Consider the following 57,671-nt stretch of genomic DNA (forward strand, 5'->3'; position numbering starts at 1 on the left):
GGTTACGAAGTTTGGTGCGAATCATCGCGCCGCCTTTACCCGGTTTGAAATGCTGGAATTCAACAATTTCGTATGGGGTGCCGTCCAAAAGAATTTTAAGACCACGTTTAAAATCAGTGGTTGAGAACATATGTTCCTCCAAGTAGTTCCGATAGATAAACGGAAAATTAAATCTAATATTCTAGGTGCTGAAACAGAGCCTGCACGGCTAGTGCGTAACTCATCATGCCGAAACCTGCAATAACACCAATAGCATGTCGACCAATAAAACTTTTCTGCCTTAATGGTTCGGAGCGGGCAAGTACATTGCTTAAATGCACCTCGACCACCGGCAATTCAATCCAGGCTAGGCAATCTGCTAGTGCAAGGCTGGTGTGAGTATAGGCACCGGCATTAAGTACAATGCCATCAATGCCCTCTTCTTTTGCTTGCTCAATACGATCAATCAGTTTGCCTTCTGAATTGTTTTGATAAAATTCAAGGGAAACGCGCTTAGAGTTTTCACCAAGAACTTGTAGCAAAAGTTCAGGTAAAATATCCATGGTGTTAGTGCCATAAATTTCCGGCTGACGTTTTCCTAGTGCTCCTAAATTTGGACCATTAAGAATCAAAATGTTGTAACCGGCCATGCGTACTCCCTTTGTCTTTACACATTGCTTTTATACCATTAGGAATGGTGGAAACAAACGGGTAATATTTTCCGAAGCGCCGCTTGTTGTCAAGCTTGGCGTTGCCTTTATTCACTATTACCAAAGGCCTCTCATGCAACCAAATCTTATTTTAGAAGACACTATATATACGCTAGAACAACTTCAAGAAGTTGATGTGCCGCAAATTGCTCTCGCAGGACGCTCCAACGTTGGTAAGTCCTCTTTAATTAATGCCTTGGCAGGACGAAAGAATCTTGCACGTACCAGTTCTACTCCAGGTAAAACTCAATCTATTAACTTTTACCGTGTTGAACCGTGGCAGTATTATTTGGTAGATCTTCCAGGTTATGGTTATGCAAAAGTTTCCAAGGCAGATCGTCAAAAGTGGGCAGAACTCATTAATAAATATTTGATTTCTACTCCCGGTCTTAAAGCACTGGCCGTTTTGATTGATAGTCGCGTTCCACCACAGCAGATTGATATTGAGCTTACAAGTTACGCGCGTCAAATTGATCTGCCGCTTATTCCGATCCTTACTAAAGGTGATAAGTGCAAGCAAAGTGAACGCGTGGCAAAACAAAATGAATGGGCAAAACTTCTTGGTGGAATTAAACCTATCATTTCTTCGGCTTCAACAGGATTAGGGGTTGATAAAATCTGGCACGCATTTTCAGAGCATGCAATGGATCCAGAAGAATTTGCCCGAATCGATGAAGAAGTAAAAAAAGCTAAGGCTGAAAAAAAAGCTCAGCGTGCAGCCCGTGCTGAAAAACGTGAAAATGCCAAGCCGAAAGCTAAGAGTAAAAAGGCTACTCCTTCTAAAAAGAAAAAGAAGAAAAAGTAGCACAACCTCAAGCTTTGCTTAGGTTTTGCTACGCAGCTTTGCTGCGGAATGCAAGACATATTCAAGTGAGTTCGTATACAACGGACTCACTTTTTTTATGACTTAATGTTCTCAGTGGTGTTGCTATAGGAAACAGCATTGCACCTTAATTTTTGACAAATGTTGATCTGTTATTCCACTGAGGTAATACAAAACTTGTTTAATGGCTTAGTCCTAGCCTTCTGGCGAGAATGTTGTTGGTACAAAAATTTTCTCACTCGCTATGAAAAAAAAGTTTTGAATAATTTAATTGTGAGGCTTTAAAAAAAACAATTAGTATAAAACGTTGCGGTGATAGAGACGAGGCTTAGGGGGGTGTTTTTGGGTGTTTAGTCGTTTTTCAAGTTTTTTTTGAAGTTTTTTTCACTTTTTCTTTGCAATTTAGCGCGTTAATTAAGTGGAAATAGAATGAGTTTTGTATTTTTTTAAGAAAAAAAAGGGGCGTATGTATCACATACGCCCCTTTCACTACACTTTAGTTACAACTCGTTACTCTACCACTTCTTTTTGCGCTGTGCTTCGAGAGCAACTGCCTGCTCTTCGAAGTTAGCAAAACCAGCCTGATGGAGAGCGTCAAGAACAGTTTGTTTCCAGTCCCAACCTGCATAGATTACAGGCTTATGGAATTTAGCACGGAACTGTTCAAGCTCCTGACGGTAGAATTTCTCTTTTGGAGTTTCGATGGATTCACGAAGCTGCTCATGCAGACGAGCAATTTCACCTTCGTACCAATCAAGAAGGTCTTTAGCGTTTTTGTACTTCTTAAGAATGTGTCCGTATCCATTTTCGTTCAACAGAACACGAATTTTTTCGAGGTACTTATCGCCGAGCCACTGGCCGAGCTGTTCGGTTTTAATGTTTTCCTGCTCTACTTCAGCCATGTCATGCTTGGTCTGGAAGTAAGTATCCGGCACAACGGATGCGGATACGATACCAGCGATAGCAACAAGACCGCGAAGGATGGTGCTGTTGGAAACACCCTGACCGCAGAAGCCAACTTTTTTACCGTATTTCTGACCAGTGAAGATGGTGCACAGAATTGCCCAGACTACTGCAGGATCTTCTTCATCGTAGATGTGAGAAAGACTTGCGTTGTCTCGGTCTGTAGCCAGAACCATCTGAGTCATATCGTTGGAGCCGATGGAGAAGCCATCGAATTCCTGAATGAACTGTTTTGCGAGAATAGCGTTACTTGGGATCTCAGACATGAGGATGATTTTGAGACCATCTTCACCACGCTTAAGTTTGTGTACCTGTTCGAGGTAGCGACGCATTGCTCTACCTTCTTCAAGAGTACGTACAAACGGAAGCATGATCTGCAGGTTGGTTCCACCGTATACGCCACGAGCAAGTTTGAATGCTTCGATTTCCCAATCGTGAAGGTTACGGGAAACACCACGGTAACCGAGCATTGGGTTGTCTTCGAAGTGTTCGAACAGTGAGCCACCAAGAAGGTTGCGGTACTCGTTGGATTTAAAGTCGGTGGTTCTGTAGATAATGTCTTTGCCGTAGAACGCCATTGCGAACAGCGCGAGTCCCTGTGCCAGTGTCTGAACGTAATGTTCTTTACCGGAACGGTATCCACGGGATTTAATGATGGTGCGGATTTTTTCTGGAATATTGCGGATGTCGCGGATTTCTTTTTCCAGACCTGAAGTCAGCGCAACTTCAACACGTACCTGTTTTACTTTCTGGATTACATCCATAACGACAGGGTCGTTTGCAGCTTTTGCTGTGATCGCTTTTACAGATGCATCAATTTCTGCTTTGCGACGAGTGGTTTCAGGATCGTTACCAGTGAGTTTCAGCAGTTCATCAGAGAAGCCCATCACTGCGGATACGTGGTCTTCAAGATTTTCGGAAGTCTTGAGAATATCGAAACGACGGGTTGCGGTTTCCATGTAGGCATCAAGCTTGTGGTCAAGCTCGCGCATACGACGGTGTACAGCAAGAACTTCGTCAGTACCGCGTGGCTGTTCATTCTCAGTGAGTTTTTCAATTTCTTCGGAAAGGCCTGTCAGATGACCAACGTATTCACGAAGGTTGAAATCAACACCAACAATACCAAGAGCAAGCTGCTGACGGAGTACTTTGGTAAGCTGACTTTCCAGTTCGTGAACCTTGTCTGCAACAACACGGTCGAGTTCACCGGAATCGTATGCTTCAAGAGCTTTCGGGTGAATGGAAATGTTACCAAGCATGAATTCTGCACGGAGAAGACCTACTTCAAAATCGGTTACATTTCTCAGTCTGGAAAGGAAGAGAGACTGACCTACGTCGGCAAGGATGAGGCCAACTTTAGTTTTTGTCTCAGGAAGCTTCGCAATATCCATTTCGCCGCCAACCTCTTTAAGAGGAAGAAGGCCGCGGTATACTTTGCCGCGAGTACCATCAACAGTGATTTCTTCACCATCGAGGTTGCGAAGAACTTCAAGGCGCTGGATACCGATAATTGCAGGAATTCCAAGCTCACGGGAAGTAATAGCAGCGTGACTTGTGTCACCGCCAACGTCTGCAAGAATGGAAGAAGCGATACGCATGCCCGGAACCATGTCAGGGTCGGTACGCTCTGCTGCGAGGATGTCGCCTTTGATAATTTTGTTCAGTTCGAGCGCTGAACGGAGATATTTTACACGTCCCTGACCTGCGCCGCGGGATGCGCCGTTACCTTCCAAGATAACTTCTGCATTCGCTGCTGCTTTTTCATCCACCTCAAGACGGCGCATGAAAATAGTATCTGGATGAAGTTCGAATTCTTCGTTCCAACGGGTTTCAGGACGAGCCTGCACAAACCAGAGTCTGTCAGCGTCATCAATACAGAACTCTGTATCCATGATCATTCCACCGTATGCAATGGAGATGCCACGAACGCCTCGTGCAACTTCTTCTGCCTGTGCAAGTGAAAGTGACCAGCGGAATGCTTCAAGATCTGGAACGTCCACCATTTTGGTGCCGCCCTTCTCTTCGTAGACAATTTTTTTGTCTTTGCAGCCCATCTGACGAATAACAACTTCCTGTTTATCGTCACGCTGGAACACGTAGAATTTGTCTGGGGTAACCATACCGCCTACTACTGCCTCGCCGAGACCGTAGCTGGCATCAATGGAAACAAGGTCTTTTCTGTCTGTGCCGCGGCAACCTGTTGCAGTGTCTGCAGAAAATGCAGTACCGGAAATAACAGGGTTGATCATGCGCATGATACAAACAGAAAGGGAAGTGTTTTCAATGGCCCATTCTTCTTTTGCTTTGATTGCAATAGATTCGTCGCCGGTTGCTTCAGCACGTGCCATAGCATCGAGAATAGCTTCACGACGGTAGGTCATTGAACGAAGGTTGTAGGCAGATGCGCAGTCCCAATGGTAAGCTTCAACACATCTGTTATCACCAACGATGTTCAGGTATGTATCCTGAAGGCCTGCGAATGCTTTCTTGCGAGAGTCTTCGCCTGCAGCTGATGAACGAACTGCTACTGGAACGTCTTCAAGGCCTGCTTCTTTGCAAATTGCGTTATACGCATCGCGTACGCAACCGGTTACACTCTCAGGTAACTCAACAGAAAGGATACCAGCCTGAACGAGAACTGAACGTTTACGGAGCTGGTCAATGCCTTCCGGAGAAGTTGCAAAACCTTCAACAACGTTGTTTACAAATGTTCTTGTTTTAAGGGTAGTTTCAGTACCTTCTGCTTCTGCTTCTGCTTCTGCACGAATTTCTTTAGCGATATTTCGTACAAACTTCTGCAAGAATTCAGGATCCTTGTTGATTTCAGGATCATTCCAGTCAATTCGGTTGTACTCTTTGTCAACTATGGAGCGAACAAGTGATGCGTTCACTTTTGTTTCATCCATAAGCTGGTGGAAGGCTATGGAAGAGATTGCACGAAATTGCGGGGCCCGAATACCGTCAACCTGACTAATAATAGCGGTGTTGTAGTTCTTACCACCAACGAGAAGTTCTGCTTCTTCGCCAATGGCTACAATGTCTGCGCCAGTGAGAACCATTTTGGTTTTGAGTTCTTGGATCTTAGTCGCTTGTGCTTTAACACTCTTGGAATCGTCAGCCTTTTTCTTGGCCATCAGTCTTTCCTCCTGGAAGGACTTATCACTTTAAAAAACCGGAAACTATAACTTGCAGAGTAAAACTCTACGCCCATCGTTAGAATTAGATTTTAGTAAACAACTTTTTTTATAGGCCTTACCTACACGGGGGTTATTTAATGGAGAGTCCCTCGCGGGACTCTCCACACTCTCTAATCCTTACTCATGCCTAAGCATGAGACCCATCTACGCTTCCAGTTTTTCACCACAGAAGGGGCAGAATGCCATGCCTTCCACGGAGAGAGGCTTCTGGCAAGCCTCGCAACGGCGTGGGATTGGACCAAGCTCGATAAGCAGGTCGCCCTCTTTTACCGGAACCATCACTTTGGTTTCTTTGTAGTCAGCAGTTTTCAGAACACGCTTAACCATTGCATCAGCTGGACTGAGTACTGCTTTTTCCTGTTTCATAATGGAAACGTTGAAGAGCTCTTCGCCCTTTTTAACTACATCCCCCGGGTTAACATACATTACCCAGAGGTCACCATTTGACGGTGCTGCAACATGAAGTGGATTGTTAGGGTCAGCTTTTTCGCTTCCTGCGCTTTCCTCTTCATGTGGTGTTTCAACTTGAACGTCAAAGCTCATTATATCAGAGTCGAGAACATAGCGTACAACACATTTACCATTTTTAGCAGGTTCAGAGACGTGCAAAATGGTCATGGAGTGCGGCTTTGCATTATCGTCTACAAAGTTCAACTCTCGACCGGTTTCAAGACCTTCGAACCAAACATCAAGTGGAATATTGTTCGGGTTACCAAAGTCGCGTTTGAATCGAATTGTCTTGAGTGCGTCAGCCGGATGGTTGAGGAACATAACGAATTCTTCATCCGTAGGCTTACGGCGAATCTGATTAATGAAATCAACTTCCTCGGCAGCAAGGTTAACATCTTCTAATGTTGTCAATGGAGATACTTCTGTGCGGTTTGCAACAGCATGTTTCCATTCTTCTTCACCGAATGCGCTCTGGTATACCCAATTGTCCGGGAAGCCAAGAGGAAGTTTACCAAATTTGCCGAGAAGCAGGTCACGGAATGCGTCGTTGCTATCTTGGTAGATAGCAAGACGTGCTTCCTTCATTTCATCGCTTAAATCCTCTTCTGAGAATTTAGTAACGTGTTCAAGCACTTCTAACAAGTAGCGAACTTCTTCTTCGCCACCACGTTTGTAAGCGTTAGTTACTGCAAGGAACGCTGTGTTCCATGTGATCTGGGAACCTGGAGTTACGTCATGGTAACGTACAACTTTGCGGGTACCAGCAAGGAACTTGAGCATGTAAGGAAGCAGGTGAATGTAACCCTGCTTTAATGCGCCTTCCTGTGAGGAAGACGTTGCACCGCCAGGCATTGCATGATGGATAACATCGTGATCAATTCCCTGGAAGAATGGTGCAGTATATTTATCGTAGTAAGGCATGATCTGCTTAAGTGCGAAGTTGCATTCGCGGATCATATCCTTATTGAGGTTGGTTTTAAGTCCAAGCTCTTCTTCCATGTATGCTGCAGTAGAAAGTACTTCACCTTGTCCGTACCAACGAACAGCTGCACCGATGCCGGTATCAACAATATGTGCACCAGCTTTTGCAGCAGCACCTACTGTCGGTACAAAAAGACCGTCTGTGTAGTGTCTGTGGCAATGAACAACAAGGGAAGGCCACTGCTTGCGAATTGCAGTTACAAGCTCAGTCATAAAGCGTGGTGGGCATACGCCTGCCATGTCTTTAAGGCCGAGGATGATCAGTTCTGAAGCTTTTTTTGTGCTGACGCCTGCGACGTCTGCAACCATAGCAAGAATAGATTCAGTTACCTGCAAGTAATGCTTTACATCAAAGCCTTTCGCCCATGAAAGAGAGATAGCTGGTTCAAAGACTACTTCCTTACGGTTAAGAGCTACTTCGGCGAATGGACGCATGTTCTCGATATGGTTCAAGAAGTCGAAGCATCTAATAACATCGTAGTGATCACAAATCATCTCACCGGTTGCTCTCATAAGGTTCTTAGGCTGTGGTTTGTAGCCTAAAACGTTAGTTGAGCGGATGAGGATCTGTTTGAGTGTCTTTGGAGCAAATTGGTTCCACTCTTTTGCTTCAGTGAACGGGTATGTCATGTTTGCAAGCATTGCTACATGGAAGTGCGCCCCGCCACCGTTTTCAATAGAGAAGAATCCACAGTTATCAAGGTACGGTCCGATGATTCTGTCTTCTGCAAGGCGGAATCGGTTGCCACTGTTAGACTGTGTGATATCACGAGGAGTGGTATCACAGAAGTGTACGTAGTCAGTATCACGTACAAAATCTAACAGAGCCTTACGGTCGTCCTTTGGATAAGCAGGTGCTGCCTTCAGAATTGAGGAGCTAATGCTCGGTAATACCGGTTTGAACTCTCCAATTCGTGGTGTGTCCTTGGAACGGTAGTCACCAAGCTGAACATGCTGGTTGAAACCCTTTGCAGAAATTTCTGCAATGAGCTTGGAAATACGCTCTGCTTCTGGAGCAAGGTCAGTGTAGCAAAGCAGCTCAGGAGTTTTACCAATAAAGTTAGTATCAAAATCACCCTGTTGGAATTTAGGGTGACGAAGAACCTGCTTAAAGAACGGAATGGTAGTTTTTACACCACCAATGGAATATTCGTTAAGCGCACGCTCCATTGTTCCCAGAACTTTTTTCCAGCCACGACCGTATGAAATAAGCAGAGCACCTGCAGAGTCGTAGTTAGATGGGAAATCGTAACCGGCAGACAAGTTAGAGTCGATACGGATGCCAGGACCGCCAGGAGAAATGTATCGGGATACAACACCGCAGTTTGGTGCAAAATCATCCTGAGGATCTTCGCAGTTAATACGCAGCTGCATTGCCATCTGAGATGGTGGGAATTCGTCTTCTTTGAGACGAAGTTCTGCACCGAATGCAACTGCAATCTGTTCTTCTACAAGGTCAATACCGTAACGAACTTCGGTAATACCGTGTTCAACCTGCAGGCGGGTGTTAACTTCAATGAGGTAAGGTTCGCCATCAGGAGTTACGAGGAATTCAACCGTAGCAAGAGAGTCGTATCCAACAGCTTTAACAAGACTGCGTGAATATCCTTTGAGACGCTCACGTAACTCTGGAGTAATAAGTTCAGAAGGAGATGGGGTAATTTCTACCAGCTTCTGATGGTTACGCTGAATACTACAATCGCGCTCGTCAAATGCGAATACGTTGCCGTATTTATCGCTGATTACCTGAATTTCAATGTGGCGCGCGGATGCTAAGAACTTCTCAATGTACAGACGCGGGTTGCCGAAAGATGCCTGCGCCATTGTGGACGCTTTAACAAAAGCACTCTCAAGCTCATCCTGATTCTGGATTAAGAAAATACCACGACCACCACCGCCGCCTTCTGCTTTGAGCATGATCGGGAAGCCGATCTTTTCGCAGTATTCACGTGCGGTTGGAATGTCTACAGCGCCCTCGGAACCCGGTACAACAGGTACACCAAGTTCTTGTGCAAGAGCACGAACCTGTACTTTGTTGCCAAGCAGGTTCATGGATTCCGCTGTGGAACCAATAAAGATGATACCTTCTTCGGCACATCGTGTAGGGAACCTGTGGTCTTCAGAGGCAAAGCCCCAACCAGGGTGAATAGCTACCACGCCGCGCTTTTTTGCCAGACTAATAATTCTGTCAATATCAAGGTACGCTCGAGGGTCAGAACCAAGTAAAAGAAGTTCTTGAGCGGCTGATGCGGCAGGAGACGTTTTGTCGATATCTGTAGCCGTCATTACAGCCACAGCATCAAAACGCTCACGAATTGAGCGACAAATACGACGGGCAGGAATGCCCCTGTTGGCAACCAGAATTGGTTTACCTTTCACTTCATCCATAATTTCTTTAAACGTCTTAATCGCCATTCAATCCTCGTTATGCAGCGTCGGTGACATTTTGCAAATAAATAACCCATCGGGTGAACTAATCACGGGTGGAGGGAAATACTACCCGAATGTATGATCTTCTCTCCGCTTGATTGACGGAGTCGAAGCCCACCATCTTGAGAAATACCCATTATCCTGCCCGACCGATTGACTAGATCACTTCCGTGGATCCATACTTCTCGCCCCAGCCAAGCAAGTTGTTTTTCAACACTCGAAATTAATTTCTCGGTAGTATACTGAACAACCTGTGCGTTGTAGCAAAAATGCATGTAGTCTACAAGTGTCTGCCACATCTGTAATATCGGCATGGTTTGTTCTTTTTTGCACAAACTGCTTGCAGGAATGGACCATTCATTCCGCAAGAGTTCGGCCGGAGGGGACGAATGGACGTTGAGCCCAATACCGGCCATTAGTATCCCGGCACGTTCCTCCAACAAAATCCCGCCAATTTTTTTATCGCCTACCAGTATATCATTAGGCCACTTGATTTGTGCAGTATAACCAAGTTCCTGTAATGCTCTAGCTAGCAGAAAGCCGATAGCTAATGATCCAATTTCATTAGCAAAAAATCCTGTTGATGGGAGTCGTATTGCAGCGTAAATATTTCCTTCAGGTGACTCCCAGCCTCGTCTTAATTGCCCACGTCCTTTTTCCTGACGTAATCCTAAAATAGAGTCCCATTCGTTCAAGATTTTGTTTTCATTAAAGAAACGTGCAACATCTAAAGTTGAACTACAAGCTCCACATATATATATATCTGCTGGAAAGGATGGTAACTGTGAGCTGTACATGGAAAGATTACCGCGTTGTACCCCACTCCATTGTTGGTTGTTTAAGGAACTCCAGCCCGCATGAGATTTAGCTATTTGTTCAGGTGTTGTCCCTGAAGCAATCTCGGAAATCTGATCATGTAAAACAAAACAAGTACGCATATTGTTGTCCGTAGCTATAGTAGCTTGGAGAGGTTTTCCTTGGAAACTATCTCTGCTTGCAGTATGACAAGGGTATGAAATTTTATTTAGTTGGTGGCGCAGTGCGCGATATGTTGCTTGGTATCTCTCCAAAAGAATACGACTTTGTATTCGATGGAACCGTTGAAGAGTTTATAAGCTGCAATCCTACAGCACGCAAGGCTGGAAACGATTTTACCATATGCATTTTGCAAGGGACAGAGTATGCTCCAATAAGAGGAAGCAATATTGCTGAAGATCTTACATTTAGGGATCTTACTATTAATTCTCTCGCTCTTGATGAGGATGCACGTCTTTATTCTTTGCCTGATACCTTGCATGATCTTCAAAAAAAAATACTTCGACCTGCTTCACCAACCGCTTTTTTACAGGACCCTCTTCGAGTTTTTCGTGTAGCTCGTTTTGCCGCAGCGTTTCCAGATTTTTCAGTACACCCTGATACCTTTGCTCAGATGCGGCATGTAGCAAGCATGGGGCTTCTGAAAACGCTTACGCCCGAACGGGTTGGTACTGAGCTTTTAAAAGCTCTTGGCTCTGTGCAGCCCGGCAGGTTCTTACAGGTTCTTGATGAGGCAATGTGCTTAGATTACTGGTTTTCTGAGCTGAGCCGGATGTCCTCAATCCCTGCTGGTCCTATACAGTACCACTCTAATGACTGTCTTGCACATACTGTAAACACTGTTAACCGATGCAGAGGTAATGTAACTGCCTGTTATATGGCGGTTTGTCACGATTTAGGAAAACAGGAAACAAAAAAAGACCTTCTCCCACGTCATATCGGACATGAAAAACGTGGTGAAGAGTTGGCAATACGCTTGGGAAAACGTCTTAAGCTTTCCTCGCATCTGATAAAAGCTGGTGCAATTGCTGCACGGTTGCATATGAAAGCAGGACAATACCCTTCACTTCGGATCGGAACAAAGGTTGATCTGCTCTACTCTCTTCATACTCAGAGGGTTGTGAAGCCTTTTTTTAAGATGATAGAGGCAGATTCCGGATGTAATTACCTACCTCAGGCGCAAGCAGATCTTAAAGTAATCCTTTCAGTATCATTGCCTTCAGAGATGCAGAATCTAGGGGAAGAATCTGGAAAGCGGCTGCGTGAGTTACGTTGTTTGGCGTTAAGTTCTTCGTAACCATATGATTTTGTATTAAAAAAGAAAAAGCCCCGAAGAGAAGTTCTTCGGGGCTTTAAAGTCGGTTTAATTACCTACTATTTGAAAGCTTTTTCAAAGTTAGGAACAACCTGTTTTTTACGGCTCATTACGCCGTCAAGCCATACGGAGTCGTTACCTGCAACGCCGAATGCTTTTTCAACAACGGATGCGTCGTCAGAACAGATGAGCATTTCAGAACCTTCTTTCATGATGTCAGTGAGAAGAAGGAATACGGAATGACGGCCGTCTGCTTTAACTTTAGCAATTTCTTCTTTGAGGCCGTCTTTAACAGCGTCAAGGAGAGAAAGATCAACAACTTCAAGCTGGCCGATACCAACTTTGTTGCCGTTCATGTCGAAGTCTTTGTAGTCACGGAAAACAAGTTCTTCCATGGTTGCGCCTTCAACTGCAGACTTAACTTTGAACATTTCCATACCAAGCTCGGTTGTGTCGGAAACGTTAGCAATTTTAGCGAGAGCTTCTACAGCCACTTTGTCAGCGTCGGTGCAAGTTACAGACTTGAACATTACGGTATCGGAAAGGATAGCGCAAAGCATGCCGCCTGCAATACCAGCAGGGATTTCAAGACCGTAGTGATCGTAGAAACCTTTGATTGCAGTACAGCCACAACCTACAGGCCATACCCACATTTCAAGAGGGTTAGAGGTGGTGATGTCGCCCAGTTTGTGGTGATCGATTACGCCACAGATTTCAGCTTCGTCGATGTCTGCAGGGAGCTGAGCTTTATCAGAGGTGTCTACGAGCCATAATTGCTGGCCAGCAACAGAAGTTACAACTTCTGGAGCTTCGAGGCCGAATTTTTCGAGAACAAATGCAGATTCAGGGGTAACTTCGCCCTGTGCTACTGCTTTAGCTTCGATGCCGCGTTTATTGAGTGCATCCGCAACAGCGATTGCAGAAATGATAGAGTCGGTGTCCGGGTTCATATGACCCATTACGAGTACTGCCATGGTAATTTCCTCCAGAAATTGTTGTAACGCGTTGTTCACGCCTATTTCCAAACTGAGTTTGTGACAGATAGCACAAACTCATTCTGCTGCCAAGTGCTTCCACGTTACAAAATGCATTTTTTTATCATAAGAAGACTTACAAATTGGTAATAAGTACCACGGCAAAGAGGAAAAAGAAGAAAGAATAGTAGGCTCGACGGACCCTCAAAGACAGCACTCCGCCAAGAGCTGCAAAGAACCATAAATAGGTCCAAGAAATGCCTGAACATTCAATAATAGAGCCATGAATGTCGTATGAGAGGGAGATCGTGCTAATTAGCACAAGCAGGTAGATAAAGAAGAAAACAAAGTTTACAGCAAAGGCTTGGAGCAAGGCTTTGCTGATGATTTTGTGTAAAAAAAGTTGCTCATCAACGGCAGGTTCGGGATTTTTAAGTGCTAATAGCTCATTATGGTGAATATTGTGGCGTTGACGCAGGGTTTGTTCAAGATACGGGCTAATTAATGCTGCGGGCATAGCCAATACCATTGGGATGACGAGCTGCGAAGGGAATTGCAACGAAAAAAAGCTGGCTGCGGCTAATGTTGCAACCAGCGCTGCTGTTCCGTTTGGCGGGATGTATGTTCCGACAGGGAAAAGGTCGAGCCAGAATAGCTCAAAAAAAATGGCGGCCGGTAGAGCCAGCTCCCACTCTCCTGTTATTACCGCCCAAAAAAAGCCGATAGCTAATGGGCGTTCAACAAAACCTAAATTAACATTTGTTCGTAGCAGCGCTAGGATGGCAAAAAAAAAGCGTAGCCACTAATCCAGGACATTGAAGAAAGTTGTACAACAGGAAATACAGCGTCCATTACTATAGCCCCTTAATTTGTAATGGTTGGTTGGGAACGCAGCGAAAATCGAGAATGATTTCATGGTTGGCAAAAAATTTTAGGCATTCTTCATCATGATCTGAAATGGCAATATGATCACAGAGCTGTTTTTTGCCCGGAGCATAATGCAGGTTGCCAATGTTAATTGATTCAAAAGAAAAACCTTCGTCATGAATTCGTTTAGCGTCATCACAGTCTGCAACAATAATAAGTGTTTCTTGCAGATTATTGTGCTGAGCATAACTCATAATGTCTGCCACATGGATAAAATCTACAGAGATTCGCCCAGGGATAGCGAGAGTAGCAATTTGCTGGCGTAGAACGTCATCTGCAAAATCATCATTTACTACGAGCAGGTGTTTAGCATTCGTGTAAGGAATCCAAGTTTCAATGACCTGACCATGAATAAGTCGGTTGTCGATGCGAATCCAAGCCATAACTTACTCATTAACCTTGCTTCGTAGAATTTCACCGGCCATTACAATACCCTTGCCACCAGCATCTTTTGCTTCAATAGCAAGTCGATCTAATGTCATGGTACGGCATCCGAAGACTTTAAGCAGCATTGGAAGGTTTACACCGGTAAGAACTTCCAGATGTCTGGTTCCGAGTAATGACAAGCTTAAGTTGGTTGGAGTTCCGCCAAACATATCAGTAAGGATGAGAACACCGCGTCCCTCGTCTACACGCTCAACCATTTCTTTAATGGATGCTACTGTTTCCGAAACATCTTTTTCGCTGTCAACGCTTACAGTTTCGCAAGAAGGTTGTTTGCCCATAATGACTTCTGCAGCACTTAACAATGCGGCGCCGTAGTTGGTATGGGTGACAATAACTACACCGATATTTTTTTCTTCAGGAAATGTGGTAGACATGAGATTTTATGTATAGTTGTTAGCTTAGGCGTTACGCCAAGTTAATATGACGGTGCTCTTTTGAAACAGCAAAGTCAGTTTTTTTCAAAAATTCGTATATGGCCTCAGTTACCGAAACAGAGCGGTGTTTTCCACCAGTGCATCCAAAGGCAATGGTAATTCGGTACCGCCCTTCTTTCTCCATTTGCAGAAGAGTAAAGTGTAATAAATCTTCAAGCTTTTTTAGATATGTTTGTCCCATACTGTGTTTAAGAACATAGCTTACCACAACATCATCTTGGCCCGTATACTTTCGTAACTCTGGATCATGGTGTGGGTTTGGCAAGAAGCGTAGGTCAAAAATCATATCTGCTTCAGAAGGAGTACTATGCTTAAAGCCAAAGCTCATAAGATGAACTTTAAGACCTTTTACATCGTTTTCTTCTGACTGCCATCTGCGTTGCAACACGCGGCGTAGGTCGTGAATAGAATATTCTGAAGTATCAAAGATAAAATCTGCTTCTACACGGGCAGGTGCCATGAGAATACGCTCGTTTGTCATGGCTTGTTCAAGCCCTACTCCATGTCCTTCAAAAGGATGCGGACGTCTCGTTTCTTTATATCGGCGGAGAATTACATCAGCACGTGATTCAAGAAAAATGACTGTCGGAGCATAGCCTGCTGCACATAATACTTCGATGAAGTCAGACCATCCATTTTTTAATGTACACTGCCGAACGTCTACACCAAGCACAATTCCTTTGTAACTCTCAAGCCCACATCCGGTGAGCACTTCTAAAAATTGAGGTGCCATAGACACCGGAAGTCCATCGATAGTGTAGTACGCCATGTCTTCAAAGACTTTAAGGGCACTACTTTTGCCAGCTCCAGAGAGGCCGGCAACAATAATTAGAGGGATTGTTTGCTGAGCTACAGAGGTCATAGTGTATTTGTGCTAGGCTGCAGATAAAAGGTTCCACAGTGCTTCTTGGGAGTCAGATTCCATAAACAATTGTTTGAAATCTTCGTCTTTCAGAAGTCTGGAGATCTGGGCTAGAATGCGTAAATGTGTTCCTGCTACGTTTTCCGGAGCAAGTACCATAAAGAAAATCTTGCATGGCTTTTGGTCTAGAGCATCAAAATCCAGCCCTTCAAAACTGCGACCTGCCACGACTACTATTTTATCAAGTGAAGCAAGTTTTCCGTGTGGAATGGCGATTCCATTACCGATGCCTGTGGTTCCAAGAGCTTCTCGCTCCATAAGAACATTAAATACTTCTTCTGCATCGAGTGATGGATTTTTTTTAACAACAGGAGCCAGAAGCTCCGCCAGCGCCTCTTGTTTGGTGCTGGCGGTAAGCTCCGGCAATACAAGTTCTTTTTCCAGGTATTCACCCAGTTTCATTACTTTTCCTAGTAAGCGGGATCTATCAAGCCGAAGTTGTTATCTTTTCGGCGGTACATGATGTTAACCCGCTCGGTTTCGGTATTAAGAAAAACAAGGAAATCATAATCAAGCGCATCAAGTTGCATAGCGGCTTCATCAAGATCCATTGGTTGAGGTACAAAATCACTCACTCCGAAAATGGTTCGTTCTGATTCTGCTATTTCTTCCAGAGGGATCGTCCCTTCGAGAATAGGCTTTTCTGTGCCCTTACGTTTCTTTTGCAGTTTTTCCGTACTTCGGATGATCTGTGCTTTGAGTTTATCTCGAATCAGATCAACCGTTGCATACATGTCTTCAGACTGTTCAGTAGCGGAATATGTAAAGTTATCCGTTACAAGTGAAATTTCGGCTTTGTGGCGGAAATTGTCAACAGAAAGTGAGACTTGCATTTCCACATGTTCAGGGTTCAGTAAGAATCTGCCAAGCTTGCTGAAGCGACGATTGGCATATGCTTTAAGGTGATTGGAAGGCTCAAAGTTCTTGAAAGTGAATGCGATGTTCATGTTGCCTCCTAATTTGGATACTTTTTGAAACCCTGTGAGTCAGCTGGGTTCGCTTCTAGAATACCACCTTTCTCTTGGATGATGAAGGGATATTCATTGCGGTACGGTATTTAGCTACAGTTCTTCGTGCAATGTTAACCTGCAGTTTTTCTTTTAAGATTTCTCCGATTTTTTCGTCGCTTAATGGTTTTTTCGTATTTTCTTCACTAATAAGTTTTTTAATAAGAGCCTTAACGCTCTCAGATCCGACCTGACTACCATCATCAAGGCCAATTGCACTGTTGAAGAAGAACTTGAGTTCGAAGATACCGTGCGGGGTCGAAATATACTTATTGGTTGTAATACGGCTTACCGTTGATTCATGCATGCCGATATCGTCAGCAATGTCTTTAAGAATTAACGGCTTTAACGAGGTAACGCCGTCTTGGAAGAATTCTTTTTGATATTTAACGATACTTTCAACTACCTTATACAAAGTTCGCTGCCGTTGGTACAGACTTTTTATAAGCCAGGATGCGGAACGCATTTTATCCTGATAATAGTCTTTTTCTTCCGAATTGATCGTTTTTGGGAGTTGCTCAGTCAGCTCACTGAGCTGCAACTGAGGCAGTCCGTCTTCATTAAGGACAATGACGAAGTCCCCTTCGTATTCGTAAATGTAAACGTCTGGAGAAACGTAATGCGGCTCTCCTCCGCTGAACCGAGCTCCCGGCATAGGGTCGAGGCTCTGGATTACATCAAGATACTCTTTGAGATCTTCAAGAGAAATTTTGTATTTTCGTGCAAGCGGCTTGTAACGGCGCTTTTCCAGATCCTCAAGATGGTTGGTAATGATATCTACAAGGATTGGGTCACGATCATAGTTAAGGGCTTTTACTTGAACAAGCAGGCATTCCTGTGGGGTGCGAGCAGCTACTCCGACAGGGTCAAACTGTTGGATATGCGCAATCATTTGTTCAACAGTTTCAACGTCGCTTTGAGCAATTTGAGCCAGTTCTTCGGAAGATACATGTAAGTACCCATTAGAACTGATGTTACCAATGACAACCTCTCCAACTCGAATCTGTTCTTTAGTGAGGGGAGAAAGCATCAACTGCCAGTTCAGATGTCCATCTAACGTTGGAGCAGGGGCAAGACGAGCTTCAAAAGAGCTCATTTCTTCCAGTGCTTCAGATTCCCGCATCGAAACCTGTTTGGTAGTGCTTGAAAAATCGCCCAGATAGTCTTCCCAGTCAGCGTTGTTTGAAAGCTCTTTGTCGTAAGCTTCCTGTTCGTTTTTTCGCTGTTCTGCGTCAGAAGTTTTGTCTGGATTTACACGTTCTTCTAAGGACTCTTCCAAAAAAGGGTTCTCCAGCAGCTCTTGCTGAACGGTTTCAGCAAGTTCCACGCGTGAAAGCTGCAACAGTTTGATTGCCTGCTGCAATTGCGGGGTCATTACAAGCTGCTGAGCGAGCTTTAATTGTTGGCGAAGTTCAAGAGCCATATATAAGAATGTCCTATGTGGTTCGACTAGCTAAAAAGCTGAAATATAATGTATGAGTACTGCCTATCAAAAAACATTCCAAATTAGATAACTGACTTCTTTTTTGCCACATAGGAACGTTATATGCAACCAAGAAAAAAGCCCGTTGTACGGGCTTTTTACAGTTGCACATGTGCAAATTATATTTTTTATCAAAATGCTAGAGACTAAAACCTTCTCCAAGGTAGACGCTACGCGCCTTCGGGTTGTTAACAATCTCCTGCGGTGTGCCGGAAAGAATGATCTGCCCTTCGTAAACAAGGTTGGCTCTATCGCAAATTTTTAATGTTTCTCTAACGTTGTGGTCGGAAATAAGAACGCCCATCCCTTTATCACGCAATTTGCGGATGATGTCCTGAATGTCGTCAACAGCTAGAGGATCAATACCAGCAAACGGTTCGTCGAGGAGAATAAACTTCGGGTCACGGATAAGTGCACGGGCAATTTCAAGACGACGACGTTCACCACCGGAGATATGCATTGCGTGAGTATCACGAATATGGCTGATGCCGAATTCTTCCATTAATTCTTCGGCGCGTCTTTTCTGAGCATCTCGGGAAAGTTCTGTTTGTTCTAAAATGAGCTGCAAGTTTTGATACACAGTCAGTTTTTTGAAAACAGAGCTTTCCTGAGGAAGGTAACTTAGACCGATTCGAGCACGTTCGTGCAATGGCCAGTCTGTAACTTCCATATCATCTACACGTACAACACCTGCATTTGGTTTGATAATACCGATGAGCATGTAGAACGTAGTGGTCTTACCTGCACCGTTAGGTCCGAGAAGTCCTACAATTTCGCCCTGCTCCATTTTCAGGTTGATATTGCGGACAACCTCGCGTTTGCCGTAAATCTTGCAGAGTCCTTCAGCTTGAATAACAGACATTTATTTTTTTACCTTGTTACTTGGTGCTGAAAAAATTGCTTCTACTGGCTGGCTGGAGGAACCAAGCACTTCACTACGGTTTTCTTTTACCCAGAACTTGATCTTGTTGCCAGTAATTGTGTTTTTCCCTTCACTTAATTTTGGAGAACCAGTCATGACGAGCAGTTCATCCTTTAAAGTGTAGGTTGCTTTGTCACACGTACCTCTTCTGTCCTTTTCCATTTTAATGCGGACATTGCCTTCTGAGATAATTTTTTCAATTTTACCAGGGTTGATGCCGCTAGCTTCTTTTGATTTTGGAGCATTTTTGTCACTCTGCAAGTACACAGTTACTTTGTTTGCCCACATATCAGCCTGCGGATGTCTTACGATAACGTTTCCGGTAAACACGACTGTTTGACCGTCAGCGCTGTATGTCATTTTTTCAGAGGTAACTTTTACGTCATCTTTAGCTGGTTCTGCCATAACGGCAGTGCCGGTAATGGTTAAGAGACAAAAAGATAAAATCAGAATTCGGAACAGGGCTTTCATTATTTTTCTCCACCAGTTGCTTTATCCAGGTTTTCAGCGCGGAAATTCACAACCACATTACCGGTTGCAGTAATTGTATTTTCTTTCAGGTTCCAACTTGCATTGTCGGATGACCCGTTAAATCCTTCGCCTGTAAAGATCACATTACCGGTCATAATGAGCAGTTTCTTTTTATCTTCAAAAGTAAGCTCACTACTAGTAATGGTCCCTTTCTGGTTGGTTACTGTCACGTCACCCCATAAACGGGCAACGCCTTTATTCTGGTTTATAGTGCCGTTTGGTGCCACAATGTGCACTTTATCGCGGTCTGGCTGAACAAAGTATGTGATATCAGGCTCAGCAAGATCAATTATGCTCTCATCTTTTTGATACCAGCCATTGGTTGCTTTAAGAGTCCATAGCTCCTTACCAGCTTCACCCTGTTTCAGCTCAATACCTTTTAAAGAAAGGTCAACATTTGTTTTAGCATTATTGCCTATGGCTTCACTGACTTCATCTGCAATCTGTTTTTCAACAGAACTTTGCAGGTAGTACAGCCCGCCGCCAAGCAAAGCTAATAATGCTCCCCAAATCAACCATTTTCTCATTTAATCACCTATAGTGTTCACAATACCTTCAAGCTTTCCTTGAGAGTACATAATAAAATTGAGTGCTTCGCGGACAGCTCCGTGTCCACCTTTAGCTTCTGTTTGTAACACTGCGACTTCTTTAACTTCCTGCATTGCGTTTGCCACAGCAATAGGAAGCCCTACTTGGCGCATGGGTGCCAAGTCAACCCAGTCGTCACCAATATACGCAATCTGGTGCCAATCAAGATCATACTTTTCTTTGATCTCTTTAATGCACGCCATCTTTTTTAAATGGCCGGCGTAGTAATCAACAATGCCAAGATCGTTCATTCGAGAAGCAACAGATTTTGCTTCTAGTCCTGTAATAACGCCAATGATAAGGTCACAAGCCTGAGCTGCTTTAATACCAAGTCCATCGAGCACGTTAAACCGTTTTGTTACGTTACCTTCATGGTCATAGTATAACCCACCATCAGTGAGCACACCATCACAATCAAGGATAATGAGTTTAATACCCTTGGCTAACGTCTCAGCTTTCATAGTTCATGCTCCAGAGCGCAGTAAGATCACGAAGAAGATGTGGAAGTTTGGCAAGTGGCCAACTGTTAGGGCCGTCGCAAAGAGCGTTGTCCGGATCTGGATGGGTTTCGATGAATACGCCGTTAACACCTGCGGCTACTGCTGCACGGGAAAGGCGAGGAACAAAGGAACGGTCTCCGCCGGAAGAGCCGCCCTGCCCTCCTGGGAGTTGGACAGAGTGTGTTGCATCGAACACGACAGGTACGCCGAATGACTGCATAATCAGGAATGAGCGGAAGTCTACAACAAGGTTGTTATAGCCGAAAGATGCGCCACGTTCTGTAAGCAAAATGTTTTTGTTACCGGTAGAGAACAGTTTATCCAAAGCTGGCTTCATGTCCCACGGTGCGACAAATTGTCCTTTCTTAACATTAATAACGCGACCTGTATTTGCAGCAGCAAGAAGAAGGCTGGTCTGGCGGCATAAAAATGCCGGAATCTGCATTACATCTGCCACTTCAGCAACCGGTTCGGCCTGATCTGGTTCGTGGATGTCGGTTACAACAGGTAAGCCAGTTTCTTCTTTAATGCGTGCCAGCCATTCTATCCCTTTAGTAAGTCCCGGTCCTCTGAAGCTGGACAAAGAAGTACGGTTTGCTTTGTCGTATGAGCTTTTGAAAATAGCTTTCAGACCGACAGCATCTGCAGCTTCTTTCACTGCGTGTGCGGTCTCCAGCGCAAGCTCAAAGCTTTCAAGAGCGCACGGTCCGGCAAAAATAAAGGGTTTGGTTGTCAGTTCTGCGTATAAAGCAGATCCGTTTTCGATATGTTTCATTTCGGTAATCCTCTTTGGGAATGTAAAGCGTAAAATTACTCGAATATATGGGGGATTGAAAGAGAAAATCGGGACATGCGAATGCATGCCCCGATTTTTATTAATGACAGACTATTGCCTCTGGTGTCTGGAGATATTTTGTTGCACTTTCCTTATCCATAATTTTGTCAAAGGGGTTGTAAAAAGGCTCTTCCCAGACCCTTTTTAAATACTTTTTTATGATGGAGTATCCTAAAAATAAGTAAGTTAGAATCGGGGGCAGGAGGAAGTCCCCTGCCCGCCGGAGGCATGTATATATTCGGTTAAAATTACTTCTTATTTGCTTTAGAAGCTTTGATGAACTCGCGGAACAATGGATGCGGGTTCATCGGAGTGGATTTGAACTCTGGGTGGAACTGACAAGCGAGGAACCAAGGGTGGTCTTTCACTTCAACAATCTCAACAAGAGTTTCATCCGGAGAAACACCGGAGAATACCATTCCTGCTTCTTCAAGGCGTTTGAAGTAAGCATTGTTGAATTCGTAACGGTGACGGTGACGTTCAGAAATCATATCTTCACCGTAAGCGGTGTGCGCATTGGTTTTTGCAATAACTTTACATGGGTATGCGCCAAGACGGAGTGTGCCGCCTTTATCAGTGTCTTCGTCACGTTTTTCAACAGCTTCTTTACGGAAGTCGTACCATTCTGTCATGAGGTAGATGATTGGCTCTTGAGCGTTTTCATCAAACTCAACAGAAGTTGCTTCTTTAATGCCCACTACGTTGCGAGCATATTCGATAACTGCGAGCTGCATGCCGAGGCAGATACCGAAGAAAGGAATTTTCTTTTCACGAGCATAGTTGATAGCAAGCATTTTGCCTTCAACACCGCGGTGACCAAAGCCGCCAGGTACGAGGATGCCGTCGAGACCTTTGAGTTTGGAAGCAACGTTCTTAGCGTTAATTTCTTCTGAGTTAACATATTCAAACTCAACGCTAACGCGGTTAGCAAGGCCGCCGTGTACCAGAGCTTCGTGAAGACTTTTGTATGCTTCTTTAAGGTCAACGTATTTACCGACAATACCGATTTTTACGCTGCCTTTAGGGTTTCTAAAGTTGTGAAGCAGGTTCTGCCATGCAGCAAGGTCTGCGTTTTTCGCTGGAAGGCGAAGCATGATTGCGATTTTCTGGTCGAGACCTTCATCGTAAAATGCGAGAGGCACTTCGTAGATGTTATCAACGTCTGCACAGGAGAATACAGCGTCACGGTCTACGTTACAGAAAAGTGCGATTTTGTGTTTAAGGTGATCATCAATTGGTTTTTCACAACGGCAGATGATCATATCTGGCTGAATACCGATAGAACGGAGTTCTTTTACGCTGTGCTGGGTTGGCTTGGTTTTGTGCTCGCCAGCAGCTTTGAGGTAAGGAACCAGAGTCAGGTGGATGTACATGCACTGCTCGCGACCAAGGTCGGTGCGGAGCTGACGAATTGCTTCAAGGAATGGAAGACCTTCAATGTCGCCAACGGTACCACCGATTTCGATGATTGCTACATCAAGGTCATCGCTTGCGAGGCTAAGGACACATTTTTTGATTTCGTCAGTGATGTGCGGGATAACCTGTACAGTACCACCAAGGTAATCGCCACGACGTTCTTTAGTGATTACTTTATGGTAGATGGAACCGGAGGTGTAGTTGTTTTTCTGAGAAAGAGGAACGTTGAGGTAACGCTCGTAATGACCGAGGTCGAGGTCAGTTTCAGCACCGTCATCCGTTACATACACCTCACCATGCTGAAACGGGTTCATGGTACCCGGGTCAACGTTGATATAAGGGTCGAGTTTCTGAATGGTTACATTTAAACCTCTAGCTTTAAGGAGAACACCAATTGATGCAGCTGAAAGGCCCTTCCCTAAAGAAGATAAAACCCCACCAGTAACGAAGATAAACTTAGTTTTCATTCTTTCTCGCCTACGACGTAGTTATTAAAAATTGATTAATGACCAAAGTCACATATATTTGTTTCGAACGTATCTCGTCCGTATACACTTTTTTTGAAGTTACGTCAGCCGTTGACTGTTATCTCTGACGCAACTATAACTATTGTCCCGAATTATTAAAACGGTGACTTTTTTTTTGCTTTCAAAAACCGTGAGTCACTACCCGAACTGCTCGGGTAAGTAAAGCGACTTTTTGTAAAGCCCCGTGTTAATCTTTTTTTAGGAGAAACTTGAGCAATGACCCAGGTTAATACTCTGGTAATTACCGGCTATGGGACAAACTGCGAGGTTGAATGCGCGCATGCTGCAAAAATTTCTGGAGCAGATCGTGTTGAAATTAAGCATTTTTCAGACCTCATTTCCGGTGACACCAGTTTAACAGATTTCAATTTTTTGATTCTGCCGGGTGGTTTTCTTGATGGTGACGATCTGGGTGCTGCTCAAGCTGCCGCGAACCGTTGGCGGCATGCTAAGACTGAGCAGGGCGAACCCCTTCTTGATCAACTTAAAACCTTTTTTACCAATGGCGGCATTATCTTTGGTATTTGCAACGGCTTCCAGCTGCTTGTAAAACTTGGATTACTGCCTGCAATTGACGAATTGTACTTTGAGCGTCAGGTTTCCTTATCACATAACGATTCTGCCCGATATGAAGACAGATGGGTGCATCTTAAAGCTAATGCAAACAGCCCGTGCGTGTTCACAAAAGGTGTTGATACGTTGTACATTCCTGTGCGTCATGGTGAAGGAAAAATTATTGCAAAAGATGAAGCAACTCTTACTGCTCTGCAAGAGAACAACTTGATCGCCCTGCAATACATTGATCCTGAATCCGGTGAGGTTACACAGGAATACCCAATGAACCCTAACGGTTCTCCTTTGGGTATCGCTGGCTTAACTGATCCTTCCGGTCGCATCCTTGGAATGATGCCGCATCCGGAAGCATACAACCACCCTACCAACCATCCGGGCTGGACTGCTGGTAAAACAGCAGAACTCGGCACCATTTTGATCAAAAACGGCATAGACTACTTAAAGAGTCTGTAGCAGCTTTGTGATATAATATAAGTTGGCTCCGGCTCTGGTCGGAGCCACTATTATTTTAGGAGTGGATATGATTCCATGCTTTATTTGCAAGAAAGATTCAATTGGAGGCTTTACCTATGGTCTACCAACCACTCCTTTATCCCAGCATGTGGGGCTGTGTCCGGAGCATAATACTCTGGAGAATAAAAAAGCTGCAATCTTACATTGGATAGAGACAACTCAGGCTAGCGTTACCGCATTCAACGAAGCTAATTTTGCCCGACATGCTGAGCCTGTTGAATATGAGCTTTCAGTCTCCTATCTTGCAGGTGGCTCTGCATCATTCCGGTGTATTAAGTGGAATGTGCCGGATAAAGCCACATTACAAGTTATGGGAATTGACGGGCAATACACGTTTATTCCTCTTGTCCATATTGAACTTTTTGAGGTCATTCCTGTTAATGATCCGAATAGATTCACTCCAAAAGCCTCTGTGACCGAACGATACTCTATCGTTGGAGGCGTACCTACCCTACAACGATAGCTCTGATTTCTCTTATAGCATAAATAGTAGTTAGTTACAAAGGTATGTTCAATGAACTCGTCAAGTTTACCTAAGATTTTAATAACAAATGATGACGGAGTGCATTCTCCGGGTATTTTGGCTGCAATTAATGCTGTTTCTTCATTTGCAGAAGTAATGGTTCTTGCGCCAGCGTCACAACAGACAGCAATGGGGCGTGCCTATCGTGGTAACCCTGATGCCACTCTTGTTGAGACAACTCTGACTGTCCGTGGTGTTCCTTTTAAAGCATTTTCTTGTGAAGCCTCCCCTGCTCGCACAATCGACCATGGATTAACAGTACTGTCCGGATATCAGCCTGATTTTATTATTTCTGGAATTAACTACGGTGAGAATCTCGGCTCCAGTATTACAAGTTCCGGTACTGTCGGTGCAGCAATGGAAGCTGCACATCGTGGAATTCCTTCCATTGCCGTTTCTTTGGAAACACCTGTTGATACTCATCTTACTTATACTGATCAGGACTGGACGGCTGCAACATACTTTTTGCAGCATTTTACTAAGCGCGCCATCCACGAAGGTTTTCCGCAGGGAATTGATCTGTTAAAGATAGATGTCCCAAGCTCTGCTTCCACAGAATGCCCTTGGCGTGTGACACGACTTTCTCATAATTCGTATTATCGTACAGATCTTTCTTCTCCTTCTATGGAGAGTCGTCTGAAAGATTATGTAATCACAAAGGGACTTATTCAGGGTGAGCCTGAAGATACAGATATTTATGCTATTGCAGTGGATAAAGTTGTTTCTGTTACGCCGTTGCGCCTAGATTTTACTGCTCATGGCAGTATGAATGACTTGCATAAATGGGGAAAGTAGCAAAAAAGCTCTTCAGATATACTGAAGAGCTTTTTTATTATTTAAATGTAAGAACATCACCTGTTGTTATTGGTTTATTATCAGGTAGCCAGAGAGCCCCCCATTTTCCTGTACAATGACAGGCATGAGACCGTTGTACACCTACCTGCTTAAAGAATCTGCGTATCTGATATAGATGAGGTATGCTTGCTGCGTGAAGATGGAGTCCGCCGACAATTGCGGCAATTCTTTTTTCTCCTGTAACCTCCTGCGCCCTTTCAATAATATTACAGATTCCTGAGTGACTGCAGCCGGTTATGATTACGAGACCGTCTTGTCCTTTCCATACAATCCCTGTGTCGTCATAGAGGAAGTCATCAACAAATTTTCCTTCATGCTTGGCTATGCCAAATGCTCCGCAGCCTTTGAAGTTGGAGTTTCGTGGAATTTCACCAAGAAAAAGAAATTTAGAACCAATAGGTTGTGGTTCCTTAGTCTCATAGACATTGAAACATTTTCTCACCGTTCCTTCATCTAGGCCGGCATCTAACTTTCTCACAAGAACGGGCTGCCCTCCAGTGAGTTTTCCTAAATGGCGTTCTATAAAACAATCGGGATGACATGTGAGCGTAGGCTGCTGAGCACGGTCAGCAAATAATTCGCATAAGGCCGGAATACCACCTGCATGATCATAGTGCCCATGTGAAAGAGCTATTTGATCTATATCGTTTAGTGAAATGCCAAGTGCTTTGGCATTTTTTAAAAAAGCACCGTCGGTTCCGGTGTCTAACAGCAATCTCTCATCGCCGTCTTCCAGAAGAATAGATAGTCCTTTTGTGGGAATCAGGTTGTCCCTGAGAGATATATTTTCGATAAGAACAGTTAACGTAAGCATTTAGTATCCTTTATCTACTGATCTGTTGATTAGTTATACGAAGTGAGTGAACATGCTTTAATTAGGGCATGTTATTGGTGCCTAGCATGATTAATGACTCATTTGTTTCTGCATTTATCTTTGAGGATAACGCGGAGTTAAACTTACCAATTATGACAGCAAGTATAACAGGTATAAATGTTTTTTTGTTAAATTATTAGAAAGGAAAGTCTCCTGTTTCAGTAGTAAAACTGGATGCTTGAAGTTCAAATAATATATATTTTTCCATTGACATACACTCTCTATGCGCTGATTTTACCCAAATATTATTTAACGTATAATTTGTTTGTAGGGGTTATTATGAGTAATAAATGGTTATTTCGTGCATGTGCTCTCTTGTTGCTGCTCTTTGGTTTGATTTGCACTCCAAACTTTTCGTTTGCTCAGCCTTCTGGAAAATTAGTTATTTTCCATGCAGGTAGCCTTTCTGTTCCTTTTGCTGCAATGGAAAAAGCATTTGAGGCAAAGTATCCAGAGGTTGATGTTCAGCGTCAGTCCGGTGGCTCTACTAAACTTGCCCGTCTTATTTCTGAAGTAGGTAAAAAAGCAGACATTATGGCTTCTGCTGACTATGTAGTGATAAATAAAAATCTCATTCCTAACTACGCATCATGGAATGTACGTTTTGCATCCAACCAAATGGTTCTCTGCTACACAGACAAATCAAAATTCACTGATAAAATTACCAGCGATAACTGGTACAAAATTCTCCAGAATAAAGATGTTGTCTGGGGGCATTCTGACCCGAACCTCGATCCTTGTGGTTACAGAGCATGTATGGTGTTGCAGCTTGCTGAGAAGTTCTACAACATCGAAGGGCTGAATGATAAACTGATTGCTAATCGACCAGCGAAAAACGTTCGTCCTAAGGCCGTTGAACTTATTTCTCTGCTTAAGTCAGGTCACATGGACTATGCTTGGGAATACCGCTCTGTTGCCGTTCAGCATGGTCTTAAATTCATTGCTCTTGATCCACACTTGAACCTTGGTGACTACAAGCTTACTCCGTTTTACAAAAATGCTGTTGTTAGAGTTACCGGCAAAAAGCCGGGTACCTTTATTGACCGCAAAGGTAAGTCCATTACTTACGGTGTAACTATGCTTGATGACGCTCAGAACAAAGAAGCTGCTGAAGCTTTCCTCGCGTTTATGCTCTCCCCGGAAGGCGGCATGCAGATTCTTAAAGATAAGGGACAGCCACCATTTATTCCTGCACGTACCACCGCTGAAGGTATGAATGAAGTGCCCCTTTCTCTTCAAAAATTTGTTGAAGTTCGTGACTAAGAATTAGCTTTAATTATTCCAGCCGGAGGCCAGGTTCGTTTGTTGTGAATCTGCTCCGGCTTTTCCACTAAGCTTGTTTTAGAAGATTGCAGCAACGCTCGTTGCAAATTCTGTTTTTTTTTAAAAGGTAATATACGTTATCCGGGATGATATTGAATAGACTTCGCCTTGCACTTAATGTTCTTCTTTTGTATCCAATAGAAGATATTTACATTTTTTAGCTAGGAGAAGTCATGTCAATTAAGATGACCAGTGTGTATCTCATGTTCACCGCCTTATGTGTTGCAGGCGGCGTGTATTTCTTCCATCCTGAATTGGTGCGTCAGTATTATGATACGGTTGTAGTTCTTTTTGCTGCTCTCACGTACTTTTTGTTTATTCGTCCATGGTTGAAAGAAAAATTTGCTGTAGAAAACATCTCAAAAGACGACATCGATGCTAATAAAAAAAATGAGTAGTGCTTCGGCACTACTCATTTTTTTTGGGATAAGTTGGTTAGCAACCTATTTGTTACTTTGCCTGTTCGGTCATATCCTTATATTCCGGCTTGGTGTCCCACATGGGAATGGATAGTGTTTTCTTTCCGTCTTTCGGCAAATTATCGAGGTGTACTACCCGTATCTCCTGATTATCATAAGTTTTAAAGTAACATCTGCGGCGTTGCAGGTCATAGACTGCTGTCCATTGAGTATAGTCAGTAGATTGAGTTCCGTTTTGCTCATTGGTTCTAACAAGTCCCTTTGCAATGGAAATATTGCTGATAAGCATAAACGCCAGATTTAGAGCTTCGTCTGCTGTTTGCACTGGGGTCGCTGCGTTACTGTACAATGCAGCTCGGACGAAACGTGATGGCGGAGTGAAATCTCCGGGAAGCCCCAGCATTCCGGATCCTGCTCCGATAGGAGTTGCGGTGAAATCATTTATTTTTTGGCGGGTACAATTATCTGCTGTTACGTTCATGTAGTTGGAAAGATTTTGTAGATGCCATGTGAATTGTGGCGAGTTGGTGATAACCCCCACGGGGTTTTGGGTAATGGTAATTTTACCATTGAGCGGTTCTATCACGATGGCGTTACCTTTGCTGTCTATCACAATCCAGTGCATTGGGGGGATCATCCCCAGTTTTTCATATTTAACACCAGCAATTTGAACTTCATCAATTTTCTTTTGAACATCTTCGAGTGTACCACATGTTCCTAATATTAGTGCTGTAACTAGAACAGGCTCTACGATTTTTGTAGTATCGTTTGCCGTAGGAGTTGGATATTCAGCGTGTTGCGGGAACCAAAATCCACCAATATACAGTCCCTTCTCATTTATTCCGCCAAAAAACATTCTTTCATCAAATCCATTGGGGCCAAGGAAGGCATATTGATTTTTCCACGTCATGCCTTTTTGATTATTTGGTGCTTGGCTAGTCCAAGTTTGTCCCTTGGGGACGAACATTATGTTAGATTTGAACGGCGTGTTAAATTCCAAGGTTCTGGCAAACATTGTAGCGCCGTCTTTTGATTGAACCTTTATCCCTGTACATGCATTGGCAGTCGACAAACTCAAAATCCAAAGCACACCGCATGCGAGCAGTAACATACATGCAATATTGCGCATAGTTCTTCCTTTTATGGTTTATTTTGTATTCAAAATGTAATGCTACCATAATTCACGAAGGACACCGATGAGTTCTCTCGTTAGCAAATAAAAAAGGCAGCTTGATAAGCTGCCTTTTTTATTTTGATGTGGTTAGATTCTATAGCGCATCTGCGGTTTGCACTTGTTTTCGTAATGCATGGCAAAGGAAGTATACGATTGGGGTATCAAAAGCTGCAATCGCGAGTTTAACCATCCATTGTCCAAGAATAACGTCACCAACAGGCAGGATTCCCCAGAACGCAATAGTTACAAAAATAGTGGAATCAACGAGCTGGGATACGACAGTAGATGCGTTGTTGCGTAGCCACAGGTGCTTGCCGTTTGTTCTTTTTTTGAGGAAATGGAAAAGCCAAATATCATGCTTTTGGCTGATAAGATAGGCAACCAGGGACGCAGCGACGATGCGCGGGGTACTACCGATTACGGCAGAAAAACTTTCTTGGCCATGCCAGAACGGTGCGGCTGGCCACTCAACAGCAAGCCATGCAAGGGCGGATGTCATGACGAGTGTGACAAAGCCGCTTTGAACAACATTATTGGCGCACTCCTTTCCCCATACTTCGCTTATAACATCCGAAACTATAAAGGTAAGTGAATAGGCGAGTACCCCTGCCGGAACGGCAACGCCTGCGACCATGATGATTTTACTTGCAATGAGTGCTGCAACAACAAGTCCGCCAATGAACAGACTTGATAACAACGCAAGGGCCTTATGCTCAAACGTATTCATACTCTAACTCCTTGGGATCAACAGTCCTAAAGATGGGCTAAAGTGCCCTTCGCAATCGGGAAAACAGTCCCGCGCGAATATTTACCAGCGCACCCCTTGCCATTTGCCCGTTTGGAAGTCAAACTAATGCTGCCAGTTTATGATAAGGAGAAGGCAAAATGACCATTACAAAAAGTCAGGATAAAACTGACCACCTTGAAGTTCTTGGCAAAGGTGGCCAGACTAAATATCAGTTAGACGGTCCACACTCTGGAATTCTTGAAACTTTTCCAAACAACTACCCTAACCGCCCGTACATTGTTAGCGTGGAGTTCCCTGAATACACGTCACTCTGTCCAATGACCGGTCAGCCGGATTTTGGGGTGATTGTTATGGAATACATCCCTAAAGACCGTATTGTGGAGTCAAAGAGCCTTAAATTGTACTTCTTTGCATACCGCAATCATCAATCTTTTATGGAAACTATTGCGAATACTATGCTTGAAGACTTTGTAGAAGCACTCGATCCGTTATGGTGTCGCGTAAAGGGGCTTTTCAGCCCTCGTGGTGCAACTACTCTGCATGTTTTTGCTGAGCATTTTGATACTTCAGCTGAGAACCTTGACGAAATCAAATCTATTGTTTCCGAATGGAAACAAGAAGCTAATCGCCATTCTTCGTAGTCAGCTGCATGAATTCGAAAGAACATGACAGTCCTGCTCGTTGAGTTGTCACGAGTAAGAACGTTTAAAGCAAATTAAAAGCCCTCACATTAAAGTGAGGGCTTTTTTATGTTGAAGCAAAAAATTGGATATGATCCTTGGTGCATCACAAGGTGTTTAGCGTTTCTCGTTAGGTTATATATTGAATTAATTTTGCCTCTATGGGGAGTGCTTCGTGGGCCCTAGAAGAATCTGGGTAATAAGCTAATTTTGACGATGTAGTAGCGATTGGTTTTTTCTATGGAAAGACTAGTTAGCGATTGCTTTTTTCAATTTGATTATATTGCGTGTTATTACATACAAATACATCTGATTGCTCTCATGATACAAAAACAACAAGGATTATCGGATGAAATTCAATAAAATTTTTGCTCTCCTTTCTATATTTACCCTTTCTCTCTGCACATCAGCTTTTGCTTCCGGTCTGGACGCCTTTGTTAATCAATCCGGAACAATAACTATTGCAGGGGGCACAGCTCATATCCCTGTAATGAAAGCTGCTGCAAAACGTATTATGATCAAAAATTCGGACATTCGAATCACTATTGCCGGTGGCGGTTCCGGTGTCGGTATCCAGAAGGTTGGTGAGGGACTTGTTGATATTGGCAATGCTGGCCGCGCAACAAGTGATAAGGAAAAAGCTAAATATACTCTCACCTCTTATCCTTTTGCCGTTGACGGGGTAGCCACTGTTCTTTCTGCAAAGAACCCAGTTAGCGCTTTAACCACAAAACAGATTCAGGATGTATTTGCTGGTAAAATTACAAACTGGAAAGAGTTGGGTGGTAAGGATGCGTCAATTCACATCTACACTCGCGATGAAGCAAGCGGAACACGTAGCGTTTATTGGAAAAAATTGCTGAAAAAAGGAAAAATTGTTGATTCCGCGAATGTTGTAGCATCTAATGGCGCAATGAAGGTGGCAATCGCACAGGATCCTGATGGTATTGGTTTTATCGGCATCGGAACTTTGGATAACACCGTTAAGGCTCCTACTCTGGATGGCGTTAGCGTATCTCAGGAAACAGCTAAAAATGGTACATACAAAATTGTCCGTAAGCTTTACATGAACACGAACGGCGCACCTTCCGGTATTGTTAAATCATTTATCGACTACATCCTGTCAGATGAGTGTACAGATATTATTGTTTCCAGTGGGTACCTGCCACTGAACTAAGGACCGACCTTGCATAGTGTAAGAACAATTCGTTCTATAACCAGCGTTCTCTTTGTAGCAACCACTGTTTCTTGTATAGCAGTGGTTGCTATTTTCTCTTTTCTTCTCTACTTCTCGCTCCCTCTTTTTTCCTTCGTAAAATTACAGCATGTGTTTTCATGGTCATGGCAACCATTTGAAGGCAATTTCGGGATACTACCTATGATGTTGGGGAGTATTTTATTGTCGGTGTTTGCCCTCGTATTGAGCTATCCGTTGAGCTTGGGCATCTGTTGTTATATTCATGGGGATAGTCACTCTGTGTTACGCAAAGTGATGTTGCTTCTTGTCCAGTTTATGACGAGTGTCCCAACGGTTATTTATGGATTTGTCGCTGTATTTTTACTGGTGCCGTTTTTACGTACATTTTTTCGGCATGGCACAGGATTTTCCATTCTTGCGGCAGGGCTTATTCTAAGTCTGCTTATCCTGCCTACTATTGTGCTTATTATGCACAGCCAGTTTGCACAGATAGAACCGAAGATTCGCTTAACAGCTAAGGCGTTAGGCATGTCAGAAGCGCAAAAATTTATCTACATCGTGTTCCCTGATGCACGAAAAGGACTACTTACAGCGGCTGTTCTTGGTTTCGGTCGTGCTGTCGGTGATACTCTCATCCCCTTGATGCTGGCAGGAAATGCCGTAAGCCAGCCTGAATCTATTTTAGACTCCATACGTACTTTGACCTCTCATATTGCCCTTGTTGTGGCGACGGATAGCCAAAGTGACGCCTATTTATCTTTGTTTGCCTGCGGCATGGTGCTGTTTTCTTCCACAATAGCAGTCAATATTATGTTGCGATGGCTTGCTGCATCTCCGGAGAAAATAAATGAGTAAGGCTAAGGAAACGACACTTAGCGTGCTTACGTATGTTGCCCCGGTTACGGTTATCGGGGCTGTTGTACTTTTGTTGGGTTTTCTTTGCGTTAAGGGAATTTCGGCCCTTTCTGTATCGCTAATTTTTGGTGATTCTTCACCGGCTGATGTTCTTTTACGTGGAATGCCGGTTTTTGATGGGATATGGCCTGCATGTGTTGGAACCTTGTATTTAGTGCTTCTGTCTTGCAGTTTGTCGATTCCTGTAGGAATTATGACCGGTATTTATTTGGCAGAGTTTGCTCCGAAAGCATTCAGGCGTTCTGCTACGTTTTTGATTGAGCTGCTTGCAGGTATCCCGTCGATTATTATGGGGCTGTTTGGTTTTGCCCTTATTCTGCTGGCTCGTAATACCGTATTTCCGCAAGCAGTGACTGGTCTGTGGCTTTCTGCTTTATGTATTGCGGTACTCGTATTGCCTTATTGTATTAATTCAACTGTAATCGCTCTTTCCAGCTTGCCGGAAGAACTTAGACTGACGGGGCCTTCGCTAGGTTTAAGTCCCTTGCAAAGCACTTTTTACATTCGTATTCCGTTGGCGTTGCGAGGGATTATGAGTGGTGTCATCCTCTCCATTGGCAGAGCCTCAGAAGATACTGCGGTTATTCTTATGACAGGTGTGGTTGCGAATGCGGGAGTGCCTCGAAATATCTTTGATAAATACGAAGCCTTACCCTTTAAGGTGTACTATTTAGCGGCGCAATTCCAAAGTCAGGCAGAGCTTGCTCAAGGCTTTGGGACAGCATTAATTCTTTTAATACAAACAACCTGCCTCTTTTTACTTGCTCACTACTTACGACGAACAATGGAACGAAAATGGTTCTAACTGATATGTCCTCTGTTGCTATTCAAACTGAAAATCTTTCTATTTCTTTTAATGGGATGCAGATTGTTAAAGATCTGTCCGTCTCATTTCCTAAAAACAAACTTTCAGTTCTTATTGGTCGCTCCGGTTCGGGTAAGACTACCCTGCTCCGCAGTTTCAACCGGTTGAATGAATGCCTTGATGGTTCCACAACAACTGGGAAGGTGATTGTTACATTAGGTGGCACACCCCACGATATTTACTCCGGTGTAATTCCATGTGAGGAACTTCGACGTCGTGTCGGGATGGTTTTCCAGACTCCGAATGTTTTGCCAAACTCCATACAAAACAATCTGTTGATTCCGCTTAAACTTGCGTTACGTATTCAAGGTAGTGAAGCTGAGTCACGAATGGAACATGCATTGAAGCAGGCTGGGTTGTGGAGTGAGGTCTGCGACAGACTTAAGTCTCCTGCCACTAACCTATCAGGAGGTCAGCAACAACGTTTATGCATAGCTAGGGCTATGGTTTTACAGCCAGAAATTTTGTTGTTGGACGAACCGAGTGCTTCATTGGATTTTTATGCAACAAGAACCATTGAGGATTTGCTTGAATCTCTTTCTACCGAGTACACAACAATCGTTGTTTCGCACAGCTTGGCTCAGGCTCAACGTCTTGCAGACAGGTTGTATGTATTTTCTTCCGGTGAACTGGTTCAAACGCTTTCAAAAGAAGAAGTACAGGATAACGCAGTGATGCAGAAAACAGTAGAAAGCCTGTTTTAAGCTAGTCAGGGACAAGCTTACCTGACTGTTGTTATTTATCTTTCTATTTGCTTAGTAATAAAATTTTAGCTCTAGCATTTTGATAATACTCAAAAAAGCCAGCAGGATATCCTGCTGGCTTTTTTGGTGTCTCAGTTGGATAACAGTTTTGTCATGTTCCTGTAAGTTCTTTGCAAGCTGCCAATACGTATCGTGTGTACTCAATAAATTGATTTTCCTTTTTAGAATTACTCGGCAACGCAGGCTGCCCTGTTTGGGGTATGTAGTGAAACCATTTTTTCCTGTTGGATAATCTGCAATGAGTACGCAAAAGTTTTGTGCATTAATCGAAGAAAAATTACGAAATAAATCTGTTCCTATATTCCTTCTTGGTCTGCTGATGATAGTGACAACTACTGTTCATTTAGATCAGCTTGATCCTGAAATAATGGAAGCACGTAATTTTATTACAGCAAACGAAATAGTCGAAACTGGTAATTGGCTTGTACCAAGTCTTTTCGGGGAGCTTCGGATTGCCAAGCCGCCCCTGCCTACCTGGATGACATCAATAGTAATGATGATTGCAGGTACTGATACGAATCTGGCTGTGAATAGAATTCCATCTGCATTTGCCGGATTAGTTCTGGCAGTAGCATTTTTTGGACTTACGAGGTCGCTGACAGGCTCTACTCGCATTTCGATGTTAAGCACAGCGGTTCTTGGTACCAGCTATCTTTATATTTTTATGGTTCGTCGAGGCACATGGGACATACACGCTGTTGCTTATATGACTGCCATGATATGGGCGCTTGATGTGCTGTTGAAGTCAAAGAAATTTCGTCCTTGGTTGTGTTTGGTTACGGGCGTGTTGTTTGGCTTGTCATTTCTCAGCAAAGGACCTGTAGCTTTTTATGCTTTGCTGCTTCCATTTTTGTTTTCAGAACTGGTTGTTAACGGTGTAATGAAGGTACAACTCCATTGGAAACAGCTGTTGCTAGTAACTGGATATGGTCTGGTTATTTCAGCAAGCTGGTATTTGGTTATTATGATAATGCATCCGGATGCAATGGCAGCAATGTTTTCTCAAGAAACATCAGCATGGACATCACACCATATTAAAGAATGGTGGTTCTATCTGCCGCAAGTTCCAGCGATGCTTGGTTTATGGGCTATTCCTGCAGTTCTTGTTTTCATTTCGCCCTATGCAAGACCCAGACTTCAGAAGTTAATTCCGTATAATCAGCTGTTGCTTTGGACAGTGGGAATAGTTGTACTACTCTCAGTAATTCCTGAAAAAAAAGTCCGATACCTGCTGCCTGTTATTGTTCCTCTATCAATGCTTGTTGGTGGGGCTCTGGATTATTGGTTAGAGCGTGGTTTTGCGTTTGCCGGAACTAAGCGCCTTTTTTACCTGTATACAATATTAGGTTCGATAGTTCTCTTTGCAGTTGTAGGTGTAATCTGGATAGCTGGGGAAGTTTCTTCCTTCCCTCTTTTTATGGAATTGTGGCCTGTTATTGTTCCTCTATTAATGCTTGTTGGTGGAACACTGGATTATTGGTTAGAGCGTGGTTCTGCTTTTGCCGGAAGTAATCGCCTTTTTTATCTGTATACGATATTAGGTTCGATAGTTCTCTTTGCAGCTGTAGGTGTAATCTGGATAGCCGGAGAAGTTTCCTCCCTCCCTATTTATATGGAATTGTGGCCTGTTTTAGCGGTCTGTAGTTGCCTGCTGCTTGTGGTTCTGATTTGGCTTGCGGCAAGCTGTCATAGACCTCGTTTGCTGTTAGGCTGTCTGTTTACAACTGTGGCTTTGGTAATGGTAACAGCCCCTCCGTATGTAAAAACAGTACTGCCTTACAGAGGTACTCTTCCCATTCAACAGGTACGTAATCTTGTCGGGAAAACATGCGAAAATGTGTACTCCCTTACGTCATTGAAGCTACAAAATCAGTGGGTTTTTGGTAAGCCAGCAAAGCGGATTGTAGCTGATGATCTTGCATCATTTCCGGTCGGAGTGCATGTCGTAGTTTCAACTGATCCCGTTAGTTTTCCCGAAAAATTTACTGTTAAAGAAGAGCTCGTTGCAAGATACCTGAAGCGTGATCCTCTACTAATCTACAAGGTAACTGTAACTGATTAGAAACAAGAAACATGAAAGAGCTCCCATAGCTGTTATGGGAGCTCTTTTGAATTTCTATCTATGTTACTGTGCTGAAGAATTTACTCTGTGGGCACGGGCAATGGGGCAGATCTCTTCTTATTAGCGTTCAGACCACCTGCTGCTAGCTTGTAGAGCATAAAAAGAAAAGCTGGTGAGTTCTTTGGTGGGCGCTGGACAACATGTTCATTCGGAATATCGTTTTTTTTCGGAGTAGGAGGCGTCGGTGCGTAGGTTAGATTGGGAGTAGTTACACTAGCTTTTTCAGATTCCGCTGGAAAGGCTTCTACAGCTACTGCAATGAGCGCTAAGAAGCATACCACACAAATTATCCATTGCATCGCCACATGAAACAACGAGTTGTTGTGCATGCACATTCTCCCTTGGTAATCGTAAAAAGACTGATAGCTATTTCAAACCCCAAATATCGGTGGGTAGCAATATATGTAAGCTTCCCTACATTGCTGCACCATAAACGTTACATCCTTTGCGAGTTAAGTTGGTTTAATGAATATCCTGCTTTAGTTTAATAAAATTCATACCATAAGCTCAATTAGTTATGAATGGTATTTTATGTATAGAAGCTACAAGATGTTATTAAAAATAAAGCACTTCTGCATCTTTTCAACATGTATGAAGGTGAACTATGGAATGAAGGGCTCGTGTGGTTTTATCAATAAAATAAAAGTGTTAAGCGTGTTCGCTGTCCTGCTAATGTATAAAGATTTCAAATCGGTAATGTTTCAGTAATGCTTACGCAAGTAACCCAGCTCATTTTAGCTCCTGTGGAAGCACACAGGGGCTTTTTTTTGGGGACAGTTCAACTTGAGTTTTTGGTCATGCTTGAGAGTCCCTAACATGGGATATTGCTCTTGCGTTTTTCAACGTTGTGTAAAGCTCAGCACTGTAATTAACAGAAAAGCTGCTCAAGGTGTGTGTTGAGTATATTAGTAAAATTCTAACTTCGAAGTTTCATTCGTGGAGAAAAGAATGAAAAGCCTTATTGCATCACATTTAAAATCGGAAATGAATCCGATTGCGTTGCTCAGGTCTAATGTTCGTCCAAAGGAAGCATTGCAGCCTAAGGCTGGTAAATATTGCTGTGTAATGTCTCTTATGGCTCAAGTTATTGCGCATGGAGCTACAGCTGTTTTTGACCGGGAAACATACGGCTGTCCCGGTGCGGTTGCTGGCTTAGGAATGGGGACAGCTTATACCACGGCAATGGGAGGTGCAGATACCTTTGAAGCTTTCTTTTCTAAGGGACAGGAGTCTGCACGAGATCCAGAAAAATATCAGGCTATAATCGATCAAGCTCCAGCACATCTTCGAAGGAAATTAACCATTGGGGAACGGTTCCACTGTTCACCGGAAAAAGCGCGTAGTTGGTTTAGTAATGAGCTGCCAATTTATGACTTTGAAGAGCAGTATCGCATAGTAAAACCGTTGTCTGAAGTTGAAGAGCATGAGCAACCGGACTCAGTAGTTTTTGTCGTAAATCCGCTGCAGCTTTCCGGTCTTATTACACTTACCGGATCTATTTATCCGGGGCTGCTTAACATTATGGCACCCCAAGGTGCATCCTGTCAGATGATTGGCGCATATGTTTTTCAGCAAGCCGAGCAAGATGTGCCTCGCCCTGTTCTTGGATTTACTGACCTAGCTGCCCGTAAACACACTCGCAAGACCATTCCTGAGGACTACCTGACATATGCCGTACCGTGGAACCTTTTCTTAGAGTTAGAACGGGAAGCACAGGATGGAATTTTCGTTTCACCAATTTGGCTTGATCTACAGTAAGAGAATAGAGAGTTATGAAGCTATACAAGAAAGACACGATGTTTACTATTACCAGAGATGTTACACGACTTCTCTTTGCCCTTAATTTTTATTTATTAGCTAAAACGCTTGGGATAGAATTTGAATTAGAGAGTGAATATGTCGTGCTGGGATCAATTTTATTATTCGGTCCACTGTTCTGTGGATGGTTTTGTCCTTTCGGTGCCAGTTCATATTTCATGACCAGAATTGGTAATGCACTGTTCCCTAAGCTTCAATTTACTATTCCTCAGCCATACGATCGATGGTTACGGCATACTAAATACATCTTACTTGCTTTTTTCCTTTACTTATTTATCTCGCAAGGGGTGAACTATTTTGGCGAGCATATGGAGATGTATAAAGCAAACGCCTTTTCATGGAATTACATTAAGCTTAAGCATTGGGCAGTGCTGTTTATTCCGTTATTCATTCCGGGATTTTTCTGTAAGTACATGTGCTTTCAAAAAGCTGGGTATAATATCATTAACCGGTTACTTACTGTCACTAAAATTAAGCGGAATCCCGAAACTTGCATAGGATGTAGAAAATGTGATCGCCTTTGTCCTATGGAAATTTCTATTTCGAAGCATGACACCGTTCGTGGGGAAGACTGTCTTGGATGTTATAACTGCTTGGATAATGACTCTTGCCCGGCAAAGGCTCGTTCGCTATCACTTGTAGTTTTTGGAAAAGAAATTAACCACATTTACTTTTCCATCGGAGCAATAAGTCTATACTTCGTTGCAACATATTTAGTGCTTTTTGTCTTTAAATGGTAAAAGGAAGGCGCACGGGTGTTTTCAATCCGTGTGCCCTTTTCTGTAATGTGAGGAGGTTTGAGTGCGTATATTATTGGTTGAAGATGACCAAACCATTGCCAACTACATAGTTAAAGGTCTTCAGGAAGCTGGTTTTTGTGTCGAACATGCCTCCAATGGCAAAGAGGGACTGCACTTCGCGGTTAATGAAACATTTGATGCAGCTATTTTTGACTTGATGCTTCCTGAATTAGATGGGTTGAGCATTATTGCTGAAATGCGTGGTAAAGGGATTGCTACTCCTGTTCTTATTTTGAGTGCACGGCAAAGTGTTGATGACAAGATCTCCGGATTACAAACAGGTGCTGATGATTACCTTACCAAGCCATTTTCCTTTGCCGAACTGCAAGTCCGTGTTCAAGCACTTATCCGTCGTTCTTCTGCAACTCCCGCAAGCTCTGTTTTGGAGGTAGGTGACTTAAAACTGGACCGGTTTACACGTGAAGTTCAACACGCAGGTCAACAGATAATGCTACAGGCCAAAGAGTATGCCCTTCTCGTCTATCTTATGTCCAATGCAGGTCGTGTGGTGACAAAAACTATGATTCTTGATCACATATGGGAGTATAGTTTTGATCCGCAAACGAATGTTGTGGAAGTATTGGTTCATCGGTTGCGAAACAAAGTTGATAAGCCTTTTGGAACAAATTTAATCCGCACAATACGTGGGGTTGGATATGTACTCAGTGCTCAATAAAATTAAGACGTCGTTATTATCTTTTAAGGTAATGACGGCGTACTTGGTTCTTTTCTTTTTCAGTACAATCGCACTGTTTTGTTTTAGCATTTTTTTGCTTGATTCCGGTATAAGCAAGATGGAGCAGGAAAGAATTCTTCCAAAAATTGATTCTTATATCGAGATTGGAGAAGAAGAAGGTACTACTGCTCTTGTTTTGGCTCTTCGCAGCCAGCACGGTTACAACAAAGTCAACAATATCTTTATTCACTTAACCGATGCCAACGGTCTTACGACTTGGTTAACTGTTCCACAACAGCTTGATGACTTTCCTTCAAGTAACTTTCTGCCTCCAGATTCAATTGTCTTAGATGATTGGCAGTTCTTTGATCTCCCTGTTCAAAACGACTTAGAGGTCTTTTCCCATAGCTTTGATGATGGTTCCACCCTATTCATCGGAAGGACTACAGAACGGCAGGAAATGCTTGTTGAAAGCATTAGGGCTATTTTTTTCTTTGTCATAATCGGGATTATGCTTTTTGGTGGTGCTGGTGGCGTCGTCTTAGCCTATCAGGTTTTACGCCCAGTAAGGAATCTGACTAAAACAGTAAAAGAAGTTTCCAAAGGTGACATGGCATCTCGTGTTCCGGTCTCTGATCCTAAAGGAGAACTGGACGAACTTGCTGAGCTTGTAAACAATATGCTCCAGCGCATTGAAACTCTTGTTATTGCTATGAGAGATGCTTTGGACAACTTAGGTCATGATTTACGGACTCCGTTAACGCGCATGAGAACAAAAATTGAGCGTACACTCATAGAAGAAGGTTCTTATGAAGCGCAGCGTGAAACGCTTATGGACTGCGCTGAAGAGATAGAACGGATTAACAGTCTTATTACAATGCTTATGGATATTGCCGAAGCTGAAACGGGACAAATGCGTCTTAAACTGGAGCAGTTTGCTGCTAAAGACCTGCTAGAGGATATTGCTGGATGCTATGAGATAATTGCAGAGGATCGAAATATTACCCTTTCATATGAAGCAGAGGACATAAAAATTACAGCAGATCGTCACCGAATGGCACAGGCGCTTGGTAATTTGACTGACAATGCTCTGAAATACACACCCAATAATGGTGCTGTTACCCTTTCTGCAGTTAAAGAAGGTAATTTTGTAATACTATCTGTAACGGATACTGGAATTGGAATTCCAGAAGAAGAACGGGAGCGGATTTTTGATAAGCTGTACAGATTAGATAAGAGCCGTTCTGAAAAAGGTATTGGACTTGGATTGAGCCTTGTCCGAGCCGTTGTGGAAGCCCATGAAGGGACTGTGACGGTCAGTGATGCTCCGAAAAGGGGAAGCATTTTTTCTATAAGGTTGCCCCAGTAATTATTTTTTGGGACTGACTTTAGTTAAGCCCCGAAGATTTCTTTTTTGTCATCTTCCAGCAATCGGTGCGTAAGATACACATCTCATACTTGTATTCATAACAAAGGAATACAAGTATGAGATTTTTTTGGACTCGTAGAAATTATGCAGCTGGAATATATGTCTGTGTATTTACAACTATTTTCTTTTTGGCCCCTCTTTTTTCTGAAGCAAGCGATTTTGATTCAGCGGAAAGTGAGGGGCGCAGCCTGGTCACTGTAATCGAGACTATGCAACAGCAGCATATCGAAATACCCAATATTATCTTTGCTGCAGAAGCTGCTGGAAACGGTGTAGCAATAGGTTTTGAGCTAACAGAGAACGTTATTGAGGTAACCTTACTTCGTGACAACGAAATTATTCGAGTCGACTGCTCTGCCACAACCGGTAACGTTATGGATATAAGTTCCCCAGAAGTCCTGCACAGTATATTGACCCGTCTTTTTAACAGATACAGTGTGCTTAAAACCGCTAAAATTAGTCTTCGGGAGGCTATAGCAATTGCTGAGCAGGCAGAAGATGGCTTCGCATACACAGCACATATTGAATATTTTGATAGTTGGGCGAACTATGAAATTCAACTGCTAGCCAACAATACCATTCTTCATATTATTGTTGATCCGGAAAACGGTCGCATTGTTGGTAGACATAGAGGCGAATTTGAAGAGCAGTAAAATCCCCCTCCTCCTCTCCTTAGTTTTTACTCAGTTGCTTACATGTAATGAAAGGATAAAATAATGTTTAATACACGAAGACGCTATAGCCGGCTGCTTTTTGTGTCGGTTATAGGGTTGTTTTTTGTTTGTTTGAGTCATTGGGTCGATTCAGATGATAAGGCATACTATTTATGGGCTAATTGGTTTACATCCGATGCACGCAAACAAAGCGCAATATGGCTGCCGAATTATAGAGCAGATGTTCAGGCTGCGACGATTGCTGGAGTAGATAAGAATGTATCTGGAATTACGTATGATTACGAAAGAAATACATTGTGGATTGTTACCAATCAGCCTCAAGAATTGATTGAGTTGACTATGGATTTTGATCCAATACGTAAAATTGAACTGAAAAACTTTAAGGATACTGAAGCAGTCGCATATATTGGTAACGATACGTTCGTGATTGCAGATGAACGAGAGTACTCAATTGTAGTAGCTCCGATTGCTGCACAGACAACAGCGTTGGATAAAAATACCCTTCGGCATATTACACTTAACCAAGGTGGATCAAAAAATAACGGGCTCGAAGGCATTGCTTTTGATGCTCATGGCAAGTTGATTTACGCGGTACAGGAACGTGACCCGTTAAAGCTTATTTTGATTTCAGGGCTTGCTGAAGGGAAACAGGGTGTATCTGTTGGTATTCCAGAACATATAGATATTGATGAATTCAATTTGGATGATCTTTCAGGGCTACATTTTGATTCGAAAACAGGCCATCTTTTGGTGTTGAGTCATGAAGCAAAGCTGCTTGTTGAAGTGGATGATGATGGACATCCGCTCAGCTATTTTGATTTGGAATCAGGCTTCAATGGTTTGTTGAACGATATCCCACAAGCAGAAGGTGTAACGCTTGATTCGAAAGGGAATCTGTACATTGTAAGTGAGCCGAATCTTATCTATCGATTTGTAAAGAAGTAATGGTTCGATTTGAACTTTACTTGTTAGTTAGCAAATCCTGCCTTCGTGTTGTATGGAGGCAGGATTTTTTGCATTCTTTTATGGTATTAACTTGAGGGATTCGACATTTGTATATGCAGTCGATTCTTCTAGATTTTATATAAATTTTATGCGGTTACAGTTTGAGTGAGGGGGGCGATGAGCGACAAGGGGTATATGAAAGAAGACAGTGTTGGGGCTGAAAAGCTGACCACCAAGTAGGATGCCTTAGTATAAGATATTGTTAAGTGGATAGGAGTAAGGGGCACAACTCTACTTGTGGCGTAAGAAGTATGGTAAAAGGAAAAAATCTGACAGGATGTCTTTAAGTGTTTTGAAATATTAAAGAGTATTGTTCGCCGATGTGGGCCTATTGGCAATCTATTGTTAATAGAACTTGAAAAAATTGTTTGTAACCTCGGGTAGTAATAGAAATATGGTGATTCACAGAGGTTAACCAGTTAGTAGTGAAGCTTATAAAAGCATTATCGCCTACCCTATTGCAATAGTATAGCTGGGTGGATATCACCATGCTTTTCAATAGGAGAAACCAAATGAGTACTACCTCAAAGGATTTTTTTGAAAAATGGAAATGTTTTTTAGGTTCAGGTCCCGTTGAAGCAAAGACTTCTTTTGACCTTAAAAAAGAATACGATCATGAACGGATCGAAACCTATGAAGAATACCGCAAACCTGCTGAAGCTGTTGCCTGCCATTTAGCATCCTTAGACAAGGGGACAAAACAGGAGAGCAGTATAACGCTTACAATCCCTTCGTTGTCCATTGCAGATTTAATTCATGTCATTTCAATATCTTCACTTGCATTTTTTATATTCTCTTATAGTTACGGGCAACACTATCTTGGATTGTTTGGTATTTCAGCAAATGACTTTTTATCATTACCTGAATATGTAAGTGCATATGCATCATTGTTTGTATTACCATCCATGATATTAATAATATGTACATTAATTATTACATACTTATTTATAGAACATGTAACTCTTCCGATTTACTTCTTTCCATTGATTGTATTTGTTGTAATTGTGGCTATTACTTTTGTTATTATTCAAAAAAATTACACAATTGATTTTGTTATGGCATATGATGTTGCCATAGCGATTGCTATGGCAATGCTTATTGCTACAGCAATGAATAGTAAAACATTAAATAATTATTTGTCATTTCTATCTATAGTAATGTTTTTTTCAGTTTTTACTGGTTTTGTACACGCAAAAGTTGGCTTTACAGACTTTGGAAGTAGTAAGGATTATATTTCAATAGTCCAAGAAAACTCTTCAGAAAATATATTTGAAAATCAATATAAGATAATTGCAACAAGCTCCTCTTTTGTTCTTGTGCAGCCTAAAAACTCTGAAGAGTTGTGGATTGCGATACAGGTTAAAGATATTGCAAGTCTTGTTCCCAATAATCTCCTTCATTCAAAACGATGATCATGATGAGTGCTACTCGTTCACCCATGAAATAAAGAGGCTAATCAAGGCGTTATCGTTATGATTAGTCTTTTATTTTGCATATTGATGGGATGGTAAGTAGAGAAGTCTTATCCATTTCGAGTTTAGTAGGTACTTATCCCCCCCCTTTTTTTTCTTCCATTCAAAATAATGAGTTAACTATATGTCCACCAGTTTGTAGCAGGGGCAGTTCAGGAATACTTTTTTAACGTGTTATAGTTTGACTAAAAATTCACTTTAGCTTGTTCTTTTTATAAGTTGTTATTACTGGACAAAAATACACGTAAATATAATGCGCTAATTAATAAAAAATATTGAGTAGCTATCGGAGGTAGACGTGAATTCAACGGGAGTTCAAGTCGTCTAATGCATGTTACCCGTTGGTTGTTACTTTCGTTTCAGGTTAGTATTCACTACGGCGTTCATATTGATGATGCGATTGATCTTTTTACTTGAACGAATTAGGAATGCCACTTCTTGACCATTATAAACAGAACTGGGCGTAACTATAAAATAAATTGCTGCTCCCCTGCTCGAACAGCACAGTTTGTACCTTTTATAGTGACTCCCTCATAGTTGTATTAAGAGGCTACGATGAACCGGAAATTTTTCTTTGCCACACGTGCGCGTAAAGTCACAACCATTACGATAACAACTCTACTTTCCCTTTTTCTGCTGTATGTTTTAGTGGGATTTCTTGTTATTGCGCCTGTCGCAAAGTGGCAGCTTGAAGAACAATTGCCGCCAGTGCTCCAACGAAACGTCACTATTGGTAACATTAGCGTTAACCCATTAACACTGCGCGTTGAATTTACTGATATTGCTGTGGTGAAGAAAGATGGTGACGGTAATCTCTTTTCTATAGGAATGTTTGAAGCACAGCTCTCGGGGAAATCAATTTTCGCCTTGGCACCTATTGTTGAGCATGTCCGAATTGTTAAACCAAATTTTAATGTTACACGATACAAAGATGATACTCTGTCGATTGATGATATTCTGAAGCACCTAGCTAAACAAGCAGAAGAGTCCGTTGCGGAGCCAAAAGAAAAGGAAAAGGATAAGCGAATCTTTCCATTTAAGGTTTTAAACCTCATTATGGAAGATGGGCATATTGTTTTCAACGATGAGAAGGAAGATACTGTTCAGACTATAAGCGAATTGTCATTGGCAATTCCGCTTGCTTCTTCGTTTGAAAGTGACCTTCATGAGGCGGTTAAGCCGAAGTTGTCAATGCTCATTAACGGTACACCGTTTGACCTTGATGGCTCAACATATCCTTTCTCGAATAATTTACTCACCAAGTTCTCTTTTTCTACAGACAAAATTCCACTCTCCCGTTACTGGAGATACGTCCCTGTAGATTCTCCTGTTGCGTTGACTTCCGGTGATATGCAAATTTCCATTAACCTCGGATTTAGTCGCCCTGAGGGTGAACCTCTTGAATTGCACGTAGACGGTAAAGTGGAATTAACCGATCTTGGCCTAACTAAGAAAGACAAAAGTGAAGTACTTAAGGTTCCGCAACTTGTTGTTAACTTGAAAGATTTTTCGTTAGCAGAAAAGAAGGTTATTTTTCAAAATATAGAAATTGATTCACCTTATGTTGAGGTTCATAGACAGAAAGATAATTTAATAAACTGGGCAACCTACTTTAAGCCGGAAAAAGATGATTCTGCGAAGTCTGCTTCCCAAAATGAAAGCAAAAATGCGGCTGCCAACTCAACGGAATCAACTAAGCCGATTGGAAGCAATGATGAGGTAAAGAAAGCCGCTACTCCTAACGAGTCAACTGCAAAGCACGTGGAAGAAGAACAACCGTTTATTGTAATTGTTGAGTCTTTTACAATTAAAAAAGGCAAGGTTCTTTTTCAAGACAGCACTGTCCCGGGACCGTTTGCGATTACACTTTCTCCAGTTGATGTCACCGTTAAAAACATAACGACTGAGCCTAATAATGCCGCAGAGGTAGCAATTACTATCGGCGATAACAAAATGATCGAGGTTGTAGGCGGCGTTGCCGTTTCCCCCGTTGCGGCCGACTTAAAGGCTAGTATTAAAGGGTTGGGACTTGCTCAGTTTATGCCGTACATCGCTTCTGCAACACCTGCCAAAATTGGTAGCGGTGCTCTAAGTGCTGCTGCGAATATTCAAGTTTCCAGTGGTGATTCTTCACAAGTTCTTGTAAAGGTAGCTAATGGTAATATCCAGCTACAGAATCTGGCAGTAACTGGCAAAGACTTCAAGAAGGCTCCTATTTTCCTGCAGACACTTGTAGTGGACGGCGCAAATGTTGACCTGCAACAGCAATCTGTTTCTATTGGAAATATCAGTTTTATTACTCCTGACATTACCATCACCAGAAGCAAAAACGGCATTGACTTAATTTCTCTGTTGGTAGCAGAGCAAAAAGGATCTGGATTAAAAGAGTCTGAACCAGCTCCTAAGGCGAAAAAAGCAGCTTCTGGCGGTAGTGCATGGAAATTGCGCATTCAGGGCGTTGCTGTAAAAAACGGTAAGATTACGCTCCACGATACTGCGCTTCAGAAAACCGTCATTACTAGCCTGAAAGATGTTGCGATTACTGCCAGCGATATTTCGCTTGATAATAAGCCGGCTGCGTTTTCTGTGTCTACCGGTGTAAACGATAAGAGCAAAATAAACGCAAAAGGTACTTTCGCCCACTCTCCTCTGGCCGTTGATGCTGATGTAAACATCAAAGATATTAATATTCCTGATTTTGCAGAATATATTAATGAGCATACAGATGTTACCATCACAAAAGGTACAGTATCCGCAACGGCTAAAGGCAAAGTTGCTGTTCCAGAAACGGGCGATCCTAAAATTACAGTTACAGGTGATGTTACTGTAAATAATGTCTCAGCAGACAATAAGGTTGAGAATGAACGCTTAGGTTCTGTGAAGCAGGTAGCTGTTAAAAAAGCGACTTTTGATTCTGCAAAGAATAGTGCAACAATCGAGTCTGTAACAATTGATAAACCGCAAACGGAAGTGATTCTGCGGCGGGACGGTTCCGTAAGTCTTGCCCGTGCAGCAGGTAAATCGAAAGGAAAACAAACGCCTAAAGTAAAACAGCCTACAAAAACGTCACCACGTGGAAAAGGCTCAGCAATTCAGGCTAGTACACAGCCGTTTTCTTTATCCATTGGGGCAATTAAAGTTCGAAATGGTGCAGTAACATTTCAAGATACGTCTGTTACCCCAAAAGTTATTCTTGATGTTGAAAACATAGCTGCATCTTACAAGCAATTCAGCCTTGCAGGTAAAAAGCCTTCTCCTGTCAGCGTTTCTGCAACACTAAAGGGACGGTCTATCAAAGCATCCGGTATGGTAAATCCTATGGTTAGCCCGATTGCATTGAATATGACGTTGAAGTTGGATGACGTTGGACTGGATGCATTTAGCCCATACACCGTTAAATATATTGCGTATCCTGTTAAATCAGGGTCTTTGAATGCAGACGTTAAGCTGAAAATACAGCAAAACAAGCTGAATGCTGATAACAATTTGTTGTTTGAAGATTTTACCCTTGGTGAAAGGAATGCACAGTCAAAAGCACCGTCTGTTCCAATTAAGTTGGGGCTTTCACTTATGCGACAGCCAAACGGTGATATTCCTATTAATTTACCGGTAACAGGTAATTTGAATGACCCGAACTTCCATCTCAGCCAGATTATTGCAACAACGCTGGTGAATATTGTGGTGAAGGCGGCAATTTCTCCGTTTACCCTACTGGGATCGTTAATTGGTGATCTATCCCCTGATGAAGCACAGTATGTTGTGTTTAAGCCGGGATCTGCCGTATTGCCTAAATCAGATGCTCAGAAGTTAGCTAAAATTGCTTCTGTGCTAAAAACAAAGCCATCTATTACCATGGAATGCCTTGGGTACTACAATCCTGAGATTGACGTAAAAGGTTTGCGCGATAGAGCTGTTACTATGGCTGTAAAGCAAGAGTGGTACAACAGCCTTTCAAGCGCGACGAAAAAGAATATTAACCTCGAAGATGCGCCTGTGCCTAAGTATAATTATGATGAATACTTAGAGGCTGCGTACGAGAATGCACCTGAATTAAAAGAACATCCTCGTCCTGGTGGCTTCTTAGGATACAAGGATCAAACTCGAGAGCAAATGGAAGAATACTTGCGCAAGACAGCAGACACCTCTCACGAGGCACTGCGAAAGTTGGCTCTCGATAGAGCAAATGCAGTCCGTGAAGTGATCATTAAAAATTCACCTCAACTGGAAGGACGCGTAACTGCTGTTCAAGCCGGTTCAAGTAAGCAAGATAAGCATGCAACCTCAGTGCAGTTACAGCTTAAACAGTAAAAGTGATTGCTACCTCATAAGATAAATGAAAATTGTCCACCTCCTCCTCCGTGTTACCGGATGTTGGTGGGCAATTTTTTTATACGCTGTAAAGCGATAGCTATTGCTTCCCCCCTGTAATCCAGAAGTACGAGGCCCCAGCTTCGGATAGCTTTCTGGATTTGTCATTAGTTGACCAGATGTTATCAAAGTTTGTGCGCTCCTCTCCTCTATCAGCATAATTAGAAACATAGCTGCTGCAATATGGGCAAATAGGCAGTAAAAACGCTTTCCTTTCTTTAGATTCCCATATCCCCACGTAAGAACAACATGCTGCAGTTATTAAGAATTGTTTGGTAGGAAATAATCGATTCCACCTTCTGTGCGTATGCGTACATTCATGCTATCCTATGCACAGTAGGGACTCTCTAGTTAAGCCTTTTTAAGTGGCACCAACACAAGGGGCACAGATGGGCAAATAAAGATAATTTATCTTAAGTTGTTAATAACTCTTTGAGGTCATGTATGGATTTAACAGAAGCCAAAAAAGAGATAGCCAAGCTAAAAGAGCAACTCGAAATCGAACAGACTCTGAATGATGTAGCATTTGAAGCTATCGGAATATTCGATGAAAATTTCAAATGTGTTGCTGCCAATGCTGAAGCTGAGAATATTTTCGGGTATTCTACAAGAGAACTGCTGGGGCTTTATGCATTTGATTTTCTCGCAAAGGACTCTCATAGTATTGTAAAAGATCATGTAGCAAATGGAATAACAGAACCATACTTTGCCACGTGTAAACGAAGAGATGGGACGACTTTCCCCGTTGAAATCAGGGGAAGTAATGTCATCTTGAGAGGACAACGATACCGCGCAACGGCCATGCGTGATCTTACATTTACGCGTGCAACTGAGATGGATTTGGCAGATGCCCTGTATGAACTTGAGCTTATTTTCAGCAACTGCAAAGTCGGGCTTATGCTCTTGAAAGGCGGTAGATATTTACGGCGGGCAAATCAAGCTCTTGCAGATATCTTAGGATATGAATCACCTGATGAAATAAAAGGCATCAGCATGCGCCAGCTTCATATTTCATTAGAAAAGTATGATGAATTCGGTGCAACGATTTATCCGGAATTGGCTCATGGTAAGCCTCTCAAGTTTGAATATCAAATGCGAAGAAAAGACGGCAATACAATTTGGTGTTCTTTTACTGGGCAAGCCATCGATAGAAATATTCCTGCAAACTTGTATAAAGGCATCTTGTGGGTGGTTGATGACATTACAAAGCGTAAGGCGAAAGAAGATCATTTGATGCAAATGGCCACCACAGATGATCTTACTGGAGCTTTGCATCGTAAGGAATTTTTTCGTCGTATGAAATTCTTTACAGATGATGTTCGTCATGAGGGCTTTCGGTATTCGATGCTAATGATTGATCTTGATAGCTTCAAAAGCATAAACGACACATATGGTCATGAGGCAGGAGATGCTGTTCTCCGCGACTTTGCTGCTATGTGTAAAGAACAGTTACGTGATAACGACTTATTTGCACGGATTGGTGGAGAGGAATTTGCCGTATTTCTTCCTCAGACGACACGCTACAAGGCAGTTCAAGTCGCGGAACGACTGCGAAAGGCGTTTGCAGAAAAAGATACCATCTGTTGCGGAAACGTAATCCCTTGCACCATCAGCGTCGGTGTTGCCGGTGCTACTTCAGAGTACATAGAAATTGAAGAGCTACTTCGTAGTGCAGATCAACGTCTATATCGCGCTAAAACTAATGGGCGTAATTCTGTAGTTTTTTTTGATGATTAACTTCATAACTCCTTCAGCATATCTCCTATTTTTGTGCCTGTTATCTACCTGTTGGGGGTAGATTTATTTCTGGTGTATCTAGACCCAAGTTTTTCGATATATGTCACCTGCATGACAAACATAGGGTGAGTGTGAAAGCTCTTTGCTCCATGTGAGAGCTTAAGACTAATTATCTTCCCCATAATTAGAAACTGGATTGACGCTTTTTCATTGAGGTAATATTTCGAGGACATGTTTATTTTATTTCCTTCCTTCATACTCCCTATTCAAGTCGGCTGTATTGTTCCACGCCGCATAAAAAGAGCTGTCTGACTTCAGTGACTTAGTTTTTTGACTGAAGCTTATAGACAGAACCTTTTACGAGGGATTAGCCCCTCACATTTTGGGAGAATTGACCATGACAAATCCATTTTCTTCACCATATGAAGGGTATGAAATTCGTCAGCACCTAACAAACAAGAACATTATTGTCGGTCGTCACAGTTATTATTCCGGCTACTATCACGGCAAACACTTTGAGGAAAACGTCCGTTATCTTTCACCAGACAGGGATGATGTAGATAAGCTCATAATCGGTAAGTTTTGTTCAATTGGTTCCGGTGTAGTCTTTATGATGGCTGGTAATCAAGGGCACCGTAATGACTGGCTTAGCACGTATCCTTTTCATTATATGGCAGATTTCTCTGAGGCTCCTGATGGTTATCTCCCAAAGGGGGATACGATTGTCGGCAATGATGTTTGGATAGGAAGCGAAGCTATGATCATGCCTGGAATTACCATTGGTCATGGTGCGATCATTGCGGCTCGTTCGGTAGTAACAAAAAACGTTCCCGAATACACAATCGTTGGTGGAAATCCTGCTAAGTTGATTAGAGAACGATTTAGTGCTGACAAGAAAGAAAAGCTGCTACAAATGGCATGGTGGGATTGGTCTGATGAAACTATTCGGAAGAACCTGCCTCTATTGTGTAGTGAAAATCTGACATATTTTGTTAATCAACCTTAAAGGAAGTAGTTAAAGTAAGACTTTAACTACTTCCAATTTTTCAAATTATATCAGGCTCTTTTGACAGACAAACGGAAAACCATAATCGTTTCTATTAAAAAAGGCTCATGCATATTTCTGCATGAGCCTTTACAAACATATTAGGAGAAAGGAAGGGGCTTATTTCTTGCCGCCACCGTTGCCGCCACCGTTGCCGCCGCCCTTACCACCACCTTTACCGCCACCTTTGCCGCCGCCATTTCCATTGCCATTTCCACCGGCACTGTTGCCGCCGTTACCGCCACCTTTACCGGAGTTACCGGAACTAGCACCACGGGAACCTTTTTTGGATTGGCCAAGGCCTACAGCTTTGCTACCGTTAGCTTTGCCACCTTTTGCACCAGGAGCTGAAGAGTATCCCTTTTTAGTATTACGGGCAGTTGCAACATTTTTGCTTCTTTTCTGTCCGTTAGCTCCAGCATTTTTGCCCATTTTGGCTTTCCCTTTAGCTTTGCCAAGAGCAGCACCCAAAACACTAGGATGAACACCAAGTTCTTTTGCAATTTGACCCCAGCCCATTTCTGCAGCTCGCATAGCCGCAATGTCTGCTGTAGTAACGGAAGTCATAGAAGCCATTGCAGCTTCTGCTTTTGCCTGAGCGTCAGCAAAACCTGCGTCTGCTTGTGCAGCAGCCTCTTTTGCTGCAGCAACTGCAGCTTCTGCTTCGGCAACTGCAGCTTCATCCGCTGCTTCCTGAGCTGCAGCTAAGGCAGCTTCTGCGTCTGCAACAGCCGCTGCAGCAGCAGTTGCGGCAGCTTTCGCATCTTCAGCTTCTGAAATTGCTGCATCTGCTTCTTCATTTGGCTGAGATGCTACAGCAGCAGCTAACGCTTCTGCTTTGGCAGCTTGAGCTGGATTTGAAAAAGAAGGAGCTTGGTCAGTATCGGTGTCTGTACCTTCGTCTGCGCCTTCATCGGTGCCTGTTCCGGCTCCTTCATCTGTACTGGAGTCTGTACCTTCATCTGTACCGGCATCAGTGCCTTCTTCAGCGCCAGCTTCGGTGCCTGTACTGGGAGTAGCGCCAATATCAGATTCGGTACCAGTAGAAGTTGTTGAATCTGTTTCCGCAAAAGAAATAGAAGCAATAGAACACACAAGTAAACAACAGCAAATGCCTAGGACAGCAAATAATTTATTCTTTTTCATAACGACCTCCAGTTACTTTACATGAGTAATAAAGCGTACTGATTCAGGTAGATGTTGTGCTTTTTTACCTGAACCTATTCGTTCCGATTGTCCAAACCAGCTAATAGGTAGCTGCTTTCTTTCAACATCTGGAACATACGTTGTTATATAATTTCTGACAGCAATGGCTCTGGCCTTTGCTAACGATTTATTTCCTTTGACATAAACAACAACATCCACAGAAAGCTTAGGAGAGTTTTTAAGCATTGCTCCTAACAGCTTTAATGACGCTGTTGTTTCTGTTTTTATTTTTGCAGTATCTTTTTCAAACTTAACTGTGACAAAGCTCACTTTTCGTTTGCCAATATAAAAATTTCGCCATGAGTAATCACCAAGCTTGTTAAGACTAGTGACAGCTTTTAATGCAAGGTGGCCGTCGGGATAGTACTTTAAGTACTTCAGTAAGGCTTTGTGCTCTCGTTTGTAGCGCTTCATGCCGTGTAGAGCGGCAGCAGTGTTGTATAGGGCTTCCGGATCGTACTGATCTTTTCGGAGCACTATCTGGTATTGGTCGTACGCTTTTTTCCATTCACGTTTATCCAGGTAGTTATGTCCCAGATATAAATGTGCGTATGTGGCATGCGGGTTTAGTTCAATTGCGCGAAGATATTGTTTACGCTCATTTTTGTAATCCATGACTGACCAGTAGTTAATTCCCAGCCAGAAATGGTAGTCATCGTCGTTAGGCTGAAGTTTTACAGCTTTTTTAAGATGCTTAAGAGCAGCTTCCGGTTTATCTTGTGCCAATAACATGCGCCCAAGATAATAATGTGCCATAGCGTCATTCGGATTTTTTGCTACAGCCTGCTCAAAATCTTTCTGTCCCTGACCATACTTTTCCATTCCCAGATAGTACTGGCCTTTTACTCCAGTACACCCTGCCATTGCGACAACAAGTGTTCCGATCATCAATAGACGGCACACAACGTTAGATACGTTCATCAATCACTCTCAGCGTTTTTAAAGTAGAACAGGAAAAATCGTTCTAACTATCATTTGAACTTTCCTCTGAAACACCCAGTGAACGAGGTTGTAAAGAAAGCTCCCGGGCAAAGTTATGCGGTAAGGTACCCAACTTTACAGCCTGGATCGCTTTGCTCATAAAAACATTCGGGGTTACATCACTCCTGATAACTATTGAAAAAAGTTGTGGAAGCTCTCTCCAGCGCATCAGCACAGCTTCATCTGTCATGACGATGACTGTAAATTCATTTAATTGATGCGATGACACTCCAGACTGACTCAGCAACGCGTATAGTCTGAGCCCCTCAAGCACTATATTAATTTTTTTATCTGCATAGGATGAAACAAAGTTTTCTGCCTGTGTGCGGCTAATCCCCTGAGAAAGAATCTCGCACATCATGCGTAGATCAGTCTCCTGCGGTTCGGCGCCTGTTTTTTGGGATAAGAGTTGCTTGGAAAATTGCATCTCTTCAATCATCCCTTTTATCGCCTTAGAAATACGCGCTCCTGCAACGCCTTTTGCTCTTCCTTCACGAATTTTTTCTTCAAGGATAGATACTGGCATACCTGCTTTTTTGGCATTGATCAGCAAAGATACAAGACAGGTAGCACTGCTTTTATCTATTTTTTTCTCAAGAACTTCCTGCGTCATAAGAAACAAAATATCCTGCTGGATTCCTGCATTCTTTGCACTCTCAATCAATTCTGAAAAAGGAACTTGGACAACTTTTTTTGCTTTCTCAGTAGCCGATGCAAAACTAGGGAGTAATAACAGGGACAACACAATACAGGCAGTTATTGCAGCACGGCCTATGGTTACCTGCTTTTGTGCAATTAACTGGTTATAATTCATGTTGTACTCCACCAACTTGAAGCAGCGAGTTCTTATTGCCGAAGCTGTCCTGTACATAGAAAACAGCCCTTGGGTCAGGCATTGAGGCTTCACCATTTACAAGAAAAACGTACTCATAGTCCCCCGGAGGAAGCTCGTGTTCAAGTACCCATGCTTCTTGTGATTCGTCATAAGACATCTCAAAGCCTCGGCTTTGCCATTTATTAAAAGAGCCAATGACGACTGCTGAGGAAAACTGTTTATCCGGATCATGCAAAGCAAAGGAAACAGGTTTAAGCCCCAGTTTACGGGATGTTGTGTGTACAACATCAACCACTCCACCCTCTTTTTTGTGCGGAGCTTCGTACATAAACGAAACACTGCAAAGAACGACTGCACAGCTGAAAGCTACCTGCAACGGTGAAACAGAAATGGTCATTGGTCTGGTAAAGCGTTTCCATAGGCTATGAGCCAGTTCTGTACATTTGACAGAAAAAGATGCTGGTTCAGTTGCACGTTTTGGCAACTGATTCATGACGTTTTGCAGGAAATCTTCCGGCGGTTCCACGTCATGAAATTCTTCTTCATGAAAAAGGTTGTAAAGCTGTTCTTCTATCTTATTTTTTTTGTTCATCTTTCCCCTCCCACAGCAGCTGAAACGATCTCAATTCCCCTTTTTAAGCGCATCTTTGTTGCGCTTACCCCAATCCCCAGAGAATCTGCAATTTCCTTGACGGATAAATCGTCGCGAAACCGCAGCAGCAGTGTCTCTCGATAAAGAACAGGAAGCTGTTGAACAACCTGCATGATACTGCCGTTAAGAATATGTGTTTCAACTGTTGAATCACTGTGAGTCTGATCCACATTTAATTCATCAGTAAAAGATGATTTCCGTCCATCTTTGCGCCAATAATCGCGTAGCGTGTTAATTGCGATGGCATTAATCCATGAGGAGAACTTATTTTCAGGTGAAAACTGCTCCAGCCGTTCAAAGGCTTTTAGAAAAACATCCTGAGCCAACTCAGCTGCCACGGCCTGTGACTGGATTGAACGAACGAAGATACTGTAAATTTTAGCCTGATACTTTTTTACCAGCAGAGCATATGCCTCTGTGTCTCCATTAAGAACGGAGACAACAACATCCCTATCTGGGACTTTGCTATTTTCCTGACAAATAAAGTTTCGCATCACAAAGTAATACGTTGTTGAGCAGTCTTTGGTCACAAAAAATTTATATTTTTTATTTTAGCAAATATTTCAACATGTAATCTTAACGCAACATTTACTATTCATAGAAAGCTTATCAGCAACTAATAGAGGACAGTTTCTTTTAATCATCTTCTCGTTACATCTTGCTTTTATTGCTGGATTAATCCTTACATGCATCCAAACGTAATGTTACAGATAATGTAACTAGTTTTGGGTAATATATATTTTAGCGCCCTGCTGACGGAGTATTGAGGAAGAAGCACATGCCTATCCGAATAAAAATTCTGTTAATTATATTGCTGACAGCAATCCCCCCTATTTTTTTCTTACGTTTTACGGGCATGGAGTCCATGAACGAGCTTGCGGGGAAAGTTGAGACTCGAACAGAAAAACTGCTTCTTCAAAATATTAGTACATCACTACAGAGAATTGTTCATGATCATGCACGGTTATTGAAAAGGGAAAGTCAGCTTATTAATGCAGCATTAGATATTCTTGCTAATGATGCTGCCTCTGCTATCAGCTCATCACAAGTACCGATACGCAATGTGGAATCTGATGATGAAATGGTTTCTGCAATGCAAGGTAAAGATCATCATGAAGAAATGATGAAGCGCGGAGGGATATGCATATTCTCCCACTCTAAGAGAATAAAAAAAGATCTTTCATTGCTTGTCCCCACTCTTGAAGAATTTGCCAACCGTTACCCGGATTTGATCCTTTGGCAACAGGTTCGACTGTTAGATAACTCTCAATTGTTTTTACCAACAAAAAAGGGAGCATCTGAGCAGCAATGTTTATTTGGAGATATGGCTCCTCCGAGTCTTGAGCATGGGTCCTCGTGGTCAAGACCAATGCATGATCCAATATTTAATAGTTCAATTTTTACGGCATCACAGAATATTTATGTAGATGATAAGGTAATAGGTACAGTAACTATTGCAGTTCCTGTCAGCACACTTCTGCGTGATCCGGGACATCTATCAAAGCTTTCATCTAATGTTACTTCCTATCTTGTTTATGCCACACCAGAGGGTGATGTTCTGACAGTGGCAACGCGAACACCCGGTAAAGAGGAAGGCAGATGGTTTACCTCTCCCAATACCGATATTGATCTAGATGCCGGAACCAGCAAACAGATTTCGCGTAATATTCTGCAGGGAAAAGGAAGTCTGTTGAGTACTTCTATAGATGGTGTTGGGTTCATAATTGTATATGCACCGTTGGGTATAGGTAAAACGGCCTTGCTCATTAGTGTTCCGCGAATCGATGTTGTGCGTGACGCTGCTAAAGAAACGGATGTTATCCGGTCAATTTTTACTCATCAAATGGACACATCACAGCTGTTATTAACTGGAACAGTCTTGCTTTTGGGCATAATGGCAATTGTTTTATCGGGCTCATTAAGTAAGAACATTCACAAACTTGTTTATGCAGTCCGTGAAGTAGGCACAGGAAATTTTTCGGTACGTATAGAAGATGTCGGGAAAGATGAAATCGGGGAGCTTGGAAAAGCAATTAATGAGATGGTGCCATCGCTGGAAGAAAATGTTCATCTAAAAAGCTCTCTCCAGCTGGCAAGTGTTGTGCAGCGTAAGTTGTTACCGCACGCAGCGCCATCTCCTCCCTCATACGACATAGCCGGAGCCAGCTTCTACTGTGCTGAAACAGGCGGTGATTATTATGACTTTATTGACTTTGCCTCGGGAAGCGCCTCTGAACAGGTGATGGCTGT

Annotated in this window: 52 protein-coding genes (2 of these 52 only partly in view); 24 read left to right on the forward strand and 28 right to left on the reverse strand. The window is 42.8% G+C overall.

Translation table 11 applies throughout. The features are described 5' to 3' along the window. Positions 1-130: the 5' portion of an elongation factor P gene (gene efp / locus BUR09_RS03720; protein WP_074215586.1), read on the reverse strand. The gene continues 434 nt to the left of window position 1, outside the view; the window shows 130 of its 564 coding nt (coding positions 1-130); the start codon lies at positions 128-130; its stop codon lies off the left edge, out of view. 43 nt (positions 131-173) lie between these two features. Further along, positions 174-629, reverse strand: coding sequence for a type II 3-dehydroquinate dehydratase (locus BUR09_RS03725; RefSeq protein WP_074215587.1), 456 nt, complete (start codon positions 627-629; stop codon positions 174-176). Between the two features lie 133 nt (positions 630-762). Between BUR09_RS03725 and yihA the strand changes: the two genes are divergently transcribed. After that, complete coding sequence (gene yihA, locus BUR09_RS03730) at positions 763-1,494, forward strand: ribosome biogenesis GTP-binding protein YihA/YsxC (RefSeq protein WP_084539336.1); 732 nt, start codon at positions 763-765, stop codon at positions 1,492-1,494. A 533-nt stretch (positions 1,495-2,027) separates the two neighbouring features. Here the strand turns inward: yihA and BUR09_RS03735 are convergent. The 3 genes from BUR09_RS03735 to BUR09_RS03745 form a co-directional block, all read right to left on the reverse strand. Beyond that, complete coding sequence (locus tag BUR09_RS03735; protein ID WP_074215589.1) at positions 2,028-5,609, reverse strand: PEP/pyruvate-binding domain-containing protein; 3,582 nt, start codon at positions 5,607-5,609, stop codon at positions 2,028-2,030. A gap of 207 nt (positions 5,610-5,816) precedes the next feature. Next, positions 5,817-9,518, reverse strand: coding sequence for a pyruvate carboxylase (locus tag BUR09_RS03740; protein WP_074215590.1), 3,702 nt, complete (start codon positions 9,516-9,518; stop codon positions 5,817-5,819). A 62-nt stretch (positions 9,519-9,580) separates the two neighbouring features. Next, positions 9,581-10,471 (reverse strand): biotin--[acetyl-CoA-carboxylase] ligase, encoded by an 891-nt coding sequence (locus BUR09_RS03745; RefSeq protein ID WP_074215591.1) that lies wholly within the window; start codon positions 10,469-10,471, stop codon positions 9,581-9,583. Positions 10,472-10,545: 74 nt separating this feature from the next. Between BUR09_RS03745 and BUR09_RS03750 the strand changes: the two genes are divergently transcribed. Next, entirely contained in the window at positions 10,546-11,646 is a 1,101-nt protein-coding gene (locus tag BUR09_RS03750; protein WP_074215592.1) for a hypothetical protein, read from the forward strand. A 77-nt stretch (positions 11,647-11,723) separates the two neighbouring features. Here BUR09_RS03750 and BUR09_RS03755 read toward each other — a convergent pair whose 3' ends face one another. The 14 genes from BUR09_RS03755 to BUR09_RS03820 form a co-directional block, all read right to left on the reverse strand. Continuing rightward, positions 11,724-12,638 (reverse strand): manganese-dependent inorganic pyrophosphatase, encoded by a 915-nt coding sequence (locus BUR09_RS03755; protein ID WP_074215593.1) that lies wholly within the window; start codon positions 12,636-12,638, stop codon positions 11,724-11,726. Between the two features lie 136 nt (positions 12,639-12,774). Continuing rightward, entirely contained in the window at positions 12,775-13,155 is a 381-nt protein-coding gene (locus BUR09_RS03760; RefSeq protein ID WP_084539314.1) for a hypothetical protein, read from the reverse strand. Between the two features lie 337 nt (positions 13,156-13,492). Further along, a complete protein-coding gene (locus tag BUR09_RS03765; RefSeq protein WP_074215595.1) occupies positions 13,493-13,948 on the reverse strand; it encodes a PTS sugar transporter subunit IIB in 456 nt (151 codons plus the stop codon). Positions 13,949-13,951: 3 nt separating this feature from the next. Next, a complete protein-coding gene (locus tag BUR09_RS03770) occupies positions 13,952-14,386 on the reverse strand; it encodes a PTS sugar transporter subunit IIA (protein ID WP_074215596.1) in 435 nt (144 codons plus the stop codon). A 31-nt stretch (positions 14,387-14,417) separates the two neighbouring features. Continuing rightward, a complete protein-coding gene (rapZ, locus tag BUR09_RS03775) occupies positions 14,418-15,308 on the reverse strand; it encodes an RNase adapter RapZ (RefSeq protein ID WP_074215597.1) in 891 nt (296 codons plus the stop codon). Positions 15,309-15,320: 12 nt separating this feature from the next. Beyond that, a complete protein-coding gene (locus tag BUR09_RS03780; protein WP_074215598.1) occupies positions 15,321-15,770 on the reverse strand; it encodes a PTS sugar transporter subunit IIA in 450 nt (149 codons plus the stop codon). Between the two features lie 8 nt (positions 15,771-15,778). Further along, complete coding sequence (gene hpf / locus BUR09_RS03785; RefSeq protein ID WP_074215599.1) at positions 15,779-16,315, reverse strand: ribosome hibernation-promoting factor, HPF/YfiA family; 537 nt, start codon at positions 16,313-16,315, stop codon at positions 15,779-15,781. Between the two features lie 55 nt (positions 16,316-16,370). Next, positions 16,371-17,798 carry an RNA polymerase factor sigma-54 gene (gene rpoN / locus BUR09_RS03790; protein WP_074215600.1) on the reverse strand — a complete coding sequence of 476 codons (1,428 nt, stop codon included), beginning with the start codon at positions 17,796-17,798 and terminating at the stop codon, positions 16,371-16,373. Between the two features lie 199 nt (positions 17,799-17,997). Next, positions 17,998-18,720 (reverse strand): LPS export ABC transporter ATP-binding protein, encoded by a 723-nt coding sequence (gene lptB, locus BUR09_RS03795; protein WP_074215601.1) that lies wholly within the window; start codon positions 18,718-18,720, stop codon positions 17,998-18,000. Further along, the gene (locus BUR09_RS03800) at positions 18,721-19,251 is read right to left on the reverse strand and encodes an LptA/OstA family protein (protein ID WP_084539315.1); all 531 of its coding nucleotides are present in this window, start codon (positions 19,249-19,251) and stop codon (positions 18,721-18,723) included. Next, positions 19,251-19,838 carry an LPS export ABC transporter periplasmic protein LptC gene (lptC, locus tag BUR09_RS03805; RefSeq protein ID WP_074215602.1) on the reverse strand — a complete coding sequence of 196 codons (588 nt, stop codon included), beginning with the start codon at positions 19,836-19,838 and terminating at the stop codon, positions 19,251-19,253. Before lptC ends, BUR09_RS03800 begins: the two co-directional genes overlap by 1 nt. After that, the gene (locus BUR09_RS03810) at positions 19,839-20,360 is read right to left on the reverse strand and encodes a KdsC family phosphatase (protein WP_074215603.1); all 522 of its coding nucleotides are present in this window, start codon (positions 20,358-20,360) and stop codon (positions 19,839-19,841) included. Next, positions 20,350-21,174 (reverse strand): 3-deoxy-8-phosphooctulonate synthase, encoded by an 825-nt coding sequence (gene kdsA / locus BUR09_RS03815; RefSeq protein ID WP_074215604.1) that lies wholly within the window; start codon positions 21,172-21,174, stop codon positions 20,350-20,352. The genes BUR09_RS03810 and kdsA overlap by 11 nt, the downstream gene beginning before the upstream one ends. Positions 21,175-21,482: 308 nt before the next feature. Further along, positions 21,483-23,117 (reverse strand): CTP synthase, encoded by a 1,635-nt coding sequence (locus BUR09_RS03820; protein WP_074215605.1) that lies wholly within the window; start codon positions 23,115-23,117, stop codon positions 21,483-21,485. A 276-nt stretch (positions 23,118-23,393) separates the two neighbouring features. On the opposite strand from BUR09_RS03820, the gene BUR09_RS03825 reads away from it, so the two are divergent. The 3 genes from BUR09_RS03825 (at position 23,394) to surE (ending at position 25,581) form a co-directional block, all read left to right on the forward strand. Beyond that, complete coding sequence (locus BUR09_RS03825) at positions 23,394-24,203, forward strand: phosphoribosylformylglycinamidine synthase subunit PurQ (protein WP_074215606.1); 810 nt, start codon at positions 23,394-23,396, stop codon at positions 24,201-24,203. 67 nt (positions 24,204-24,270) lie between these two features. Further along, positions 24,271-24,726 carry a hypothetical protein gene (locus BUR09_RS03830; RefSeq protein WP_074215607.1) on the forward strand — a complete coding sequence of 152 codons (456 nt, stop codon included), beginning with the start codon at positions 24,271-24,273 and terminating at the stop codon, positions 24,724-24,726. 51 nt (positions 24,727-24,777) lie between these two features. Then, complete coding sequence (gene surE, locus BUR09_RS03835; RefSeq protein WP_074215608.1) at positions 24,778-25,581, forward strand: 5'/3'-nucleotidase SurE; 804 nt, start codon at positions 24,778-24,780, stop codon at positions 25,579-25,581. A gap of 37 nt (positions 25,582-25,618) precedes the next feature. Here surE and BUR09_RS03840 read toward each other — a convergent pair whose 3' ends face one another. Continuing rightward, complete coding sequence (locus BUR09_RS03840; protein ID WP_074215609.1) at positions 25,619-26,455, reverse strand: MBL fold metallo-hydrolase; 837 nt, start codon at positions 26,453-26,455, stop codon at positions 25,619-25,621. Between the two features lie 339 nt (positions 26,456-26,794). Between BUR09_RS03840 and wtpA the strand changes: the two genes are divergently transcribed. Next, complete coding sequence (gene wtpA, locus BUR09_RS03845; RefSeq protein WP_074215610.1) at positions 26,795-27,778, forward strand: tungstate ABC transporter substrate-binding protein WtpA; 984 nt, start codon at positions 26,795-26,797, stop codon at positions 27,776-27,778. Positions 27,779-28,011: 233 nt separating this feature from the next. Beyond that, positions 28,012-28,236, forward strand: coding sequence for a hypothetical protein (locus BUR09_RS03850; RefSeq protein WP_074215611.1), 225 nt, complete (start codon positions 28,012-28,014; stop codon positions 28,234-28,236). A gap of 52 nt (positions 28,237-28,288) precedes the next feature. On the opposite strand, the gene BUR09_RS03855 is transcribed toward BUR09_RS03850, so the two are convergent. Both BUR09_RS03855 and BUR09_RS03860 read right to left on the reverse strand, forming a co-directional pair. Beyond that, on the reverse strand, positions 28,289-29,386 hold the full coding sequence (locus BUR09_RS03855; RefSeq protein ID WP_074215612.1) for a linear amide C-N hydrolase: 1,098 nt from the start codon (positions 29,384-29,386) through the stop codon (positions 28,289-28,291). A 139-nt stretch (positions 29,387-29,525) separates the two neighbouring features. Continuing rightward, on the reverse strand, positions 29,526-30,158 hold the full coding sequence (locus BUR09_RS03860; protein ID WP_074215613.1) for a queuosine precursor transporter: 633 nt from the start codon (positions 30,156-30,158) through the stop codon (positions 29,526-29,528). 158 nt (positions 30,159-30,316) lie between these two features. Here BUR09_RS03860 and queF point away from each other — a divergent pair, with 158 nt between their 5' ends. The 6 genes from queF (at position 30,317) to BUR09_RS03890 (ending at position 36,663) form a co-directional block, all read left to right on the forward strand. Further along, entirely contained in the window at positions 30,317-30,820 is a 504-nt protein-coding gene (gene queF, locus BUR09_RS03865; protein ID WP_074215614.1) for a preQ(1) synthase, read from the forward strand. 388 nt (positions 30,821-31,208) lie between these two features. Next, positions 31,209-32,036 (forward strand): phosphate ABC transporter substrate-binding protein, encoded by an 828-nt coding sequence (locus BUR09_RS03870; protein WP_074215615.1) that lies wholly within the window; start codon positions 31,209-31,211, stop codon positions 32,034-32,036. 300 nt (positions 32,037-32,336) lie between these two features. Next, a complete protein-coding gene (locus BUR09_RS03875; protein WP_245796692.1) occupies positions 32,337-32,912 on the forward strand; it encodes a PstC family ABC transporter permease in 576 nt (191 codons plus the stop codon). Then, complete coding sequence (locus BUR09_RS03880) at positions 32,905-33,777, forward strand: PstA family ABC transporter permease (RefSeq protein WP_074215617.1); 873 nt, start codon at positions 32,905-32,907, stop codon at positions 33,775-33,777. Before BUR09_RS03875 ends, BUR09_RS03880 begins: the two co-directional genes overlap by 8 nt. Then, a complete protein-coding gene (locus BUR09_RS03885) occupies positions 33,768-34,541 on the forward strand; it encodes a phosphate ABC transporter ATP-binding protein (protein ID WP_074215618.1) in 774 nt (257 codons plus the stop codon). The genes BUR09_RS03880 and BUR09_RS03885 overlap by 10 nt, the downstream gene beginning before the upstream one ends. 298 nt (positions 34,542-34,839) lie before the next feature. After that, positions 34,840-36,663: an ArnT family glycosyltransferase gene (locus tag BUR09_RS03890; protein ID WP_074215619.1), complete on the forward strand. Its 1,824-nt coding sequence runs from the start codon at positions 34,840-34,842 to the stop codon at positions 36,661-36,663. 80 nt (positions 36,664-36,743) lie between these two features. Here the strand turns inward: BUR09_RS03890 and BUR09_RS03895 are convergent, their stop codons facing one another. Further along, entirely contained in the window at positions 36,744-37,052 is a 309-nt protein-coding gene (locus tag BUR09_RS03895) for a hypothetical protein (protein WP_074215620.1), read from the reverse strand. 619 nt (positions 37,053-37,671) lie between these two features. On the opposite strand from BUR09_RS03895, the gene BUR09_RS03900 reads away from it, so the two are divergent. The 10 genes from BUR09_RS03900 (at position 37,672) to BUR09_RS03950 (ending at position 51,708) form a co-directional block, all read left to right on the forward strand. Further along, positions 37,672-38,481 carry a DUF169 domain-containing protein gene (locus BUR09_RS03900; RefSeq protein WP_074215621.1) on the forward strand — a complete coding sequence of 270 codons (810 nt, stop codon included), beginning with the start codon at positions 37,672-37,674 and terminating at the stop codon, positions 38,479-38,481. A gap of 38 nt (positions 38,482-38,519) precedes the next feature. Further along, entirely contained in the window at positions 38,520-39,281 is a 762-nt protein-coding gene (locus tag BUR09_RS03905; RefSeq protein WP_175565979.1) for a 4Fe-4S binding protein, read from the forward strand. Positions 39,282-39,342: 61 nt separating this feature from the next. Continuing rightward, entirely contained in the window at positions 39,343-40,017 is a 675-nt protein-coding gene (locus tag BUR09_RS03910; protein WP_074215623.1) for a response regulator, read from the forward strand. Next, complete coding sequence (locus tag BUR09_RS03915) at positions 40,007-41,386, forward strand: sensor histidine kinase (RefSeq protein ID WP_175565980.1); 1,380 nt, start codon at positions 40,007-40,009, stop codon at positions 41,384-41,386. The genes BUR09_RS03910 and BUR09_RS03915 overlap by 11 nt, the downstream gene beginning before the upstream one ends. A 116-nt stretch (positions 41,387-41,502) precedes the next feature. Beyond that, positions 41,503-42,099, forward strand: a complete 597-nt coding sequence (locus BUR09_RS03920) for a PepSY domain-containing protein (RefSeq protein WP_074215625.1) — start codon at positions 41,503-41,505, stop codon at positions 42,097-42,099. Between the two features lie 63 nt (positions 42,100-42,162). Next, positions 42,163-43,065, forward strand: a complete 903-nt coding sequence (locus tag BUR09_RS03925; RefSeq protein ID WP_074215626.1) for an SdiA-regulated domain-containing protein — start codon at positions 42,163-42,165, stop codon at positions 43,063-43,065. Positions 43,066-43,637: 572 nt separating this feature from the next. Further along, positions 43,638-44,537, forward strand: a complete 900-nt coding sequence (locus BUR09_RS03930) for a hypothetical protein (RefSeq protein WP_074215627.1) — start codon at positions 43,638-43,640, stop codon at positions 44,535-44,537. Between the two features lie 615 nt (positions 44,538-45,152). After that, the gene (locus BUR09_RS03935) at positions 45,153-48,905 is read left to right on the forward strand and encodes a DUF748 domain-containing protein (protein WP_074215628.1); all 3,753 of its coding nucleotides are present in this window, start codon (positions 45,153-45,155) and stop codon (positions 48,903-48,905) included. 504 nt (positions 48,906-49,409) lie between these two features. Next, positions 49,410-50,702, forward strand: a complete 1,293-nt coding sequence (locus BUR09_RS03940; RefSeq protein WP_074215629.1) for a sensor domain-containing diguanylate cyclase — start codon at positions 49,410-49,412, stop codon at positions 50,700-50,702. 397 nt (positions 50,703-51,099) lie between these two features. After that, positions 51,100-51,708, forward strand: a complete 609-nt coding sequence (locus tag BUR09_RS03950) for a CatB-related O-acetyltransferase (RefSeq protein WP_074215631.1) — start codon at positions 51,100-51,102, stop codon at positions 51,706-51,708. Between the two features lie 159 nt (positions 51,709-51,867). On the opposite strand, the gene BUR09_RS03955 is transcribed toward BUR09_RS03950, so the two are convergent. The 5 genes from BUR09_RS03955 to BUR09_RS03975 are packed head-to-tail and all read right to left on the reverse strand — an operon-like array spanning position 51,868 to position 55,915. Continuing rightward, on the reverse strand, positions 51,868-52,893 hold the full coding sequence (locus BUR09_RS03955; RefSeq protein ID WP_074215632.1) for a hypothetical protein: 1,026 nt from the start codon (positions 52,891-52,893) through the stop codon (positions 51,868-51,870). A 12-nt stretch (positions 52,894-52,905) separates the two neighbouring features. Then, entirely contained in the window at positions 52,906-53,874 is a 969-nt protein-coding gene (locus BUR09_RS03960) for a tetratricopeptide repeat protein (RefSeq protein ID WP_074215633.1), read from the reverse strand. 43 nt (positions 53,875-53,917) lie between these two features. Further along, positions 53,918-54,805 (reverse strand): hypothetical protein, encoded by an 888-nt coding sequence (locus BUR09_RS03965; RefSeq protein ID WP_175565981.1) that lies wholly within the window; start codon positions 54,803-54,805, stop codon positions 53,918-53,920. Continuing rightward, on the reverse strand, positions 54,738-55,361 hold the full coding sequence (locus BUR09_RS03970; RefSeq protein WP_074215635.1) for a glycogen-binding domain-containing protein: 624 nt from the start codon (positions 55,359-55,361) through the stop codon (positions 54,738-54,740). Before BUR09_RS03970 ends, BUR09_RS03965 begins: the two co-directional genes overlap by 68 nt. After that, complete coding sequence (locus tag BUR09_RS03975) at positions 55,358-55,915, reverse strand: RNA polymerase sigma factor (protein WP_074215636.1); 558 nt, start codon at positions 55,913-55,915, stop codon at positions 55,358-55,360. Before BUR09_RS03975 ends, BUR09_RS03970 begins: the two co-directional genes overlap by 4 nt. Positions 55,916-56,199: 284 nt before the next feature. On the opposite strand from BUR09_RS03975, the gene BUR09_RS03980 reads away from it, so the two are divergent. Next, positions 56,200-57,671 carry the 5' portion of a PP2C family protein-serine/threonine phosphatase gene (locus tag BUR09_RS03980; RefSeq protein ID WP_074215637.1) on the forward strand. It continues 571 nt past the right edge of the window, so 1,472 of the gene's 2,043 nt are visible here — the first part of the coding sequence; the start codon lies at positions 56,200-56,202; the stop codon falls past the right edge of the window.

Source organism: Halodesulfovibrio marinisediminis DSM 17456, from assembly GCF_900129975.1.
Lineage (GTDB): Bacteria > Desulfobacterota > Desulfovibrionia > Desulfovibrionales > Desulfovibrionaceae > Halodesulfovibrio > Halodesulfovibrio marinisediminis.

What these genes read in the sequence shown, in the direction of transcription:
- BUR09_RS03725 (WP_074215587.1), bottom strand. Translation starts at nt 629, where the DNA reads ATGGCCGGTTACAACATTTTGATTCTTAATGGTCCAAATTTAGGAGCA.
- yihA (WP_084539336.1), top strand. Translation starts at nt 763, where the DNA reads ATGCAACCAAATCTTATTTTAGAAGACACTATATATACGCTAGAACAA.
- BUR09_RS03735 (WP_074215589.1), bottom strand. Translation starts at nt 5,609, where the DNA reads ATGGCCAAGAAAAAGGCTGACGATTCCAAGAGTGTTAAAGCACAAGCG.
- BUR09_RS03740 (WP_074215590.1), bottom strand. Translation starts at nt 9,518, where the DNA reads ATGGCGATTAAGACGTTTAAAGAAATTATGGATGAAGTGAAAGGTAAA.
- BUR09_RS03745 (WP_074215591.1), bottom strand. Translation starts at nt 10,471, where the DNA reads ATGCGTACTTGTTTTGTTTTACATGATCAGATTTCCGAGATTGCTTCA.
- BUR09_RS03750 (WP_074215592.1), top strand. Translation starts at nt 10,546, where the DNA reads ATGAAATTTTATTTAGTTGGTGGCGCAGTGCGCGATATGTTGCTTGGT.
- BUR09_RS03755 (WP_074215593.1), bottom strand. Translation starts at nt 12,638, where the DNA reads ATGGCAGTACTCGTAATGGGTCATATGAACCCGGACACCGACTCTATC.
- BUR09_RS03760 (WP_084539314.1), bottom strand. Translation starts at nt 13,155, where the DNA reads ATGCCCGCAGCATTAATTAGCCCGTATCTTGAACAAACCCTGCGTCAA.
- BUR09_RS03765 (WP_074215595.1), bottom strand. Translation starts at nt 13,948, where the DNA reads ATGGCTTGGATTCGCATCGACAACCGACTTATTCATGGTCAGGTCATT.
- BUR09_RS03770 (WP_074215596.1), bottom strand. Translation starts at nt 14,386, where the DNA reads ATGTCTACCACATTTCCTGAAGAAAAAAATATCGGTGTAGTTATTGTC.
- rapZ (WP_074215597.1), bottom strand. Translation starts at nt 15,308, where the DNA reads ATGACCTCTGTAGCTCAGCAAACAATCCCTCTAATTATTGTTGCCGGC.
- BUR09_RS03780 (WP_074215598.1), bottom strand. Translation starts at nt 15,770, where the DNA reads ATGAAACTGGGTGAATACCTGGAAAAAGAACTTGTATTGCCGGAGCTT.
- hpf (WP_074215599.1), bottom strand. Translation starts at nt 16,315, where the DNA reads ATGAACATCGCATTCACTTTCAAGAACTTTGAGCCTTCCAATCACCTT.
- rpoN (WP_074215600.1), bottom strand. Translation starts at nt 17,798, where the DNA reads ATGGCTCTTGAACTTCGCCAACAATTAAAGCTCGCTCAGCAGCTTGTA.
- lptB (WP_074215601.1), bottom strand. Translation starts at nt 18,720, where the DNA reads ATGTCTGTTATTCAAGCTGAAGGACTCTGCAAGATTTACGGCAAACGC.
- BUR09_RS03800 (WP_084539315.1), bottom strand. Translation starts at nt 19,251, where the DNA reads ATGAAAGCCCTGTTCCGAATTCTGATTTTATCTTTTTGTCTCTTAACC.
- lptC (WP_074215602.1), bottom strand. Translation starts at nt 19,838, where the DNA reads ATGAGAAAATGGTTGATTTGGGGAGCATTATTAGCTTTGCTTGGCGGC.
- BUR09_RS03810 (WP_074215603.1), bottom strand. Translation starts at nt 20,360, where the DNA reads ATGAAAGCTGAGACGTTAGCCAAGGGTATTAAACTCATTATCCTTGAT.
- kdsA (WP_074215604.1), bottom strand. Translation starts at nt 21,174, where the DNA reads ATGAAACATATCGAAAACGGATCTGCTTTATACGCAGAACTGACAACC.
- BUR09_RS03820 (WP_074215605.1), bottom strand. Translation starts at nt 23,117, where the DNA reads ATGAAAACTAAGTTTATCTTCGTTACTGGTGGGGTTTTATCTTCTTTA.
- BUR09_RS03825 (WP_074215606.1), top strand. Translation starts at nt 23,394, where the DNA reads ATGACCCAGGTTAATACTCTGGTAATTACCGGCTATGGGACAAACTGC.
- BUR09_RS03830 (WP_074215607.1), top strand. Translation starts at nt 24,271, where the DNA reads ATGATTCCATGCTTTATTTGCAAGAAAGATTCAATTGGAGGCTTTACC.
- surE (WP_074215608.1), top strand. Translation starts at nt 24,778, where the DNA reads ATGAACTCGTCAAGTTTACCTAAGATTTTAATAACAAATGATGACGGA.
- BUR09_RS03840 (WP_074215609.1), bottom strand. Translation starts at nt 26,455, where the DNA reads ATGCTTACGTTAACTGTTCTTATCGAAAATATATCTCTCAGGGACAAC.
- wtpA (WP_074215610.1), top strand. Translation starts at nt 26,795, where the DNA reads ATGAGTAATAAATGGTTATTTCGTGCATGTGCTCTCTTGTTGCTGCTC.
- BUR09_RS03850 (WP_074215611.1), top strand. Translation starts at nt 28,012, where the DNA reads ATGTCAATTAAGATGACCAGTGTGTATCTCATGTTCACCGCCTTATGT.
- BUR09_RS03855 (WP_074215612.1), bottom strand. Translation starts at nt 29,386, where the DNA reads ATGCGCAATATTGCATGTATGTTACTGCTCGCATGCGGTGTGCTTTGG.
- BUR09_RS03860 (WP_074215613.1), bottom strand. Translation starts at nt 30,158, where the DNA reads ATGAATACGTTTGAGCATAAGGCCCTTGCGTTGTTATCAAGTCTGTTC.
- queF (WP_074215614.1), top strand. Translation starts at nt 30,317, where the DNA reads ATGACCATTACAAAAAGTCAGGATAAAACTGACCACCTTGAAGTTCTT.
- BUR09_RS03870 (WP_074215615.1), top strand. Translation starts at nt 31,209, where the DNA reads ATGAAATTCAATAAAATTTTTGCTCTCCTTTCTATATTTACCCTTTCT.
- BUR09_RS03880 (WP_074215617.1), top strand. Translation starts at nt 32,905, where the DNA reads ATGAGTAAGGCTAAGGAAACGACACTTAGCGTGCTTACGTATGTTGCC.
- BUR09_RS03885 (WP_074215618.1), top strand. Translation starts at nt 33,768, where the DNA reads ATGGTTCTAACTGATATGTCCTCTGTTGCTATTCAAACTGAAAATCTT.
- BUR09_RS03890 (WP_074215619.1), top strand. Translation starts at nt 34,840, where the DNA reads ATGAGTACGCAAAAGTTTTGTGCATTAATCGAAGAAAAATTACGAAAT.
- BUR09_RS03895 (WP_074215620.1), bottom strand. Translation starts at nt 37,052, where the DNA reads ATGCACAACAACTCGTTGTTTCATGTGGCGATGCAATGGATAATTTGT.
- BUR09_RS03900 (WP_074215621.1), top strand. Translation starts at nt 37,672, where the DNA reads ATGAAAAGCCTTATTGCATCACATTTAAAATCGGAAATGAATCCGATT.
- BUR09_RS03905 (WP_175565979.1), top strand. Translation starts at nt 38,520, where the DNA reads ATGTTTACTATTACCAGAGATGTTACACGACTTCTCTTTGCCCTTAAT.
- BUR09_RS03920 (WP_074215625.1), top strand. Translation starts at nt 41,503, where the DNA reads ATGAGATTTTTTTGGACTCGTAGAAATTATGCAGCTGGAATATATGTC.
- BUR09_RS03925 (WP_074215626.1), top strand. Translation starts at nt 42,163, where the DNA reads ATGTTTAATACACGAAGACGCTATAGCCGGCTGCTTTTTGTGTCGGTT.
- BUR09_RS03930 (WP_074215627.1), top strand. Translation starts at nt 43,638, where the DNA reads ATGAGTACTACCTCAAAGGATTTTTTTGAAAAATGGAAATGTTTTTTA.
- BUR09_RS03935 (WP_074215628.1), top strand. Translation starts at nt 45,153, where the DNA reads ATGAACCGGAAATTTTTCTTTGCCACACGTGCGCGTAAAGTCACAACC.
- BUR09_RS03940 (WP_074215629.1), top strand. Translation starts at nt 49,410, where the DNA reads ATGGATTTAACAGAAGCCAAAAAAGAGATAGCCAAGCTAAAAGAGCAA.
- BUR09_RS03950 (WP_074215631.1), top strand. Translation starts at nt 51,100, where the DNA reads ATGACAAATCCATTTTCTTCACCATATGAAGGGTATGAAATTCGTCAG.
- BUR09_RS03955 (WP_074215632.1), bottom strand. Translation starts at nt 52,893, where the DNA reads ATGAAAAAGAATAAATTATTTGCTGTCCTAGGCATTTGCTGTTGTTTA.
- BUR09_RS03960 (WP_074215633.1), bottom strand. Translation starts at nt 53,874, where the DNA reads ATGAACGTATCTAACGTTGTGTGCCGTCTATTGATGATCGGAACACTT.
- BUR09_RS03965 (WP_175565981.1), bottom strand. Translation starts at nt 54,805, where the DNA reads ATGTACAGGACAGCTTCGGCAATAAGAACTCGCTGCTTCAAGTTGGTG.
- BUR09_RS03970 (WP_074215635.1), bottom strand. Translation starts at nt 55,361, where the DNA reads ATGAACAAAAAAAATAAGATAGAAGAACAGCTTTACAACCTTTTTCAT.
- BUR09_RS03975 (WP_074215636.1), bottom strand. Translation starts at nt 55,915, where the DNA reads ATGCGAAACTTTATTTGTCAGGAAAATAGCAAAGTCCCAGATAGGGAT.